The organism is Desulfurellaceae bacterium (assembly GCA_021296095.1).
GTDB lineage: Bacteria > Desulfobacterota > Binatia > Bin18 > Bin18 > JAAXHF01.
Genome location: JAGWBB010000021.1, coordinates 1,107 through 57,841 on the forward strand (window position 1 = coordinate 1,107; position 56,735 = coordinate 57,841).

50 protein-coding genes are annotated in these 56,735 nt (G+C 62.8%); 22 read left to right on the forward strand and 28 right to left on the reverse strand.

Annotation, left to right across the window (positions count from 1 at the left end):
- The 3 genes from J4F42_06975 to J4F42_06985 form a co-directional block, all read right to left on the reverse strand.
- A partial coding sequence (locus tag J4F42_06975; protein ID MCE2485238.1) for an SIS domain-containing protein occupies positions 1-509 on the reverse strand: 509 nt, incomplete at its 3' end.
- Positions 510-513: 4 nt separating this feature from the next.
- Positions 514-1,320, reverse strand: a complete 807-nt coding sequence (locus J4F42_06980) for a hypothetical protein (protein ID MCE2485239.1) — start codon at positions 1,318-1,320, stop codon at positions 514-516.
- A gap of 37 nt (positions 1,321-1,357) precedes the next feature.
- Positions 1,358-3,112 carry an amidohydrolase family protein gene (locus J4F42_06985; GenBank protein MCE2485240.1) on the reverse strand — a complete coding sequence of 585 codons (1,755 nt, stop codon included), beginning with the start codon at positions 3,110-3,112 and terminating at the stop codon, positions 1,358-1,360.
- Positions 3,113-3,283: 171 nt separating this feature from the next.
- Between J4F42_06985 and J4F42_06990 the strand changes: the two genes are divergently transcribed.
- Both J4F42_06990 and J4F42_06995 read left to right on the forward strand, forming a co-directional pair.
- Entirely contained in the window at positions 3,284-4,138 is an 855-nt protein-coding gene (locus J4F42_06990; GenBank protein ID MCE2485241.1) for an LLM class F420-dependent oxidoreductase, read from the forward strand.
- Positions 4,139-4,163: 25 nt separating this feature from the next.
- Entirely contained in the window at positions 4,164-5,042 is an 879-nt protein-coding gene (locus J4F42_06995; protein ID MCE2485242.1) for a PhzF family phenazine biosynthesis protein, read from the forward strand.
- Positions 5,043-5,104: 62 nt separating this feature from the next.
- Here J4F42_06995 and J4F42_07000 read toward each other — a convergent pair whose 3' ends face one another.
- The 3 genes from J4F42_07000 to J4F42_07010 all read right to left on the reverse strand — a co-directional run bounded on the left by J4F42_07000 (position 5,105) and on the right by J4F42_07010 (position 8,867).
- Positions 5,105-5,875 carry a hypothetical protein gene (locus J4F42_07000; GenBank protein ID MCE2485243.1) on the reverse strand — a complete coding sequence of 257 codons (771 nt, stop codon included), beginning with the start codon at positions 5,873-5,875 and terminating at the stop codon, positions 5,105-5,107.
- A 62-nt stretch (positions 5,876-5,937) separates the two neighbouring features.
- Positions 5,938-7,044 carry an amidohydrolase gene (locus J4F42_07005; protein ID MCE2485244.1) on the reverse strand — a complete coding sequence of 369 codons (1,107 nt, stop codon included), beginning with the start codon at positions 7,042-7,044 and terminating at the stop codon, positions 5,938-5,940.
- A gap of 110 nt (positions 7,045-7,154) precedes the next feature.
- Positions 7,155-8,867 (reverse strand): amidohydrolase family protein, encoded by a 1,713-nt coding sequence (locus J4F42_07010; GenBank protein MCE2485245.1) that lies wholly within the window; start codon positions 8,865-8,867, stop codon positions 7,155-7,157.
- 429 nt (positions 8,868-9,296) lie between these two features.
- On the opposite strand from J4F42_07010, the gene J4F42_07015 reads away from it, so the two are divergent.
- The 4 genes from J4F42_07015 (at position 9,297) to J4F42_07030 (ending at position 13,998) form a co-directional block, all read left to right on the forward strand.
- Entirely contained in the window at positions 9,297-10,178 is an 882-nt protein-coding gene (locus J4F42_07015) for an alpha/beta fold hydrolase (protein MCE2485246.1), read from the forward strand.
- Between the two features lie 56 nt (positions 10,179-10,234).
- The gene (locus J4F42_07020) at positions 10,235-11,176 is read left to right on the forward strand and encodes an aldo/keto reductase (GenBank protein MCE2485247.1); all 942 of its coding nucleotides are present in this window, start codon (positions 10,235-10,237) and stop codon (positions 11,174-11,176) included.
- Positions 11,177-11,292: 116 nt separating this feature from the next.
- The gene (locus J4F42_07025; protein MCE2485248.1) at positions 11,293-13,026 is read left to right on the forward strand and encodes an amidohydrolase family protein; all 1,734 of its coding nucleotides are present in this window, start codon (positions 11,293-11,295) and stop codon (positions 13,024-13,026) included.
- A gap of 204 nt (positions 13,027-13,230) precedes the next feature.
- Positions 13,231-13,998 (forward strand): hypothetical protein, encoded by a 768-nt coding sequence (locus tag J4F42_07030; protein ID MCE2485249.1) that lies wholly within the window; start codon positions 13,231-13,233, stop codon positions 13,996-13,998.
- A gap of 121 nt (positions 13,999-14,119) precedes the next feature.
- On the opposite strand, the gene J4F42_07035 is transcribed toward J4F42_07030, so the two are convergent.
- Positions 14,120-14,548 carry a nuclear transport factor 2 family protein gene (locus J4F42_07035; GenBank protein ID MCE2485250.1) on the reverse strand — a complete coding sequence of 143 codons (429 nt, stop codon included), beginning with the start codon at positions 14,546-14,548 and terminating at the stop codon, positions 14,120-14,122.
- 64 nt (positions 14,549-14,612) lie between these two features.
- Positions 14,613-15,740 (reverse strand): amidohydrolase, encoded by a 1,128-nt coding sequence (locus J4F42_07040; protein MCE2485251.1) that lies wholly within the window; start codon positions 15,738-15,740, stop codon positions 14,613-14,615.
- 265 nt (positions 15,741-16,005) lie between these two features.
- Between J4F42_07040 and J4F42_07045 the strand changes: the two genes are divergently transcribed.
- Positions 16,006-18,189 carry an STAS domain-containing protein gene (locus J4F42_07045; GenBank protein MCE2485252.1) on the forward strand — a complete coding sequence of 728 codons (2,184 nt, stop codon included), beginning with the start codon at positions 16,006-16,008 and terminating at the stop codon, positions 18,187-18,189.
- A gap of 19 nt (positions 18,190-18,208) precedes the next feature.
- On the opposite strand, the gene J4F42_07050 is transcribed toward J4F42_07045, so the two are convergent.
- The 4 genes from J4F42_07050 to J4F42_07065 all read right to left on the reverse strand — a co-directional run bounded on the left by J4F42_07050 (position 18,209) and on the right by J4F42_07065 (position 23,317).
- On the reverse strand, positions 18,209-19,900 hold the full coding sequence (locus J4F42_07050; protein ID MCE2485253.1) for an amidohydrolase family protein: 1,692 nt from the start codon (positions 19,898-19,900) through the stop codon (positions 18,209-18,211).
- A gap of 108 nt (positions 19,901-20,008) precedes the next feature.
- Positions 20,009-20,887, reverse strand: a complete 879-nt coding sequence (locus J4F42_07055) for an NAD(P)-dependent oxidoreductase (protein MCE2485254.1) — start codon at positions 20,885-20,887, stop codon at positions 20,009-20,011.
- Positions 20,888-20,908: 21 nt separating this feature from the next.
- Entirely contained in the window at positions 20,909-22,105 is a 1,197-nt protein-coding gene (locus tag J4F42_07060) for a CoA transferase (GenBank protein ID MCE2485255.1), read from the reverse strand.
- Between the two features lie 27 nt (positions 22,106-22,132).
- Positions 22,133-23,317 (reverse strand): CoA transferase, encoded by a 1,185-nt coding sequence (locus tag J4F42_07065; protein MCE2485256.1) that lies wholly within the window; start codon positions 23,315-23,317, stop codon positions 22,133-22,135.
- Between the two features lie 139 nt (positions 23,318-23,456).
- On the opposite strand from J4F42_07065, the gene J4F42_07070 reads away from it, so the two are divergent.
- The 9 genes from J4F42_07070 to J4F42_07110 all read left to right on the forward strand — a co-directional run bounded on the left by J4F42_07070 (position 23,457) and on the right by J4F42_07110 (position 31,652).
- Positions 23,457-23,717, forward strand: a complete 261-nt coding sequence (locus J4F42_07070) for a hypothetical protein (protein MCE2485257.1) — start codon at positions 23,457-23,459, stop codon at positions 23,715-23,717.
- Positions 23,674-24,042, forward strand: coding sequence for a type II toxin-antitoxin system PemK/MazF family toxin (locus tag J4F42_07075; GenBank protein MCE2485258.1), 369 nt, complete (start codon positions 23,674-23,676; stop codon positions 24,040-24,042). The genes J4F42_07070 and J4F42_07075 overlap by 44 nt, the downstream gene beginning before the upstream one ends.
- 88 nt (positions 24,043-24,130) lie before the next feature.
- Positions 24,131-24,679: a 2TM domain-containing protein gene (locus tag J4F42_07080; GenBank protein ID MCE2485259.1), complete on the forward strand. Its 549-nt coding sequence runs from the start codon at positions 24,131-24,133 to the stop codon at positions 24,677-24,679.
- 142 nt (positions 24,680-24,821) lie between these two features.
- Positions 24,822-25,040, forward strand: coding sequence for a DUF2283 domain-containing protein (locus J4F42_07085; protein MCE2485260.1), 219 nt, complete (start codon positions 24,822-24,824; stop codon positions 25,038-25,040).
- A 3-nt stretch (positions 25,041-25,043) separates the two neighbouring features.
- On the forward strand, positions 25,044-25,547 hold the full coding sequence (locus J4F42_07090) for a hypothetical protein (protein ID MCE2485261.1): 504 nt from the start codon (positions 25,044-25,046) through the stop codon (positions 25,545-25,547).
- Between the two features lie 107 nt (positions 25,548-25,654).
- Positions 25,655-27,010, forward strand: coding sequence for an amidohydrolase family protein (locus J4F42_07095; GenBank protein ID MCE2485262.1), 1,356 nt, complete (start codon positions 25,655-25,657; stop codon positions 27,008-27,010).
- Between the two features lie 148 nt (positions 27,011-27,158).
- Entirely contained in the window at positions 27,159-28,448 is a 1,290-nt protein-coding gene (locus J4F42_07100; protein MCE2485263.1) for a M18 family aminopeptidase, read from the forward strand.
- Positions 28,449-28,507: 59 nt separating this feature from the next.
- Positions 28,508-29,317, forward strand: coding sequence for a TIGR03084 family protein (locus J4F42_07105; GenBank protein MCE2485264.1), 810 nt, complete (start codon positions 28,508-28,510; stop codon positions 29,315-29,317).
- Between the two features lie 52 nt (positions 29,318-29,369).
- Positions 29,370-31,652 (forward strand): hypothetical protein, encoded by a 2,283-nt coding sequence (locus J4F42_07110; protein ID MCE2485265.1) that lies wholly within the window; start codon positions 29,370-29,372, stop codon positions 31,650-31,652.
- A gap of 109 nt (positions 31,653-31,761) precedes the next feature.
- On the opposite strand, the gene J4F42_07115 is transcribed toward J4F42_07110, so the two are convergent.
- Positions 31,762-33,900, reverse strand: coding sequence for a pre-peptidase C-terminal domain-containing protein (locus J4F42_07115; protein MCE2485266.1), 2,139 nt, complete (start codon positions 33,898-33,900; stop codon positions 31,762-31,764).
- 106 nt (positions 33,901-34,006) lie between these two features.
- Positions 34,007-35,008, reverse strand: coding sequence for a DMT family transporter (locus J4F42_07120; GenBank protein ID MCE2485267.1), 1,002 nt, complete (start codon positions 35,006-35,008; stop codon positions 34,007-34,009).
- A gap of 133 nt (positions 35,009-35,141) precedes the next feature.
- Between J4F42_07120 and J4F42_07125 the strand changes: the two genes are divergently transcribed.
- Positions 35,142-35,390, forward strand: a complete 249-nt coding sequence (locus J4F42_07125; GenBank protein MCE2485268.1) for a hypothetical protein — start codon at positions 35,142-35,144, stop codon at positions 35,388-35,390.
- Positions 35,391-35,735: a type II toxin-antitoxin system PemK/MazF family toxin gene (locus J4F42_07130; GenBank protein MCE2485269.1), complete on the forward strand. Its 345-nt coding sequence runs from the start codon at positions 35,391-35,393 to the stop codon at positions 35,733-35,735.
- Between the two features lie 25 nt (positions 35,736-35,760).
- On the opposite strand, the gene J4F42_07135 is transcribed toward J4F42_07130, so the two are convergent.
- From J4F42_07135 to J4F42_07145, 3 genes are all read right to left on the reverse strand, one after another.
- Positions 35,761-36,096 carry a hypothetical protein gene (locus J4F42_07135; GenBank protein MCE2485270.1) on the reverse strand — a complete coding sequence of 112 codons (336 nt, stop codon included), beginning with the start codon at positions 36,094-36,096 and terminating at the stop codon, positions 35,761-35,763.
- A 56-nt stretch (positions 36,097-36,152) separates the two neighbouring features.
- Positions 36,153-37,034 (reverse strand): polysaccharide deacetylase, encoded by an 882-nt coding sequence (locus J4F42_07140; protein MCE2485271.1) that lies wholly within the window; start codon positions 37,032-37,034, stop codon positions 36,153-36,155.
- Positions 37,035-37,100: 66 nt separating this feature from the next.
- Positions 37,101-38,042, reverse strand: a complete 942-nt coding sequence (locus J4F42_07145; protein ID MCE2485272.1) for an allantoinase PuuE — start codon at positions 38,040-38,042, stop codon at positions 37,101-37,103.
- Between the two features lie 81 nt (positions 38,043-38,123).
- Between J4F42_07145 and J4F42_07150 the strand changes: the two genes are divergently transcribed.
- On the forward strand, positions 38,124-39,455 hold the full coding sequence (locus J4F42_07150; GenBank protein MCE2485273.1) for a hypothetical protein: 1,332 nt from the start codon (positions 38,124-38,126) through the stop codon (positions 39,453-39,455).
- A 27-nt stretch (positions 39,456-39,482) separates the two neighbouring features.
- Here the strand turns inward: J4F42_07150 and J4F42_07155 are convergent, their stop codons facing one another.
- Together J4F42_07155 and J4F42_07160 are read right to left on the reverse strand one after the other, a co-directional pair.
- The gene (locus tag J4F42_07155) at positions 39,483-40,451 is read right to left on the reverse strand and encodes a glutathione S-transferase family protein (GenBank protein ID MCE2485274.1); all 969 of its coding nucleotides are present in this window, start codon (positions 40,449-40,451) and stop codon (positions 39,483-39,485) included.
- 53 nt (positions 40,452-40,504) lie between these two features.
- Positions 40,505-41,272 (reverse strand): hypothetical protein, encoded by a 768-nt coding sequence (locus J4F42_07160; protein ID MCE2485275.1) that lies wholly within the window; start codon positions 41,270-41,272, stop codon positions 40,505-40,507.
- A 372-nt stretch (positions 41,273-41,644) separates the two neighbouring features.
- On the opposite strand from J4F42_07160, the gene J4F42_07165 reads away from it, so the two are divergent.
- Together J4F42_07165 and J4F42_07170 are read left to right on the forward strand one after the other, a co-directional pair.
- Positions 41,645-41,932, forward strand: coding sequence for a hypothetical protein (locus J4F42_07165; GenBank protein ID MCE2485276.1), 288 nt, complete (start codon positions 41,645-41,647; stop codon positions 41,930-41,932).
- Positions 41,929-42,204: a hypothetical protein gene (locus J4F42_07170; GenBank protein ID MCE2485277.1), complete on the forward strand. Its 276-nt coding sequence runs from the start codon at positions 41,929-41,931 to the stop codon at positions 42,202-42,204. The genes J4F42_07165 and J4F42_07170 overlap by 4 nt, the downstream gene beginning before the upstream one ends.
- A 350-nt stretch (positions 42,205-42,554) precedes the next feature.
- On the opposite strand, the gene J4F42_07175 is transcribed toward J4F42_07170, so the two are convergent.
- A complete protein-coding gene (locus tag J4F42_07175; GenBank protein ID MCE2485278.1) occupies positions 42,555-43,160 on the reverse strand; it encodes a hypothetical protein in 606 nt (201 codons plus the stop codon).
- Between the two features lie 79 nt (positions 43,161-43,239).
- Between J4F42_07175 and J4F42_07180 the strand changes: the two genes are divergently transcribed.
- Positions 43,240-44,211 carry a zinc-binding dehydrogenase gene (locus J4F42_07180; GenBank protein ID MCE2485279.1) on the forward strand — a complete coding sequence of 324 codons (972 nt, stop codon included), beginning with the start codon at positions 43,240-43,242 and terminating at the stop codon, positions 44,209-44,211.
- Here the strand turns inward: J4F42_07180 and J4F42_07185 are convergent, their stop codons facing one another.
- The 8 genes from J4F42_07185 to J4F42_07220 all read right to left on the reverse strand — a co-directional run.
- On the reverse strand, positions 44,212-45,495 hold the full coding sequence (locus J4F42_07185) for a DUF1329 domain-containing protein (protein ID MCE2485280.1): 1,284 nt from the start codon (positions 45,493-45,495) through the stop codon (positions 44,212-44,214). It abuts the gene before it with no gap.
- A gap of 52 nt (positions 45,496-45,547) precedes the next feature.
- Entirely contained in the window at positions 45,548-46,873 is a 1,326-nt protein-coding gene (locus tag J4F42_07190) for a hypothetical protein (GenBank protein MCE2485281.1), read from the reverse strand.
- On the reverse strand, positions 46,830-47,942 hold the full coding sequence (locus tag J4F42_07195) for an AMIN domain-containing protein (protein MCE2485282.1): 1,113 nt from the start codon (positions 47,940-47,942) through the stop codon (positions 46,830-46,832). Before J4F42_07195 ends, J4F42_07190 begins: the two co-directional genes overlap by 44 nt.
- A gap of 145 nt (positions 47,943-48,087) precedes the next feature.
- On the reverse strand, positions 48,088-48,885 hold the full coding sequence (locus tag J4F42_07200) for an outer membrane lipoprotein-sorting protein (protein ID MCE2485283.1): 798 nt from the start codon (positions 48,883-48,885) through the stop codon (positions 48,088-48,090).
- A 21-nt stretch (positions 48,886-48,906) separates the two neighbouring features.
- Positions 48,907-51,423, reverse strand: a complete 2,517-nt coding sequence (locus J4F42_07205; GenBank protein ID MCE2485284.1) for an RND family transporter — start codon at positions 51,421-51,423, stop codon at positions 48,907-48,909.
- Positions 51,424-51,434: 11 nt separating this feature from the next.
- Positions 51,435-53,915 (reverse strand): RND family transporter, encoded by a 2,481-nt coding sequence (locus tag J4F42_07210; protein ID MCE2485285.1) that lies wholly within the window; start codon positions 53,913-53,915, stop codon positions 51,435-51,437.
- Positions 53,912-56,416 carry an RND family transporter gene (locus J4F42_07215; protein ID MCE2485286.1) on the reverse strand — a complete coding sequence of 835 codons (2,505 nt, stop codon included), beginning with the start codon at positions 56,414-56,416 and terminating at the stop codon, positions 53,912-53,914. The genes J4F42_07210 and J4F42_07215 overlap by 4 nt, the downstream gene beginning before the upstream one ends.
- A gap of 71 nt (positions 56,417-56,487) precedes the next feature.
- Positions 56,488-56,735: MMPL family transporter (locus J4F42_07220; GenBank protein ID MCE2485287.1), on the reverse strand; the 248-nt coding region annotated here is incomplete at its 5' end.

The window sequence follows — 56,735 nt, forward strand, 5'->3', positions numbered from 1 at the left end:
TCTTTGTGCGGCAGTTCGACCACAATGCTACGGTCTGCCGCCCGCGCCACCGGGCTGTTGGGCGTTCCGGTCACGGCCACGCTGAGCACCCCGTGTTGTTTGGCGCGCTCAATGGCCTGCACCACGCGCGGGGTACCGCCCGAGGCCGAGGTCGCCAGCACCAAGCTCTGATGCGGCGTAGCCTGGCGCATCCACTGCGCGCCATAATCCACAAAGCGCTGGGCGCTCATCGGACGGCAGCTCACATCGGCAAGCGTCTCAAACGCCATCTCAAACGCACACGAGGCGTGGTAGGAATCCCCGTCTCCGGTCAGGTATACGTTTCGGACCGCCGTCCACTCTGCGGGGCTGAGGACGGTTTGAATCTGTTGCGCAAACGGGCGGGTCAGCTGGCGCAAATCGCCGGCCAGGCCGGCCAGCTGTCTGTGCATCACCTCGGGCTTGAGTGGCTCCAAAGGGGAAACGGGTTGTCCTCCAGCATGAGTCTGGCCGACACGTTTCCTCTGCATGGCGCTATCCTTCCAGTCCCCGCACGATATCGACATAGGTCTTCACCCGCTCGATATCGATCTGTCCACCCCAGCCGCCGCGCTCCAGGCAGGTGCCCACAAACGCCCCGTCCGCAGCCGCCATCAGCCGTGGCGCGTTCTCGTGGTTGGTATAGCCGGCCAGAATGACGGGCAGCCCAGGCATGCTTCTGCGCACCGAGGCGATCATCTCCAGCGTGGTGTTTTCATCGGGGTTGCCCAGCGACACGGCATCCGCCCCAACATACTTTGCGCTGCGCGCCACCTCGGCCGCCGGCTTGGCCTCGCCAAACCACTTGAACTGCATGGAGTCCACCTCGGCAATGACCTTGACCCCGCCGGCGTTGATCCTTTTGCGGTACTCCATCACCTCAAGCGGATTGGCCTCGACCATGCCGTGGGCGGTGAGCGTCATGCCCACCACCGCCCCGGCCCGAATGAAGCTGCCGCCCGCCACCTTGGCCACCGCCAGCGAAGCCTTGAGCGCGTTGCGCATCAGCTGCACCCCGACCTGGAACTCGTCGCCCGTGGCCTGCACGATAGCCTGGACAATCAGACTCATGGCGGCCGTGCGGGCCGGGTCGGACTCGTCTTTCACGCTGTAGATACGATCCACCGTCTGGACCAGACAGCCGTCCGCGCCACCGTCGTGCAGCGCCCGGGCCGATTCTACGGCAAGCTCGAGGGTCCGGCTGAAACTGCCCTCTTCATACAGCAGGGTGCCGGGCAGCGGTTTCAGGTGAATCATGCCCAGCACGGCCTTGCGTTTGCCGAGGCTGGTAAACTCTGCCATGTTCGGCTCCTCTCCCTTGCGCCCGTCGCCCACAGCCTCAGGCCGCTTGGCCGTGGCGCAGCAGTCTGCCGGGTGTGGCTCCGCTGCACTGGCCGTCGGTAAACGTGACTTGGCCGTTGACCACAATCCACCGATAGCCGGTGGCCTTCTGCACCCGCCGCCACTCGCCGGTGGGCAGGTCGTGGGCAATCTCGATCGGCTCGATGCCAAGCCCGGCCAGATCGTACACCACGATGTCGGCCGCCATGCCGGGCCGCAGCGTGCCCCGGTCCTGAAAGCCGGCCGCCCAGGCCGGCAGACAGCTCAGCCGGAAGTGCGCCTCTTCCAGGGACAGGGCCTGGGTGTCACGCACCATCCAGGTCAGCAGATCGGTCGGCCACACCCCGGTGGTGAGGAACTTCATGTGCGCGCCGCCGTCGGACAGGCCGGCAATCGTGTACGGCGAGTCCATGACCCGTTTGTGGTGCTCGACCTGGACGTTCAGTAGCGGGGTGCGCCACTCGGTCTTGAGGTCGTCGGCGACCGATACGTCGAGCAGGGCGTCAATGAAGTGCTTGCCCTCCTGCTGGGCAATCTGGATGACCGACAGCCCCTCGTATTTGTCTTTGAGGTCGGCTCGAAACACCTTCTTGGCGATGAACTGGGCGACCGCGCCGAACAGGTCAATCGACACCTGGCCCGAGTCATACTCGGCCTTCATCGCCTGACGGATCTCGGGGTCGGCCAGCTTGGCCCGCTTTTCCTCCAGCGTGCCGACTGTGGCCTGGCGCCAGACCGGGCTGTTGTCGAACAGGTTCCAGTCCTCAAAGGTAAAGGTAAACGGCGCCCGGACGGTAGCCGCCTGGCCGAACACCCGCCGGCCCCTGGCGTTGGCCTCGGCCAGCAGCTTGAGCTGAGTCTGGTAAAAGATGGGCAGTAGATCGTTGGCGGCAATCAGGTTGTACAACACCGGCCGGCCGCTTTTCTCGGCCAGCTGTTCGTTAAAACCGAAGTCGCGTTGCAGCCCGGTCAGCAGACTCTGAAAGCCTTCGCTCAGATCCCCGCCGGCCTGGGTGAACTGGATGCAGCCCGCCCGGCGCTCATGCAGCACCGCAGCCAGGCTGAGGTAGAACTCGTCGGATAACACGTCCGAAATCATGGGCGAGCCGTCATAGTCGCGCTGGACCGCAGCCAGGCTGTCCGGGAACAGACGCTGGGCGCCCCAGCCGACCGCCCCGGCGTCCATGGCCTCGTGCAGCAGACGCTGAATGGTCTGGACTTCCGTGTCGTTCGGCAGCCGCTGCTTGGCCTCCTCAAAACCGCCCATCACATACGCGACCAGCGGGGTGACCGGCATCAGCTGGGACAGATTGATGCCCAGCGGAATACGGTCCAGATGGTCCATCCACTCGGGGAAGGTTTCCCAGTCAAACGGCATGCTGGTCCGCATCGGACCCAGCGGAATGGCCTCATTGCGGGACAGGGACAGCATGGCCCGTTCGGCGTCCTTGGCGTGGACCGGCGCAAAACCGAAGCCGCAGTTGCCGATGGTGACCGAGGTCACGCCGTGCCAGCTGCCGATTGTGCAGTACGGGTCCCAGTGCAGCTGGGCGTCGTAATGGGTGTGCAGGTCAATCGCGCCGGGGGCGACAATGCAATCCGCAGCCTCAAGCACCTGACCGGCATCGCTGGGCTGGAGTTGCCCGACTTCGGCAATCCTGCCGTCCTTGATGCCGATGTCGGCCCGGTAGCGCGGGACCCGCGTCCCATCGACAACCGTCCCGCCTCTGATGACCATGTCAAATGCCGCCATACCATCCTCCTCGATTCGTGCTGTAGAGATAGAAGGCCCCAGGGTAGCCGATATCCGGCTTTGGAAAAAGCTGGGGGGGCCCGATCTCTCCCTACTCTTCTCCCCTACTCTTGCCAGCCCCCGGCTCGGCGGAGTAATGAACACAGGAGTATCAGCCATAAGGAGGCTCACATGGACATTGGCGTATTCTTTTTCACCTCGGCCGAGTCGGCCGACCCGGCGATCATCGCCAAAAAAGCCGAAGACCTCGGCTTTGCCTCAATCTGGGTCCCGGAACATCCGGTGCTGCCGGTCCACACCACCACCGGCTACCCGGCCGCGCCCGACCGACCCATTCCGCGCACGGTCGGCATTATCTCCGACCCCTTTGTGGCCCTGGCCCGGGCCTCGGCCACGACCAGCACAATCAAGCTCGGCACCGGCATCTGCCTGGTGCCGGAGCGCAACCCCCTGCTGCTGGCCAAAGAGATCGCCACCCTGGACCACTACTCCAACGGGCGCTTTTTGTTCGGCATTGGCGCGGGCTGGCAAAAAGAAGAGTGCGAGATCATGGGCGGCGATTTTCCGCGCCGCTGGACCCAGACCCGGGATTCGGTGCTAGCCATGAAAGAGCTGTGGACCACCGACGAGTCCGAGTACCACGGAAAGTATTACGACTTCCCGGCCGTCAAGTGCTTCCCCAAACCGGCCCGGAAGCCCCATCCACCGGTTCTGCTGGGCGGCTCGGCCAAGAATGTATTCAAGCGCACGGTCGAGTGGGGCGACGGCTGGCTGCCGGTCAGCACCTCGCCCAAAACGATCGAGGAGGGCCGCCAAACCCTCGACGAGCTGGCCGCTGAGGCCGGCCGTGACCCGGCCTCAATCAGCGTCCTGGCCTTTGGTCAGCCCGGCCAGCTGCGCAAGCGCGACGATCTCCAGGGACTCGAAGAGGCCGGGGCCGAGCACGCCATTGTCTGGCTCAACGCCTTTCAGCAGGCCGAGGTCATGGCCGAGTTGGAAGAGCTGGCGGCCGAGCTGTTGGGCTGAGGCTGCACGAGGAACGGCGGACAGGATGAAGAGCTACCAGTTCAAGCAGGTTGACGTGTTCACCGACCGGCCTCTGTACGGCAATCCGGTCGCGGTCGTACTCGGGGCCGACGGGCTGGAGACGGCCGATATGCAGCGCCTCGCCACCTGGACCAACCTGTCGGAAACCACCTTTGTGCTGTCTCCGACCCGGGCCGAGGCGGATTACCGGCTGCGCATCTTCACCCCCAAGGGCGAGCTGCCGTTCGCCGGCCACCCCAGCATCGGCAGCGCCCACGCCGCGCTGGAGAGCGGTCTGGTGGAGCCGCAGCGTTCACACTTTGTTCAGGAGTGCGACGCTGGTCTGCTGCCCGTGCGCGTCGAGCGGGCGGGCGACACCCGCCACCTGTTCGTACAAACCCCGACGGCCACGGTCACGCCCTGTGATCCAGCCCGCCACGCCGAGCTTGCTGCGGCCCTCGGACTGGACCTGCCGCCCGAGCCAGTCCCGCTCCGGGTTGATGTCGGCCCGGTGTGGCTGATCGTGCAGCTGGACAGCGTGGCCTCGGTCCACAGCCTGCGGCCCGACTCGGCGGCCGTGACGCAGCTGAGCCACGCCCTGGGCCTGACCGGCATCAGCGTCTTCGGCCTGACCGACGGGGGCCCGAGTGCGGTCTATACCCGCTCCTTTGCCCCGGCCCTGAACGTCCCGGAAGATCCGGTGTGTGGCAGCGGAAACGCCAGCGTGGCAGCCTTCCTGGCCCATTCCGACCAGCTCGGGACGACCGGCCCAAACTATGTAGCCAGCCAGGGTCACGAGCTGGGCCGGGACGGCTTTGTCCATATCGCGGTCAGCCTGCCCGAGCGAACGATACAGCTCGGCGGGGCGTCGGTGACCTGTGTAGAGGGCAGCCTGCGGATTTAACTGAGAGGTGGAAAGAATAAACGCCCTATTGGCGGATAGGTTGACCTCAAACTTTTTGAGACCTAACCTCGATCTTCGACGTTCTCCTTAGTCCACTTGCCTTTGTCGAAACTGGAAAAGATCACGGCGTCCAGTACGCACGGTGTGATCTTGCACGCTTCACAGAGCCGTTGAAATCCATCGGAAACGAAGTTGTAGTAGTTGCAATCCTGTAAAGCTTGGGCTGTCAGCTCCACCGGGAATCCGAATTCGTTCAGCCACTTGGTGATCCGACTGTCGATAGGGATCTCGTACCGTGAAAGTCCCAAGATTTGCAGAAGATTTCGAGACTGTTTTGGGCCAAATCCCTTGAAACTCCTGTCTATGAATTCGGCAGCAAGGCGCTCAGCGGCAAGGCGTTCGGTTTTCGTGCTCGAATTCAATCGCACTTTGTCGAGATGCTGCGTTGTCGGCTTCCACCCGCCCTTGTTTAGAAACGACAGGTTGGCGGCAAGTTCCTTACCGATGATCGTTGATCGTCTCAGACCGCCACGGCTGATTGCAGAGCGGGCAAACTCGGCAAGGTCGTCTTGCTCATCACAGATTTGGTAACTGAGCAGTGGCGGATTCGTGGCTATAAAACGGGAAACCTGTGAATTCGGCCCTGAGCGCTGCTGCGTGGTCAACAGACATCTAACCATGCAGCGCCAGAAAACTGGCTTTGTGATTGCTGATTTGCCGTCGGCGAGGTTAGTTCTAATTCGATTCTGCACGAGACGGTTGTCACAATGCTTATCGTAGAATGCTTTGACCTTTGCGACGTCGTCAGAATCTACTTGCCAGACGATCTTCATCTAGCCTCCTCATCATGCGTGGCTCGGTAGGAGCGAGCGGCCACTCGCCCCTACCGACAGGGCTAGCTGAGACCGTAGAAGTTGATGACGTTCTCGCCCACGATCTTTTTCATGCCGTCCTCAGGCACGTCTTTGAGCGCCTCGGACAGGAACTCTCGGGAGCGCGGCCAGGTCGAGTCGGTGTGCGGATAGTCGGACGACCAGGCGATGTTCTCGGCGCCGTAGATCTGGCGGGTGAACTCCACGTTGGAGCTCTCAAACTGGAAGGTCGCCAGCATATTGCGCCGCATATAGTCGCTCGGCAGCATCGACAAGGTCAACCCCTGCAGATGTCGTAGCCTGTCGTACGCGTGGTCCAGCCGATACAGAAAGTGCGGAATCCACGACACGTCGTTCTCGGCCGAGACGACCTTGAGGCGCGGGAAGCGCTCGAATACGCCGCCGGCAATCATATCGGCAAAGGTCAGCTGGACTTCCTGGGGCAGCTTCATGTAGCCGTACAGCACGCGGCGCAGGTCGAACTGCACCCCGCCCCGACCGGTCAGAATGTGGAGGCTGAGCGGTATCTGCAAATCCTGAGCCGCAGCCCAGAACGGGTCATAGTCCGGCAGGCTGTAGGGCCGGTCCTCGGGCGGCGCGCCCCAGATCAGCGAGCCGCGCAGACCCTTCTTGGCGATCCGTTCCAACTCGGCGATCGCGGTCGGAATGTCTTCCAGCTCAACCACCCCGGCGCCGACCAGGCGCTGGGTATTATAGCTGCAATACTCGGCCGCCCAGTCGTTGAAGGCCCGGAAACACGACGCCCTGAGTTCGGCATCGTCGAGGCCAAACAGCAGCATACCCATGGACGGGTATAAGACCTCGCCGCTGACCCCGTCGGCGTCCTGCTCTTTCAGCCGCTCGGCCGGGTCCCAGACGCTCTTGGGCGCCACGTCAAAGCCACGCTTGATGTGCTCCGGCAACTCCTCGGCTGTCTTGCCCGAGCCGAAAAATCCGGCCACCGCCACCGGATTGATGTTCTCGCAGGCAAAGAACTCGCCCTGCTGGCCGTCATGGCCCTGAATCGTGTGCGGCGCCCGATCCCGAAACTTGGCATCCATACGCTCCGCCCACATGTTGACCGGCTCCACAAAATGGGAGTCCGCTGAAAAAATCTGATAGTCCGTCATGCTCGCACCCTCCTTTGTGTTGAAAAGAGGAAACGTGTCGTCCATGTGGTCAAGGTTGACACGTTTCCTCTTCGATGAACGTCCCACTCGTTTGATTGTCTGTCTTGCTCCTACAGGCCCTCAACCCCGCGCAAGACCCGGCCGGGATAACTGCCGGTGTGCTTGCCGTCTTTGACCAGCACCTGCCCGTTCACGACCGTGTAGTGCATGCCCTCGCACTCCTGGACCAGGCGCGGTCCGTTACCCGGCAGATCGCTGACCTTGTGGGGCTCCAGGGGACGAATGGTGTCCGGGTCGAAGATCGCCATGTCGGCCGCCATGCCGGGGCGGATCATACCGCGGTCTTTGAGCCCCAGGGTCGCGGCCGGATGGGCGGCCAAGACCTTGATCGCCTTCTCCAGGCTCATCGCCCGGTTTTCCCGCACCCAGTGGCCCAGCAGGTATGAGGGATAGGCCGTGTCGCAGATGAACTGCACGTGCGCCCCGCCATCCGACAGCGACACCAGCGACGGCGGATAGTTGATGATCTGGCTGACCGCCTCCTCGTCGCCGTTGGCCAGGGGGGTGATGAACTGGGTGTCCAGGTCTTCTTCCAGCGACAGATCCATGAACACGTCGAAGACATCCCGGCCCTGTTCGGCGGCAATGTCGGCGACGCTCTTGCCCTCGAGCGCCCGGTTCTTGTCCAGCGTGACCTCGTTGACGTACATCAGATCCCAGCGCTTGGAGAAGGCGCGCGGGGTGGGGTCGTCGATCAGGTCATAGCGCAGGTCTTTGCGCATGGCCGGGTCGCGGAAATGGCGCTTACGCTCTTCGGCGGTCAGGAAATGGACCCGCTTCCAGTTCGGCAGGTCGTCAAAAATCGTCGCGATATTCTTGAGCGAAAAACGGAACATGATCGGCCGACAGCTGGCCTGGGGATAGATCGGCAGCCCCTGCCTGAAGGCGCCGTCAAGCTCGCCCATCAGCTCCGACCACAGCTCGGGCTGATCCCACTGGTGAATCAGACCGATCCAGGTGGTAGGCAGCTTGGTCTCCTTGGCAATCGCCTTGAGCAGAGCCAGATCCTGGTCGCGCTCGGCCTTGTCTTTCTCATAGATCAAGACCCGCGGGTTGAACTCGAAAAAGCCCCGGCCGAACTCGCCGACCGCCTTGCACACCTCAAACAGCTCTGCGTCTTCGGCCACCTTGCCCGGCATGGGCTCGCCGTGGTCGCCGACCTGGACCGGAGAGCGCGACACCGACAGTCCGGCGGCGCCGGCCCGCATGCCCTGGCGGACCAGCTCTTTCATCTGTTCCACCTCGTCCGCAGTCGCCGCCCGCTCAATGGCGTCGGCGCCCATGACATACATGCGCAGCGGCGAGTGGCCCATCAGAACCGCGACGTTCAGGCCCGGGTTCATGCCCTCGACGGCGTTCAGGTATTCGGGAAACGAGGTCCAGTTCCACGGCACGCCCTTCTCCAGGGTCTCGAAGTCCAAGCCTTCCACCCGCGAGAAAATATGCATCAGCGGGTCGCGGTGTTCGGGCTTGCACGGGGCAAAGGCCAGACCGCAGTTGCCCATGACCAGGCTGGTGACACCGTGCCAGCACGACGAGGTGAGCAGCGGGTCCCAAAAGACCTGGGCGTCGTAATGGGTGTGCACATCAACAAAGCCGGGGGTCACGGCCAGACCGTCGGCATCAATCGTCTGTGTGGCCTGGCCGTCCACCTCTCCGACGGCAACAATATGGCCGGCCTTGACCCCGATGTTGCCGCCATAACTGTCGGTCCCGGAGCCGTCATAGATCCGGCCGTTCTTGATCAGCAGGTCATAGCTCATACGCTCCCTCCTTATCGAACTTGGCACAAAACTTGACGCGTCAGCAGGGGGAGGTAGACGGGGCGGGGGTGGGGCATCACACACGACGCGGCGGGTGTCATCCCGTTCTTTGCTGTATAGCCGGCTTGAGCGGCGATGAACAGAGGTGAGCACGGATTTTTGGCAGAACGCCGAGGCGGCCACCGCGCGTTTGGATCATCACAGATCGCAACACTCACGACACCTACTACCGTTTCACGTCACTCGGCGGCTGTGCGCAGGTTGACAACTGTTGGGCAACGGGACTAGGGGAAATCAAGGTCGTTGTTCGGTGACACCGCCGGCCTGTCCGTGATGTCATCCCGCTACTCCTCGCTATCGTCCGACCGAACAACACGGGCTATCGCCGATGAAGCAGACACCGCAGCACAAAGCCTAAGGAGGGCTATCATGGAACAGCGCGTCGTCCATTTCTACAGTGAAGGCAGCCGCCTGGAAGGCGACCTCTTTCTCCCGCCTGATTTCCGCAGTGGCGAGAAACGACCGGCTATCGTGTTGTGCCACGGGTTTACCGGTCTGCGCGAGTTGGTGCTGCCGGACTACGCCAAGGTCTTTGCCGCAGCCGGCTATGTCGCCCTGGGGTTTGACTACCGGGGGTTTGGCGGCAGCGAGGGATCCAAATGGCGGCTGCTTCCCCTGGAGCAGATCGACGATATCCGTAGTGCGATCACCTTTCTCCAAGCCCAGGCTGAGGTCGATCCTGACCGGATCGGGGTATGGGGCACGAGTTTTGGGGGTGGACACGCCCCGTATGTGGCCGGGGTCGATGAGCGGGTCAAGGTCGCGGTTGGCCAGGTCGGCTTTGGGGATGGGGAGCGGTTTATCAACGATGTGCGCTCCTACGGGGAGCGGCTCGAACTCGCCCAGACCCTGGAAGAGGACCGCCGGCAGCGTGTCTTGACCGGCCAGGGCCAGAAGCTCGATCCCCTGGAGCTGTCCCTGCGAGACCCCCAGTCGCGTGCCTTTTTACCAAAAGCGCTCGAAGCCTTTCCCCATATGCGGTGTGAGCTGTCCTGGGAAACGGCCGAAAAAACCCTGGAATACAAGCCGATTGACGTGGTCGAACGGATCTCCCCCCGAGCGCTGTTGCTGATCGGGGCGGAGAAGGATTCCATCTGTCCGATTGACGGCTATCGGAAACTGTACGAACGGGCCAAGGAGCCCAAGAAGCTGGAGGTCCTGCCTATCACCCACTATGAGATCTACGAGGGCCAGTGGTTCGAGACCTCGTCTCGGCTGGCGCTTGGGTGGTATGATCGGTTCTTTAAGTAAACCCAGGAGCGCGGATCGTCCCGAGTGATCCGCTTCCCATTTCAGGAGACACCTCTGTGGACTACACCACGCTGGGACGCAGCGGCCTGCGGGTCAGTATCGCCGGCCTGGGCTGCGGCGGGCACAGCCGCCTCGGCACGGCCACCGGCAACAGCGAGCAGGAATCAATCGCCGTGGTGCGACAGGCCCTGGATCTGGGCATCACCCTGATCGACACGGCCGAGGCCTACGGCACCGAAGCCATTGTCGGCAAGGCGCTCCGGGATGTCCGGCGCGATCAGGTCGTCATTGCGACCAAAAAGCTGCTGCCGGCTGACGACCATCCCGATCCGGCCGGAGCGTTCAGACGCGGCCTGGAGCACAGCCTGCGACGGCTCGGGACCGACCACGTCGATATCTACTTCCTGCACGGCGTGCGGCCCGAGCAGTACCGCTTTGCCCACGAGGTCCTCGTTCCGGTCCTGACCAGCATGCGCGAGCAGGGCAAGCTGCGCTGTATCGGCATCACCGAGGCGTTCAGCCGCGACCCCGGCCACCAGACGCTGCAACAGGCGGTGCGGGCGGACTGTTGGGATGTCATGATGGTCGGCTTCAGCCTGCTGAACCAGTCCGCCCGCAGCCGCGTGTTTCCCCACACCCAGGCCCGCAACATCGGGGTGCTGGGCATGTTTGCCGTGCGCACAGCCCTCAGCCAAACGGCCCGGCTCAAGGCCGTGCTGACCGAGCTGAAGGGCAGCAATCAGCTGGCCGCCGAGGTGGCTGAGGCGGCCGACCCGCTCGGCTTCCTCACCCAGAGTGGCAAAGCGGCCAGCCTGCCCGAGGCCGCCTACCGCTACTGCCGCCACGAGCCCGGCATCGACGTGGTGCTGACCGGCACCGGCAAGCTCGAACACCTGCAGGCCAATGTCGCCGCGCTGCTCAAACCGCCGCTTATCGAAGAGGACGTGCAGCGGCTCTCGGACCTGTTCGGCCGGGTCGATTCGGTGTCCGGGAATTAGGCCCGAGGGGGAATGCCTCACGTCTTGCATTTGAAACAAAAAGCGGCCTATCGTGCACACACAGGGGATATGAAGAGGCCCGAGAAGAGCAATCTACCAACCATAAGGAGGGGCATATGCCACAGTTTGACACGGTTATTAAGGATGGGACGATTGTCGATGGTGCCCTGATGCCGCCGTTCCGTAGCGACATCGGGATCAAGGACGGCAAGATCGCCAAAATCGGTAAGATCAACACCAACGAGGGCGCCACAGTCCTTGACGCCTCGGGCATGATCGTCGCGCCGGGCGCGGTTGACCTGCACGCCCACTACGACGCGCCGCTGCACTGGGACCCGTACTGCACAATCGGCAGCTGGCACGGCGTGACCTCGGTCACCAACGGCAACTGCGGCTTCGGTTTTGCGCCGGTCCACCACAAGGACGCCGACCGTTCGATGTACTCGATGGAGCGCAACGAAGCCATCCCGTTTGACGCCATGAAGGCGACCATGCCCTTCTCGTGGGAAACCTTCCCGCAGTGGATGGACCACATCGACAGCCTGCCCAAGGGTATCAACATGATCCAGCTCGTGCCGGTCACTCCGCTGGTGAGCTATGTGATGGGCGGCTGGGATCAGGCCAAGAGCCGTCAGCCCAACGAGACCGAGATGCAGGAAATCATCCGCATTCTTGACGAGTCGATGGCGGTCGGGGCCAACGGCTGGGCAGCCCAGCGCCTGACCGGCTACGGCGCGTCGGTGCAGCGGGACTACGACGGCACCCTGATGGTCTCGGACATGATGTCGGACGAGTTCTATCAGCAGCTGGCCAAGGCGATGAGTAAGTATGACCGGGGCACCATCCAGTACGCCCAGAACTCGGGCGCCATTGATGAAGGCGTCGAGGGCAACCGCCGTGATATGAGCTTTGGCGGACAGCTGGCCGCGTTGGCCAACAACCCGCTGATCTTCAACGCCGTGCTGGTCACCGACGAGAAGCCCGAGGTGTTCCGCACCATGCTGAGCGTGGTGGACGAGTACAACAAAAAGGGCGTGCCGCTGGTCGCCCACGGCCTGACCAAGCGACTCGATTTCCGCTTCTCGTTCTCGGACGAATGGAACCTGTTTGACAATGTGGACGCCTGGCGGGAGGCGACCCTGGGCACCGAGGAGGAGCGCAAGATCAAACTCGCCAACCCCGACCTGCGCCAGTCCATGAAGGCCGAGTACGACCGCACCAAGCAGCCCAAGGCACTGGGTGACATCGCCACCTTCATCTGCCGCAAGGTGGAAAGCGAGGAGATGAGCAAGAAGTATCGGGATCGCATGGTCGGAGACATCGCCCGGGAAGAGAACAAGCATGTCGTCGATACCCTGCTCGACATCTCGGCCGCCGACAACTGGAAGACCGAGTGGCTGACCCCGATGCGCAACCAGAACCCCGAGTACTGCAAGGAACTCCTGAGCCACCGCACAGTCGCCGGTTTTTCCGACGGCGGGGCGCACACCAAGTTCCAGACCCTGGGCGCGTATGTCACCGACCTGCTGACCTGGATGGTGCGGGATACCGAGACCATCACCCTGGAGCAGGCCCACCATCATCTGAGCTACCTGCCGGCCTGGACCGCAGGTTTCCGGGACCGGGGCTGTCTGCGGGAGGGCATGGCGGCCGACATTCTGGTCTACGACCTTGAGAAACTCGCGGTCAAGCCGACCGAAATCCTGCACGACGTGCCGCCCAACAACTGGCGGCGGGTCCAGGGGGCGGACGGCTACCGCTGGATCATGGTCAACGGTGACGTGACCTTCGAGGACGGCCAGAGCACCGGCGCGCTGCCGGGCAAGCTGGTTCGCTGCAACCAGTTCTAGAGCGGTTCACGTTAAGCTGTAGCCGTGCCACTCTCGTCATGCCGGACGTGATCCGGGCTTTCGCCGGAATGACGACAAGGACCGGCTGGCTATACGGAATCGTGAAGTGCTCTAGGCCGAACGGGCTGGGCGCTGCCCAGCTTGAGCGACACCACGGGGAACCGGACTTAGACCGGTTCCCCGTTTTTTGTCAGCGCAAGAATCATGACTGAGCAAGCCGCCTTCGGGGTAGGCAATCCATTTATCCTGGACCAACACAGAGTCCGGGAGCGCATCAGCCTGTGTCACAGCGGCGATGCCGGTCGTCTGGCGGATCGGATCCGTATTGCGATTCCGGTCGACGACGCGCGGACGGTCTACACGGTCCTGGCAGACGCGATGCAAGCGCTGCATGCGAAGAGCGTGTCACAAGACGACCGCTTCAAGCATCCGGCCCCGGACGGACACCGCGATCTTCAGGCTCACGTCCGCCTGCCAAACGCGGCGGATGAGGTCGCCACCCTGATGATCGTCTCCACCGAAATGCTGGAGGCCAAGCGCCGCTGCCTGCCACTCGAAGCGCGCCTGAACGCCAGTCAGAGCGTCCTTTCAGCCATATCGTCGGGTCCGCTCGTCGTCGTGTCCGACCTCTTCAACTATGTCCGGCCCAAGGCCAAGCTGTGTTTCGCCGGCTTTGATTCGCTCCAGACCGCAACAGACTTTGCCCAGCGTCGCACCAGAGACAATATCCGCTCCCTCCACAACACCGCCCTGAGCAGATATGTGCTGCGGCTCACCTGGCTGATGTACGGAGAAGATGTGATTGTGGTTCAGAACAATGGGGTGGGCAGAGGCCCCCGGCTGGTGTACCACTCCTTCGATGAAGCGGACGAGTTGCTCATACACCGGCCGTGGGCCGATGAAGAAGTAGACTGGTGGCGGATACAGGAGGAAGGCCGGCTGGGCGTCAGCGTTTTGCCGTGTGTCTGGTGAGTCAGCCCGGCGGCCATCCACCGGGCTGCTCTCACTCGCGGGCTGCTCTCACTCGCGGGCTGCTCTCACTCGCGGGCTGCTCTCACTCGGCTGAGGAGGAATTCCCGTCCGCCGAATCGTCTCAGGACTGCTTGAGCCCCAGGTCGCCGGCGATATCGAAGTGAATTTTGCGGACCTTGAACCGCCACGTGTCTCCCTGCTTGACAAGCAGGTCTTCGTAGCGACCGGCCAGCGAGGTCAGAATGCCCTGCTCGCCCTCGCGCACGACGATGATATAGCTGTCGGCTTTGGCCTCCGTGCCGTTGACCTGTATCATGCTGTTCATGGTGCAGTGCTTGCGGGCCGGCCCTTCGCCCTGGGTGGGAACCGCCTTGGCAATGAAATCCCGAAGCGCCGCCCGGCCCTGGACTTGTCCCCGAGGTCCGGCATCAAACAGCGCATCCTCGCTGAACAGCTCGGCCCATTTGTCGAACTCGCCGCCATCAACATGAAAACAGTAGGCCGACAAGACATCACGAATGGCTTCTTTTTCTTCCAAGATCGAGGCCATGCTGGAGTCCTCCTTTTTGTGTACGGCCGGGGCATGTCCGCCCCGACCGTCGTCTGAGACAGCCCTAGCCGAGTTGGTACAGCTCGGCGGCGTTGCCGACCACCAGCTTGTACACGTCGGCCTCCGGCAGCCCGGCAAAGTCCCGGCTGATGGCTTCCTGCGAGTACGGGAAGGTCCCCTCGGTATGCGGATAGTCCGAGCCCCACATCAGCCGATCCATCGGTACCAGCCCCTCGCGGGCCAGGATGATCCCGGACCGATCTTCCTCAAACGTGGCCCAGAACTGGCGGTTGAAATAGAAACTCGGCGGCTCCTCCAGCTGCGGCTCCATCCAGCGGCGATGATCCGTCCACCAGTGATCCATGAAACCCAGCACGGTCGGGATCCAGCCGATGCCGGCCTCGGCGATGATGAAGCGCAGTTTGGGATAGCGCTGGGGTATGCCGGCCCAGATCAGTTCGGCCATGCCCAGCTCGCCGGTCACGATCTTGCTCTGCACCACCCCGACGCCAATGCCCAGCTTCACGAAGTTGTCGTAGACGGGCTCGCCGGTCGTCCCGATATGGATCGAGACCGGATAGTCGATCTCCTCCAGCGCGGCCCACAGCGGCTCGTACTCGGGCCGTGAATAGGGCCGACCAACCATGGTCGTGGGGATGGAGATGGTCTTGATACCCGGTAGCTTGGCCACCCGATAGGCTTCCTCGACCGCCCACTCTACCGGTCCACGCATCGGCACCATCGCCCCACCCAGGAAGCGCTCCGGCGAAACCGCGCAGAACTCGCTCACCCAGTCGTTATACACCCGGATACTCTCGCGCTGATATTCGGCATCCGGGGCAGCCCAGAACTGGAGTCCAAGCGCGCCCGGATACATGACCTCGGCCCGGATGTGGTCCAGCTCCAGGTCGGTCAGCCGTGCCTGGGGGTCCCAGGCGCCGGGCCGCGTGTCGGCGTGCCGATGGCCGCCCATCATCTTGATTTCTCCGGCAATCTTGTCCTCCATCGAGGCGCCCTCAAGACCGACCGGAAACGGCGTCACCCCGTCAATAATGTACCAATCGGCATCGTCGCGCGCCTCGACGCGTGGCGCCCGGTCACGAAAACGCGTATCCATGCGATCCGTCCACAGCTCAGCCGGCTCGACAACATGCCCATCGGCTGAGACATAACCACCTTCAAAGCTTGCCATACGCTCCCTCCTTTGCTTGGTAGAAAAATCCCCGTGAGACACGAAAACGAAAGATCACCTCCAGCATGAACGCGATTGCTTCTGCTTGTCAAGGCGCGCCCGTCCCAGGCGGGAAGGTCACACCATCGACTTGAACAAGCTGGATTGGTATGGATCGTTCAGTCGTCCGAGGGACCACGGCACTGTGGCTGCGGACCGAGCGCCCAACACAGTGTGTGATGGTCAAGCGTGACGAGTCGGAGCAGGAAGACGAAACGAGACGACGATGAAGTCTGCGAGCATGCACCTGCTATCCGAACTTCGCGCCGACGCCCTGTCGGAGAAAATCTCCCCAGCCCTGTCGGTCGGCCTGATCTCGGGTTTGATCGTCCTTGTCCGAGGCATCTCTTGGGGAGTGATCGTTTTTTCAGGTCCGTTGGCGCCGTACTCCTCACAGGGCACCAGCGTGGTGCTGTTCGGGAGTTTCGCCGTCTGCCTGGTGATCGCCCTGACCGGCAGTTACCGGGGCACGATCTCGGCCCTGCCGGCCCCGTGCGTGGTGATGCTGGTGGCGATCAGCTCTACGCTGGACGCGGAGGGCGACGCGCTGTTCATGTCCATGGTCGCGACCCTCATGCTCAGCGCGCTGGCTGCGGGCGTGGGCTTTCTGATGATCGGGCGTTTCCGACTCGCCGACCTGACTCGGTTCATTCCCTACCCCGTGGCGGGCGGGTTTCTGGCCGGGACGGGGGGAGCCCTGTGTCTGGCCGCCCTGGTGTTGATGGGGCTCAGCCTGGACCGGCAACCGCTTTCCGATCTCCTGAACCTCGCCGTGGTGTGGAACTGGGGTCCGGGCGTCGCCTATGGTCTGGGTCTGTTCCTGGCCACGGCGCGCTGGAATGCCTTTTGGATACTGCCGGTGAGCTTCGTGCTCGCCGCCGTGTCGTATCATCTGAGTTTGCCCCTGCTCGGCATCTCCGGAGACGAGGCCAGAGCGGTCGGCCTGCTGTTTCGAGGTACGGCGGAGGGCGCGCTATGGCCCGCCTTCGGGCTTGGCGATGTGGCGCGGGTGGACTGGACGGCTGTGGCGGGCCAGATTCCCAACATGCTGGCCCTGATCCTGGTCACCCTGCTGTGCCTGGTCACGGGCGTAGGCGGCCTGGAGTTGGCCACGAACCGGGAACTGGAGTGGAACAGGGAATTCAGAGCGGCGGGTCTGGCCAACCTCGTCGCCGGCTTAGGCGGCGGCCCGCCCGGGTGTCTGATCACCTCAAACACCATACTCAGCCACCTGTTTGGAGCCGAAACACGGCTGACCGGCCTCGTCGTTGCCGGCGTCGTGGGCGGCGCGCTGCTCTTCGGCCATGCGGTGCTGCAACTGGTGCCGGTGCCGCTTTTGGGCGGGGTCTTGCTCTTCACCGGCCTGCGCATGATGAACGACTGGCTCGTAGCCAGACGCAGCAGGCTGCCGCGCACGGAATACGCCATTGTCGTGCTGATCTTTGTCACCATCACATTCGTCGGCGTGCTCGAGGGGGTGGCTGTCGGCATGGCCGTCACCACGGCCTTCTTTGTCGTTCGCCTCAGCCGTGTGGAGTCGGTCGAAGCGCGGTTCAGCGCGCGTGAGCGCCACAGCAACAAGGTCCGTCCCGTCCCCGACCGAGCCATCCTGCGGGCGGAGGGCGAAGGGGTCCAAGCCTACCGGCTGCGCGGCTATCTTTTCTTCGGCAGCGCGTACCGCCTGGCCGACCGTCTCAAGCAGTCCCTGCACGACGAGCCGTGTCCCAGCTGCATTCTGCTGGACTTCAAAGCCGTCTCCGGCCTCGACTTCTCGGCCATCAATGCCCTGGGCAGGTTCATGCACGCCGCGTATGCCGCCGAAACGCGGGTGGTGTTGAGCGCGGCGCCCGCACAGCTCAAGAACGAGCTGGAGCACGGACTTCCCCCCCCCGTCTACGACAACCTGGTGTGGGAGCCGGACGCCGACCGCGGCATGGAACGCTGCGAGGACATCGTCATCGCCGCACAGAGGTCAGCCCTGGGCAGGCGCGGCGCCCTCCTGGAGCGCGTCACTGACGATATGGAGCGCCAGCTCGACAGACAGATCCTCTTTGAGAACCTGGTCCATGACCTCCAAGACTGGTTGGAACCGCGCGAATATGAGGTCGGCGAGGCGCTGACCACGAGAGGCGAGCCGCAGCAAGGGTTGCTGCTGCTGATAACGGGGCGGGCTTCCGCTTACGATTCCAGGGGCACCCGGCTGTATCAGTGCGGCCCGGGCGATATCGTCGAACCGCAGGGCGCCTTTGGCGCGCATACCGCCACGCTGGCAACCGTCGCGGACGAAGCCTGCCGGGCGATGCTGCTGACTCCCGCCGCCACGCTCTGGCTGGAAGAACATGAGGGGCGGCTGATCCTTCGGCTCTACCGCTATCTCCTCACCGCCGCGCCGCGTGCCGTGCCGTCATAGCTCGAAGCAGCCGGAACACTCAGGCATCAGCGCTGTCCATCACCCGGCCCGGAAACACCCCCTGGTGCTCGCCGTGGTCGAACAGAACCTGGCCACCGACCAGGGTATAGGCGATGCCCTCGGCCCGCTCAATCAGACGCTGCTTGCCACCCGGCAAGTCGTTCACCCACTCCAGCGGACACGGCTTGACCGTCTCCAGATCGAACAGCACCAGGTCGGCGTCCATACCCGGCAGCAGGCGGCCTTTCTTTGTGAGGCCCAGAAAATCGGCCGGCTCGGCGGTCAGGCGCTGGACCGCTCGTTCCAGGGACAGGCTGCCGCGGTTGTGTACCCACTCGTGCAGCAGATAGGTCGGCACGCCCGCATTACAGCTCTGGTCCACGTGCGCGCCGGCATCCGACAGGCCGAGCAACACGTGAGGGTTGGTAATCAGCTCCTGGACCGCCTCCGGGTTGGTATTGGTGGCCGCGAACAGAAACCCCGTCTCCAGATTCTCAGCAATGACCAGGTCGAGCAGGGCGTCAACCGGGTCCTTCTCGGCCAGCGCGGCAACCTCTTCAATAGTCTTATTGATCAACACTTCGTGCTCCGGCCGGGTCACCCGGACCACACTCAGGCGGTCCCACTGGCCGGTAAACACCACCCCGCCCTTGCCTTTGAGTTCTTCCCGAAAGGCATCCCGGAAAGCCGGGCTTTTATACAGGGCGAGCTGCTCTTCCACGCTCCGGTTAAAAGCATCCTTCCACGAGGCAAAGCTGGCAAAGATGAACGGGGTGCGCAGGGTATGGTACTGGCGCGCCGGACGCGGGGTGGCCTGGGGGTGGATGCGCATCCCGGCCTCGATATACGGCGCGACGGTGTCGAGGGCCGCACGGTAGGCGTAGGGCATATCCGTCCGATCCAGCAGGGCCAGCCAGGTGATCGGCCGCTGGCTGCGTTCGGCCAGCAGTTTCAGCAGCTCCAGCTCGTCTTCTGACAGCAGGCCGGCGGTGCTGGTCAGGGCCAGCTCAATGACGCCGTGGCCGACCTCGCGCAGCACGTCGGCCAGCGCGCCCAACTCTTCGTGACTGGCCAGACGGCTGGCCAGAGGCCGACCCTGATAGCCGATGTGTTGGCGCAGGGTGCTGAGCGAAAAACCGAACGCGCCGGCCCGCATGGCCTGGCGCAGGGCATCGGCCATGGCCTGAATCTCATCCGGTCGAGCGGCCCGCTCCGGGGCGTCCCCGCCGAGCACAAAAAAGCGCAGGGCGGACAGCGGAACGAGAAAACCAGTGTTGATCGCCAGGGGCCGTTTTTTCATTGCGGCCAGGTATTCGGGAAAGCTCTCCCAGGCCCACGACACCCCGTTGAGCAAGACCTCGTAGGGCATGGCCTCCACATTCACCAGATCCCAGGCCACAATGCCGCGCTCATCCGTCCGGCACGGGGCCACGCCCACCCCGCAGTTGCCCATGACCACACTGGTGATGCCGTGCCAGCACGAGCTGGTCAGCAGCGGGTCCCAGGAAATCTGGGCGTCATAGTGGGTGTGATGGTCGATGAACCCCGGGGCGAGGATCAGGCCCTGGGCGTCTATCTGTCTGCTCGCCTCACCCGAGACAGCGCCCAGCCCGGCGATTTTGCCGTCCTTGATGGCAAGATTGCCGTCAAAGGCCGGGGCTCCGGTCCCGTCGCAGATACGGGCGCTGCTAATCAGCATGTCATAGCTCATCTCATCCTCCTGACTGTTCGGGGCATCACGCTTGTCTTCCCTCTACCCCCTGCGACCGCCTGCCTGCAAGCGGTCTGGGTGATCACAGGGGCTCGCCTCTACATATAACTAATCGGGCGGCGGGGGGCCGACCGGGCCGTAGCGTTCCAGTTCACGCAGCGCGTCCATCAGGCTGTAGCGCGGCTGATAGCCCAGGCGGCGCCGGGTTTCCATCAGATCGTATTTGAAGGGCTTGTCTTCCGGCACCAGTCCCCAGCGCCGGACCAGGGCTTCGTAGGCCGCGTAGTAACGCCGGAAGCTTGAGCCCGGCCCCTGGGCGTCCCAGTTGGCCAAATCCTCATCCGTATACTCATAGGCGCCGTCAACTGTCAGGACCGGCGGCGTTTCCAGGCGGGTCGTGGCCAGCAGATCGAGGCTTTGCACGACCGCCCGAGCAACATCATCAATATGCACCGCACCGCGCCAGAACCACTTCAGCCAATCGACAAACGAGTCATACACAGTCCGATTCCAGTGCGGAATAAAGCCGCGCGGCCGCAGCACCACCACATTCATGGCGTGGCGGCCGGCATAGCTGTGGGCGACTTCTTCGCCCACCACCTTGGTGTGGCCGTACACGCCGTGCCTGTTGCGGACGCTGGTGCTCGACACATAGATCAGCCGTGCGATGCCGGCTCTGGTCGCGGCCTCGAACACGTTGAAGGTGCCGGTGACGTTCAGGTCCCAGAAGGCGTAGATGTCTTTTCCAAGGGGTGGCTCGGCCGTCTCGTGAACGCCGTGCCAGGCGGCAATATGCACCACGCAGTCAGCCTCGGCCAGGCGGCAGGCCAGGCCGGCGCGGTCGAGGACAGAGCCGGCCACGTACACACCCCGGCGGTCACGCGGCGGGACAATATCCAGGCGCACGGGCGTGTGGCCGCGCGCTTCCAGCCTGGGGGTCAGCACGCTTGCCAGGTCGCCCGAACCGCCGGTCAGTACAATCCGCACGCCCGCCCTCCGCACCCGGGCTCAGCTCGACCCGACAACAACACCGGCAGTCACAAGCTGAGATATCTGGTCCGCAGCGTAACCGAGACCGCCCAGGACCTGCACGGTGTGCTGGCCCAGGCTCGGAGCCGGGACTGGGGACAGGCGGGCCAGGGGCTCGGAACACAGCCAGGGCACATCAATAGTGGTGTAGGTTCCGGCCACCGGGTGTTCCAGCTCCTTCAGCATGTCCAGGGCTTCGACCTGCGGGCTGTGGAACAGCGTCTCAGCCGTATTCATCCGCACGATTGTGCCGCCCATGCCCTGCACCAGCTGCTGCAAGTCGTCAAAACTCCAGCTGGCCAGGAAGGGTTTCAGCGCCTCGGCCAGCTCGGCCTTGCTGTTCAGGCGCTTGAACCACTCGTTGAATCGGGGGTCGGTACCGAGCTGGGGCGCGCCGAGCGTCGTACACAGGATCTGCCAGGCGTCATTCCGGTTGCCCCAGTCCATCAGGAAGTGGGCGTCTTTGCACGCAAAGCCGTGGTCCGGCGCTTCGGTGTAACCGGACAGCGGCCGGGCGCGCCACTCGTCCGGGTTGCTTTCCGCCGCAGTCGTCCACTGCATGATGGCGACCGCCGCATCCAGCAGCGAGGTTTCAACCCGCTGACCTTCCCCGCTCGACTCGCGCGAGTACAGGGCGGCCAGAATGCCCTGGCAGGCAGCCCAGGCCGCGTTGACGGAAATGATATCAAAACCGACCCGCAGCGGCGGCTCGTCGGGCGTACCGAGCTGGCGAAATTTTCCGACAAAGGCTTGCAGGTCGAGTTCGGTAGCCGGCGTCCGGGCCAAAGGCCCCTGACTGCCGTAACCCGAGATGGCGCAATAGATCAGCCCCCGGTTATGCGCGGACAGCTCGGCGTACGACAGCCCCAGACGCTCGGCCACCCCAGTCGTATAACCCTCGATGAACACGTCGGTGGCCCGGGCCAAACGCCGAACAATGGCCTGGCCGGCCGGTTCTTTCAGGTTGACGCACACGCCTTTTTTGTTGCGGTTGAGGCGGATGAACAGGTCGGACTCGGTCTCGCTAAAAGGCCCGACCGTCCGCAGCCAGTCCCCATCCGGGGGTTCGAGCTTGATGACCTCGGCCCCCAGATCGCCCAGCATGGTCGAGCACAGCGGGCCGGGAACCCCCTGAGAGATGTCTACAACCGTGATGCCGTCGAGTGCCAAGGCCATAGCCGCTCCTTCAGATTGCGGCAGCCGTCAGGCGGCCGAGACCCGCGACCGGTCCGTGATCCCAAGCTCGTGAAAAATTTCCTGCTGATGCTCGCCGAGCCGGGGAGCCGGACGGGCGATGGCGGTGCTGTCGCGGCTGAACCGCCACTGAGCCCGACTGACATTGCACGGTCCCCACGGGGTCTCGATGGTGTCCATCATGCGGTTGGCCCGGGTCTGGGGGTGGTCTTTCACAGCATGGGTGCGCGGCATGTCGCGCCGATACCGGGCGCACGGCACGCCGTGGGCTGTGAGCACCGCCTCCCACTGCCAGGCCGCCTTCTTTTTGAAGCGCGCCTCCAGCAGCGGAATCAAGGCGTCCCGGTTGGCGACCCGCGCGGCGTTGGTGACAAAGCGCGGATCGGCCGCCAGCTCCGACAGGTCCAGGGCTTCACACAGACGGGCCCACACGCCGTTGTGGATCACCGACACGCTGAGGGCTCCCAGCCCGGTTGCGAAAGCCTGGTCGGGCACGATATGCGGACGCGCGCTGCCCATCCGCTCGGGCACCGCGCCGGTCGAGAAGTACTCGGCATAGCGGGTCAGGCCGGCCAGGGCCGTAGCGTGCAGCTGGCTGGTTTCGATCTTCATTCCCCGGCCGGTCTTGCGGCGGACGTACAGCGCGGCCAGCAGGCCGATACAGTTGAGCATGGCCGCGTTCCAGTCCAGGTTGGCCGTACCGCGCAAAAACTCCGGCTTGCCGCCCGGTTTTCCGTTCAGGCTGGTATAGCCGCCGGCCGCCTGGGTCATCCATTCGTGGCTCAACATGCCCTTCCACGGCCCACGGTTGCCAAAGGCCGAGGCCTGCAAATAAATGATCCGGGAGTTGATCCGGCGCTGGACTTCGTAACCCAGGCCCAGGCGTTCCATGATGTCGCCGGAACGGAAGTTGTCCAGGCTGACATCGGCCGTGGCCACCAGTTTACACGCGATCTCGCGCTCGGCGTCATCCTTGAGATCCAGACACACGCCGCGTTTGGTGTGGTTGTTGCCGATGAAGGTCGTGCCCATGCCGCCCATTGTCGGGCCGCTGGGCCGGCGGACAATATCGCCGCTGGGCTGCTCGACCTTGATCACGTCTGCGCCGAGCAGACCCAGATAGGTGGTGGCCAGCGGTCCGACCGCAGCCATACCGAAATCCAGCACCCGGATGCCTTCGAGCGGTCCAGCCATAACGCCCTCCTCGCTGTCGGCCACTGTGCCCCGAAGCCGGCTCACAAATCAAGCGTTCGCGTCCTTGCCGGTGTGTCCAGCCTGGCAACAGGCGGGTTTGTGTGCCATACAGAGAGGCGTCACGAAAGGAGTCAAAGCCATGCTCACAACGATTGCAGGCGTGTATCGCGGGGGGAAGATCGAACTTTCGGAAATGCCCCGCGAGGCGCAGGAAGGCGCCTCCGTTCTTGTCACGTTTCTTTCGTCTGATTCTGTCAATTTACACAACCGGGGTATTGACGAGGCACAGGCGGAAGATTTACGCGCGCGCCTGACGACCTTTGCCGAAGACTGGGAAAGTCCCGAGATGAGTATCTATGACAACTACGACGCCGCCAAATCCAAGCTACCGCCGCGGTGATGTCGTCTTGGTGCTCTTTCCAGATTCCAACCTGCTTACGGCCAAACCACGGCCAGGGTTGATCGTTCAAGCTGACAATCTGCAAACCAGCCTGCCGCAAGTGATTGTGGCGATGATTACCAGCAAAATATTCCGTGCCAATCATCCCAGCCGCGTCACCGTCTTACTCTCCACTTCCGAAGGACAACAATCGGGTCTACTCACCGACTCAGTCGTGATGACGGATAATCTTGCTACAGTCGTTGAATCGGCAATTGACCGCGTCATTGGCTCGCTTCCGATGGACGCTGTTGACCCGGCTTTGCGGCATACCCTGAACCTCTAGCCGCTGATAGCAGTAAGAGAATCTGCCTGACAATACTGACCGCTTCACCCGGTTGATTTGGGCTCCCCGGCCGTGGCAGGCTGAGGGTATGAAACACCACGATTCGCATACCGACGATCTCGAACGTGAGGCCAGGAAACGCGTCAAACAGCTCAAGGAGTTCTACGCCCATCTGGGCAGCTATCTCCTGGTCAATGGTTTCCTGGTGTGTGTCAATCTCCTGACCTCGCCCCAGGTCTTGTGGGCCATATGGCCGGTGCTGGGCTGGGGGCTCGGCCTGGCGTCCCACGCCATGTCCACCTTTGGCCTGTTGGGCCTGGGCGGCAAGTCCTGGCAGGAGCGCAAAGTCCACGAGTTCATCCTTCAGCGCCAACGCGGTCTGAGTGCCGAGCAGGTCAGGCAGCTCTTACGCGAGGAACTCCAGCCCGATAGCCACGTCGTCCTGAGTCAGGCCGAGTGGCAGGCCGTGCTCCGGCGGCTCGAAAATCTGGAGACCATTATCACCAGCAAGGACTGGACCTTTATGGAGCATCTCTCTGATGCCGGCAAGGCGAGCGACAACGCCCCGTCCCCCGAGTCCAAGCCCGGCCCGAACGGCGTCCGCCAAGAGGATACTGCCAATCCCGATGCCCAGTAGCGGTTTTCATTCTTGACCGCGCCCTGCTTCCAGGCCGTATGGGAATGGCTAAGTCTCAGGCCGTGGACCCGTATAAATTCACTGACTATTTTGAGAACGAGATCTTGCGCAAACGCCCGTATCTGAAAAAGCGGTTTAAACCATGAAGCTGACCTATTACCCTGATACGGACTCCCTCTACATTGACCTTTCTGAGCAACCGAGTACGGACAGTCAAGAGGTTGCCGAAGGGCTCGTGCTCGATTACGACGCCAGTGGAAACCTCGTCGGAATCGATATCGACAATGCCAGCCAGAAAGTCCAACTCAAGGAGCTGACGCTCAGCAGGTTACCGACCGAGAGCCAGACGATCACGGCCTGAAGGGTGAAGCGTTTCGTTCTTATCTGCGTCCTTGTCCTGTCCGCCATCCTGCTGAACTGGGCGGTGCTGGCTCTGTTCGGACAGCACAGCGCCGACCGGGCCGAGCACAGTCTGGTCGGGATTCTCCTCCTCATGGGCTATGTCGCCCTGCGCGCCAAGAGCCGCGCCGTCGGCATCTTTTTCACCGCGCTCATCCCGTGCTACCTCGGCACGGTCTTTCCGGACTGGGATATTCGACTGTTGGGTATTGGCGGCCATCGTAATCCCCTCTTCCACAGCAGCCTGTCTTTCTTCGTGCTGGCTCTATTGCTCGGACGCCGAGCCGGCTTCCTGGCCACCCTGGTCGCCGGTTATGGGGTGGGCCTGGCAAGCCACCTGTGGTGGGATGTGGTCTACTATGGCGATGTCCGCTGGCTGCCCGGCGGGACCCTCGACCGCCTATGGCTGGGCGTGCATGGCCTGCTGTGCCTGACCACCCCAGGCGGCCTCAAGGCCACTTTCGATTAAACCCTGCTTCACATTGAGCGGCCCGATTCGGGCTCGCTCGCGCGGCTGGTAAAAGCAAAGGACGCGTTGTAAGACAGAGGCAGGACAGCACTATGAAGGAGGGGAATATGCCACAGGTATACACCAACGCCCGGCTGATTGACGGCCTGGCGGATCAACCGCAGGAAGGCGTGTCCATCGTTGTCGATGGCGAGCGCATCAGCCAGATCACCGGAAGTGAAGCGCCGGCGCCGGCCGGCGCCGAGGTCATTGACCTGACGGGCAAGACGGTCGTGCCGGGCCTGATCGACACCCACGTCCACGCCACCCTGTTGGACAGCGAATCGCTGCCGCTGTTTCTGGCCGCCGGCGTGACCACCGCCCGGGATGTGGGCGGCAAGCTGGAGAAGGTCACCCAGCTGCGGGAAGACCTAAAGACCGGCACCAAACTCGGCCCGCGCCTGTTCGTCCTCGGCCCGCTGCTCGACGGAGTGGACCAGAGCATGGACTATAACGGCGAGTTGGGCGAAATGCTCGACAGCGTGCCCTCGGTGGAAGCCGTACCCCAAAAAATCGGCGAGCTGCTCAAGGCCGGGGTGGATGGGGTCAAGCTGTACTTCACCCTGCCGCCCGACACGGCCAAGGCGATCATTCGCTTTGTCGATAAGCGCGTGCCGGTCACCGGCCACCTGGGCTACAGCCACTCGCTTGACCTCATCAACGCGGGCATTGACGGCCTGGAGCATATGTGGATCTCGCCCTACAACGAGTTCTGCGCCCTGGACATGCAGTTCGGTCCGGGTGCGTCGATGATGGACCCCGGTTTCTGGACCCAGATCACCGCTGGCTGGGAAGAGGCCGACCTGGAGGGCGAGGGCGCCAAGACCTGGTTCGGCGCCATGGTCGACAAGCAGGTCAACATGGGCACCACGCTCGACCTGTTGTGGCTGGCAAAATTCGGCACCCAAGCCGCCCTCAAAGACCCCGACCGCCGCTATATTCCGCCTATGGCTCTGGGACGCCAGCGAGCCATGGCCTCGCGCATTGGCGAGCGACCCGACTGGGATATTCACCCCGGCATCTTTGACCCGGCAAAGTGCGTCAAAGCGCTGGAGAAGCACCAGGAAGCGACCCGCATCCTGCACGAGTCCGGGGGGCTGGTGGTTGGCGGCACCGACTGTGGCGGCCTGCCCTACCCGCCGCCGGGCTTTGCCCTGCTGCGCGAGATTGAGCTGTTGTCCGAAGCGCTTGGCGCCATGGACGCGATCAAGGCCGTGACCTCGGTTGCCGCCCGCTATCTGCGCCAGCAGGACAACGTCGGCAGTGTGGCGGCGGGCCGCTATGCGGATTTCTCGATTCTCGACGGCGACCCGCTCCGCGACGTGCGGGAGCTGCGCAGTACGACCACGGTCGTGCGCGGCGGGGTGCGCTACGATCCGGCCGAGTTGCTGGAACAGGTCCCACACTCTGAGGTCGTCAGCTAGCGGGTGTTCTACCCTACGGCTGGGCGGGGGGGCTTGTTGGATGACGCTCCGCCCAGCCAGCCTGCTCATCGGCAATGCACGACCCGGGCCTCATTCCGCGTGCGGCCGGCGTCTTGCCATCGGTCAGGTCCGGCGCTAAGAGGAAGCGATGGACCAACACCGCTTCAACCAAGGGCTGGCCGCCTTCCTGACCGCTTCCCCGACGCCCTTCCACGCCGTCGAGCAGATGGCCGCCGGCCTGTCACAGGCCGGCTTTGAGCGCCTGGCCGAGGCCGACGCCTGGTCGCTACGACCCGCCGGACGCTATTTCATTACCCGCAATGACTCGTCGATCATCGCCTGGACCATGCCGGTCGAGGGCTCACCGGCCGAACGCGGCTTTCGGATGGTCGGAGCGCATACCGACTCGCCGTGTCTGAAGGTCAAACCCCAGCCCGAGCTACACCGCCACGGCTATGTCCAGCTCGGGGTCGAGGTCTACGGCGGGGTGTTGCTCAACCCGTGGTTTGATCGCGACCTGTCGCTGGCCGGGCGGGTCAGCTATCTGAACCAGCACGGCCGACTCGCCCACCGCCTGCTCAATTTCTCACACGCCGTGGCGGTCATTCCCAGCCTGGCCATTCATCTCGACCGCCAGGCCAACACCAGCCGCTCGATCAACGCCCAGACCTATCTGCCGCCCATCCTCGGGCAGACCGAGGAAAAACCGGAGCTGAAACCCCTCCTCCAGCGCCGGCTTGAGGCCGACGGCGCTGCGGATGTCGCCCAGGTGCTGGACTACGAGTTGTTTTTCTATCCGACCCAAGGCCCGGAATTCATCGGCCTGGAACAGGAGTTCATCGCCTCGGCCCGGCTCGACAACCTGCTGAGCTGTTTTATCGGTCTCCAGGCCCTGACCGAGGCCGAGCCCGAGCAGGCCGCCCTGCTGGTGGCCAACGATCATGAAGAGGTCGGCAGCACCTCGGCGGCCGGGGCGCGCGGGCCGATGCTCAGGCAGATGCTGGAGCGCGTCGTGCCCGACCCCCAGCAGCGCGGGCGGGCGCTGTCGCGCTCGGTGCTGATTTCGGCCGATAACGCCCACGGCCTGCACCCCAACTTCTCCGACCGCCACGACGACAACCACGGCCCGCTGCTCAACCACGGTCCGGTCATCAAGCTGAACGCCAACCAGCACTACGCCAGCAACAGCGAGACCAGCGCCATCTTTCGCAAACTGGCGGCCGAGGAAGACAGCCCGGTGCAAGCCTTCGTGGTCCGCAGCGACATGGCCTGCGGCAGCACGATCGGACCGCTGACCGCAGCCGAGATCGGCGTGCGGACGATTGACGTCGGCGTGCCGCAGTGGGCCATGCACTCTATTCGTGAGGTGGCCGGAACGCGGGACGCCTTCACGCTGAGCCGTATCCTGCGCCGCTTCTTCAGGACCGCCGAACTGTAAATGACCAAGGATGAATGCCGAATGATGAACGGCATGACAAGAAGGGAGAGCACCGCCACATGTTAGACCAAGCGCTCGATTTTCGCGCAGAGAGCGATGTCTTCTTTGCGCTGCTCGACAGCCTTGAAGAACACGACTGGAGCCGCACGACCCAGTTCAAGGACTGGACCATCAACGACGTGCTGGCCCATATCCATCTCGGCAACTATCTGGCCGATCTCTCGCTGCAAGACAGCCGGGCCTTCCTCGACTTTATCCGGGCCTTCGGTCGGACGGGCAAAAAAGGCGCCAGCCGCCTGGCCGCCACCCACGAGTGGCTGGACGGTCTGTGCAACCGAGCCCTGTTGCAGCGCTGGCGGGAGTTCTACACCGCAATGGCGGACCGCTTTGCCGACGCCGACCCCAAGCTGCGGGTCAAATGGGTCGGCCCGGATATGAGCGTGCGCTCAAGCATCAGCGCCCGCCTGATGGAGACCTGGGCGCACGCCCAGGCTGTGTACGATGTGCTGGGCAAACAGCGCAGCGCGACCGACCGCCTCAAAAACGTCGCCGTGATCGGCATCAATACCTTTGGCTGGACCTTTCGCAACCGGGACCTGCCCGTTCCTGCCGATCCACCCTATGTCCGGCTCGACGCACCCTCGGGCGAGGTGTGGGAGTGGAACCCGCCCCAGGACGAGAACGCGGTTCGAGGCCAGGCGCTTGAGTTCTGTCAGGTCGTGACCCAGGTGCGCAATATCGCCGATACCAGCCTTCAGGTACGCGGCGACACGGCGCAGTCCTGGATGTCGATCGCCCAGTGTTTTGCCGGACCGCCGGAAAACCCGCCGGCGCCGGGAACCCGGTTTCGACAGGTGGGGCATCCTTAGATAGCGCTCGCCTCAGCCCGCGGGAAAGCCGCATGGGTTCCGGGGAGAAGCAATGTTCACCTGGCAGCCGTTTCGCCTCAGCCTCTTGGGCCTCTTGTCGGCCGGCGTTGCCGGACTCCTCCTCACCAGCTGTTCCGAATCCGACGAGTCCGGCCATCCTGCTCTGGCCGAAGCCGTTCAGCTGTTTGAGCAAGCCCGGGCGGCCGAACGCACCAGCTTTGTCACCGCCGCCCAGCTGTACCGGGCCGCGCTGCACAAAGCGCGCAGTGTCCACCCGGCTTCGCCCTCCGCCCGTCGCCCGACCCGACCCATCGCCGATCCTGTTCTTATCGGTCCCTACACCCTCGGCGCCTTACAGAATGCGGTCATTCCCAGTGTCACGGCCAAGGCTGAGGCTGAACGCAGTCCCCTGGCCTGCGCCCTGTTCCTGGCCCAGCGACTCCCCGAGACGGTCCACAGGGCGCAAATTCTCGAACAGATCGGGCTGGCCTATCTGGAACTCGACCAGGACGACCGGGCGGCACGGGCGACTCAGCTGATCGGCGACAGTCCGCACGGGGCGAATATGTTGGAGCGTCTGGCGCGCAGAGCCATACGCGCCGGCCGCTCCGAGCAGGGCCTGCGGTTTGCCCGGCAAATCGTCACGACTCACGCCCTGTTCGGAGTAGAGCTTTTAACCGACATCGCGCTTCAGCATGTCAGGCGTGGTCGGTACGCGGACGCCCTCAAAGTCGCCCACGGGGCAGGGAGAGCGTCGTCGAGCGCCTGGGTGATGAGCGAGATCGCCAGCAGGCTGACCCACCCCGGCCAACAGGCGACAGCACTAGCGATGCTGGACCAGGCCGCCCAGCTGGCCCAGCGGGTTTCTCATCCTCCTCTCAAAAGTCTGGTGTTGGGACAGATAGGACATGCCTATGTCCGCCTGGGCCACAGCGACCGCGCCCTCCAGACTGCCCTGAACCTGCAAGAGTTGCGGCATCGGATCACTCTCCTGGTCGCGATCACTCAGGCCGCAGTTGAGGCCGGTGAGCCCGAGCGCGTTTCCGGTCTGATCCAGCATCTGCAAGCGAGCCATGAGCAGCCTTTCCTCATCGCCCGAGCCCTGACCGAGATTGCCGAGAAACATCTCGAATTGGGCCTGGCTGAGCCGGCCCGGGACGTGTTATCGACAGCCCAACACGTCGCCGCGGCAATCGACGAGCAATCGCAGCGGGCACGTATTATCGGACGCATTGCCCTGGGCCACCTCGAAGCCGGCCAGACGGACACGGCTCACGCGCTGGTAGACACGATTCAAGACCCTGGGCAACGCCTCGATGCCAGGGTCCAGCTGGCGCTCGGTCAGGTTGAGGCTGGAGACGTTGAAGCGGCGCGTCGGACCGCACAAACGATGACCGACCAGATTCGTCGGGCCGAAATCGAGGAAAGCATTGTGCTCAGCTATCTGAATCGGGGGGAGCTGCAACAGGCGCGTCAGCTGGCCCAAGCAATCCGAGCGCCAGGCCAGCGGGCAGAGGCTTTGGCACACCTTGCCCGCAGCTATCTTGAATTCGGGCAAATCGCGCCCGCCCTCCACCTCGCCGAACTGTTGAGCGGCCAGCCCCAGCGGGATGAGGTCGTCGGACGTGTCGTCCGCGCCTACCTCGACGAGGATGCCGGCCAACAGGCGCTCCGGCAGGCCAGGACGATACAAGACCCGCGCCTGAAGGCTCAGGCTTTTTCCCGCATTGCCCGGAGTCAGGCCAGGGCGGGTGAGTTCGCCGCAGCGCTCCGGATTGCTGAAGCCATGACCGATCAGGCGCGTCAGGCCGAGGTCGTGGCCCAGATTGGGCTGGAGTATTTCAGAGCCGGTCGGACCGACCACGGCGTGAGTCTGATCCGATCCCTTCAGGATTCACAGCCCAGAGCGAGCGCCCTGGGACAGCTCGCGCGCTATTACGCACGGGCCGGTGAGAGCCAGGCAGCGGTGCAGCTTGTGATGGCCATCAGGCTGCCAAGCCAGCGCGAAGCCGCGCTACGGATGGTGGCCGAAGTCCACCACCAGGCTGGTCGGTACGACCAGGCGGTCGGTGTCATACAGCGTATGCAGGCGGCACCGGAAAAAGCGGAACTCCTGGCCAAAGTCGCCGCCGACTATACAAAACAGGGGGCGCAAGAAAAAGCTGCCTCCCTAACCGTCCAGGCGCTCAGCATAGCCAAAACACGCACCAACCCCGCCTCACAAGCCCACACCCTGGCGGCCGTCGGCCTGTGGCAGGCCAAAGCTGAGCAGCGTTTGGGGACGCAAGCCCAGGCCATACTGCACGACATGATCGCTGAGGCGGTGTTACGCTGACAACACCATCACCCGAGCCTGCTCCCTAGAGGCCTATGGGAACCGTTCCTCCGGCTGAGAGTCTATGTGAACCGCTGGGTTCCGGATAAGTCGCTGGGCCACCTTCACTTTACGGTGCCGGGGTAAAGCGCACGCTCAGTACATACGCTCCGCTCGCGTCCCCAAAGCCGTTCACCCGGATATAGTAGGTCCCGGCCGTGACCTGCCGCGCCAGCCGGAAATTGAGCCTGCTGCCCCCGTCGTCGTCCTCGCTGAGCCGCTGGCCGTCGGCGTCCAGCAGCTGCCCGACCGTATCCGTGTTGCCCGTCGTCTCGACCGTCAGGGTTCCGGCTCGGGTCACCTCGACCCGGAAATAGTCGATATCTCCCCCGTCCTCCAAGACCCCCGAGGTGGACGAGTTGAGCGCAACGCTGCTGGCTTGCTCAAGCGTTCCGGCGTGACCCTCTCCCGGTGTTCCTGTTCCAGCGAAGCGCACGACCAGCGTGTACGGTCCAGTAGCATTTTCAAAGCCGCTCACCCGGATATAGTAGATCCCGGCTGTGACCTGCCGCGCCAGCCGAAAATTGAGCCCGCTGCCCCCATCATCGTCCTCGCCGAGCCGCTGACCGTCGGCTCCCCGCAGCTGCCCGACCGTATCCGTGTCGCCCGTCGTCTCGACCGTCAGGGTTCCGGCTTGGGCCACCTCGACCCGGAAATAGTCGATATCTCCTCCATACTCCAGCGAGCGCGGGGTGGAGGACGCCGCGCCCACGCCGGTCGCTGCCTCACGCGTATTCCCATCCATATCCCCGTCGGGCTCCAGATGGTGGCGGATCAGGGGAAAGAAGCGGTCAAAACGACCATACACAACGCTGGCCCCGCACTCCATGTCCGTAGGACTGCCCGATAAGACGCCCCGCAGCTGTCCGTGCGCGTCAAACAGGCCGGCCCCGCTGCTGCCCGGTTCGACCGTGCCCTGCGACCAGATCACCTCAACAGTCCGAACCTCCTGTAGCTCGGGACCGAGATAGATATTTCTGAAATCTACCGTCAGCCCGGCACTGTATTTCTTGAGGTCGGCCGCAGGGTGATGCACCCCATACACCTCGGAGGGATGGGTGAGAGGCGTCTCATCCCAGCTCACATACTCGCGCTCACCCGGCGGGGCGCGCCTGAGTCTCAGCAGGCTCGAGTCCGACTCGGGGTGCGTCGCCAGCAGGTCGGCTCCACCGGTCAGCTGGGTGACTGTCGTTGGATCGTTCCCCTCACAGATTTCGCTTTCGCTGTCGCTTGTGCGCTCGATTGCGCGCTCAAAGTCCCAATAGGTGACCAGCGTCCGGGCGACGGACTGGGTCTCGATACAGTGATGGGCGGTGAGGAAATACGGAATGGAAGACGTGTCGTCCTTATCCTCCAGCAGGGTGCCCGTACAGGCGGCGGTATAGCCATCCTCGGTCGTAAAAATCATTTTGGCGGTTGCGCCTGCCTGAGGGTCCACCGGCGGGTCTGCACACTGGATATCAATGTGCTCACACGAAGCGCGACCAATATCGACCAGACGCTGCGGCTGGTAGCGCGGCACGGAAGAGACCTGGTCAGAGACCGGATGAGAGACCAGATGAGAGACCTGGTCCACATACAGCGAGAAAGTAGACAGGGCTTGGGACGACGGCAGGCTGATTTCCATTCCGACGGTCTCACCCGCAATGACGGGAGACCAGACCGGCAGGTCGGGCAGCTCCAGATCCTCAGCCGACCCGGTATCCTGGTCAGTACCCTGGTCAGTATCTTGGGACGTGAAATTCTGCCGGGTCACGGGCTCGAAGTGCTGATCGGGGTCAGCCGGATTGAAGAAGCGCAGTGTGGCGTCGGGGCCTAAGATGGCAGACACGGCCACCCGCAGTGCCCAGGCGCTGGGGGACGTGACCCTGACCGCGCTGACCAGAGTCCCATCGCTGCGTGTGACCCACTCCAGCCGAGGCGCCAGAGCGTCCTGATAGGCGATCGGGATCTCCCGGCCAAAGCCGACTTGCAGCGGGCCGGTCGTGTCCCTCAGCGCCCACTCCACCTGCTCGGCGGCGGTCACCGCCGGCAGGCTAATACTGAGTGCGGTGGGGGTTGTGGCCTCAGCCGTGGCCGCAGCTGCTCTGAACGCGCCCTCAGCACGACCGCCTTGGGTCTGGCCCACGGCAGAAAAACCGAGCACCAGCACGAAGGCGAGCAGCGCGGGTCTGCAGCGAGAGCCCAGAGTGCGAGCATAACTCATCATGGGTAACGAATCCTTGTCCGTGTTCTTCCCGACCAGGCGTCCGGCGGGCAAGCACCGGGCAAGCACCGGGAAGGAAAGCAACAAGATACTTGATTGGGAGGACGCGCTATCGTGCGCCCGACACTCTCACCTCTCCTCCAGCCGTAGGCACGCCCCGCTCCTGGTCGTCCGCCGCCGTCTGCGGATACGGCATCCGGCCGCTGTTCACAATGTATACGCCCAGGCACACCCCCGCCACACCGGCGAGTTGGCTGGCCCCCATGTACTCACCGAGCAGCAGCCAACCGTACAGCACGGCAAACACAGGCGACAGAAAGGTCAGCGCCGCCACCCGGGTTGCCGAGTTGCGTTGGATCAGCCAGGCATAGGCAACAAAGCCAAAGGCGGCCGACACAATGCCCAGGTACAGGATGGACACGACCGCCCGGCCGGAAAAAACAAACACGGCGTCCGCCTCCCACATCCAGGAAGACAGACCCAACAGCGGCCACGACATCCAGGACTGCCAACAGATCAGGGCCACCGGATGGATCCGACCGGCCACCCGCTTGGTCATCACCCCGGAGACAGCGGTGGCGACCGCGCCGCTCAGCACGATGGCGTCACCTATGAGGGTCGGCGTGATGCCGCCGCCAAGCTTGGCCAGAAACAGCACGATCACACCGCCAAAGGCCAGCCCCAGGCCGGACAGCTTGCGCAGGGTGAGTCGGTCACCAGGCAGGAAATACGGCGCCAGCAGGGCCAGGAAAATCGGCTGGGCGTAGAAGAAAACCGCCGCCCGGCCCGAAGTCGTTCGCGACGTGCCAACGTAGGCAGCCACATTGGTGTAAAAAAACAAAACTCCCAGAATCAGCAGCAGCATGGCTTCGGTCCGTCCGAAGCGCAGCGGAACCCGCCGGTAGTAGGCCCAGCCGGTCAGCACCAGGCTGGTCAGCAGAAAGCGTAGCGCCCCGGCTCCCAGCGGGGGCATGTCCATCGTTCCGACCTTGATGGCGACAAAGGCGCCGCCCCAAATGGCACACAGTACGATCGTCAGACTCACGGCCAACAGGTCGAGGGGGGAGTCGGCTGAGACAGAGATACGGGTTGTCTGACTGCGCTGTGGCATCGGCTTGTTATAGCCAGTGACAGGACAGCGTCAAGCGGGAAAGGGGAATTTCCTGCACCTCCTGCGCCCTTGAGTTACGGCCGAATGGGGGATATACCTTGGCTATACATTTGGTCATCCGAGGAGAAAAGCGATGCTGACCAGGATTCAGAAATGGGGCAACAGCCAGGGGCTTCGGTTCACCAAGGCGCTTTTGGAAGAAGCCCAGATCAGCGTAGGCGACGAAGTGCAGGTGTCCGTCCACAAGGGGCGGATTGTCGTTGAACCCGTGACCAAGGTGCGAGGCAGATACGACTTGGAGGCATTGGTAGCCAAAATGCCGAAAGGCTATCGGGCTGAAGAACTGGACTGGGGACCACCTGCCGGTAGGGAAGTCTGGTAAATGCCCAGATATGTCCCAGAGAAAGGGGATTTCGTGATCCTGACCTTTGACCCGCAGGCCGGACACGAGCAACGAGGCCGTCGGCCGGCACTGGTCGTCAGCAACACCTTGTTCAACCGTCATACCAGGCTTGCCATGGTGTGTCCCATAACCAATACCTTCAAGGACATTCCCTTTCATGTGGCGGTTCCCGACGAGTCGTCCCTGACCGGCTACATCATGGTCGAACAACTCAAGTCCGTTGATTGGGCGAGCCGGCAGGCGCGATTTGTTGAAAAAACTCCCGCAGCCGTGCTCAACGAGGTGCTGAGCCTGCTGGACGCCTGTCTCTACAACCCGCTGTGACGGCGGTCAGCCACAAGGGCCACGCCTACCTTTTCCTGACCTCGGCCGAGCCGGCCTGACGGAACAGTTCGTTCAAATACGGCGCGTAACGGGTTGAGATGGGGCAGGCGGTGTCGAGAAAGACGAGGACGAGCGGACGTGCCGTGTCGTCGAGTCCGAGCAGATGGAGCCGCCCGTCAAGGTCGAGGCTGCGGCGTCCGATCAGACCGACCGGACCGTCCGCGCTCGGCGGCGGGATGTGGGCCTGTGGCACCAAGTCGGCCTGGGCCATATAGGGCGTGGCGGTCAGCTGACCAAAGACCAGACCGAAAACGGTCAGGCACGCTCCGACAGCCAGCAGCACTCGTGTCCTGTTCCGCATCAGCATCTCCCTGAACCGGATTCATGATTAAGTGTTCATCCCTGGATTCATCCGGCTCAGCCCCTGGGCTGACGCTGGGCGAAATCCGCCGCGATCTCTCCCAGCGTGCACCAGCTCACCCCGGCGTGGCCGTTGATGTATTCGATCAGCCGCTCGTGCATCAGCAAGACCTGCGGGCGACCGCTCACATCCGGGTGGATGGTCATCGCAAACACGGCGTAGTCGTACTCCCGGTACACCCAGTCGAACTGGTCGCGCCACAGCTGCTCAATATCGTGCGGATTGACAAAGCCGTGGCTGTTGGCCGACTTCTTGATGAACATCATCGGCGGCAGGTCGTCGAGGTACCAGCTGGCCGGGATCTCGACCAGATCCGTTTCCTGGCCGCGCTGCAGGGGCTTCATCCACTCGGCGGCCGGTTTGGCGTAGTCGATGTTGGTCCACCGGTCGCCGACCCGGACGTAGTAGGGGTGGAAGTCGTTGTGCATCAGGCTGTGGTCATACGCAAAGCCGTGCTTCAGCAGCAGCTCGTTGGTGATGGGAGAGAACTCCCACCACGGGGCCACATAGCCGGTCGGCCGTTTGCCCGCCACGCGCTCGATCAACTCAATGCTCCTGAGCAGCACATCTTCTTCCTGCTGGGGCGTCATGGCAATCGGATTTTCGTGGGCGTAGCCGTGGGCACCGATCTCATGCCCGGCCTCGACGACCATCCGGGTCTGCTCGGGAAAGGTCTCGATCGAGTGGCCGGGCACGAACCAGGAGGTTGTGATGTCGTATTTGGCAAACAGCTTGACCAGACGCGGCACGCCGACCTCGCCGGCGAACAGCCCGCGCGAAATGTCGTCCGGCGAGTCCTCGCCGCCGTACGAGCCCAGCCAGCCGGCCACCGCATCCACGTCGATACCGTAGGCAATTTTGATGTCTTTTGTCGCCATGGGTGGTACTCCCTTCCGTCTCAGCTGCCCAATCATCGAGCCTGGGGAAAACCGAGTCAAGCCGCGTCAGCGGACGAACTCCGTGTGATGGTCCCGCCACCACCGGGCGATATCGATCCGCCGGGCAAACCACACCCCGCCCTTGTTCAGCGCGTAGTCGAGGAACTCCCGCAGCGCGGCCGTCCGACCGGCCTGGCCGACCAGACGCGGATGGAGACCGATCGACATCATTTTGGGATAGCCGGCCGCCCCCTCGCGCCATAGCTCGTCCAGGCCGCGTTTGCAGGTCTCAAAGAAATCGGTCGGGCTGCCGTAGCCCTGGGGCAGGACGTAACGCGCGTCGTTATAAGTCAACGAATACGGCACGATCAGATGCTGGCGGCCGTTCACCTCGGTAAAGTAGGGCAGGTCGTCGTTATAGGCGTCCGAGTCGTACACAAAGCCGCCCTCCTCGACGAGCAGCTCGCGGGTGTTGACGCTCGGCCCATAGCGACAGTACCAGCCCTGGGGACGCTGGCCACAGGTGTTCTGGATCGACTCGATGGCCCAGCGCAGCTGCTGGCGCTCTTCGTCGCGACTGAGCAGCCAGTGTTCGCTCCAGCGCCAGCCGTGCGAGCACGGCTCGTGGCCGCTGGCCTGCATCCACTGGCCGACTTCGGGGTTGCGCTCCAGAGCCACCGCGCAGGCGAAGAAGGTGGTCGGAATTCGATACTCGTCAAACAGCCGCAGCAGGCGCCAGATGCCGGCCCGGCTGCCGTACTCATAGACCGACTCGGTACACAGATCGCGGTACTTGGGGTTCAGGGCGTAGTTGATCTCGGCCAGGCCCTCGTTGCGCTCATCGCCCAGCGGCTTGGCGTACTCGGAGCCCTCTTCGTAGTTGACGACCAGATTGACCGCCACCTGCGCCTCGTCGGGCCACACCACTTTCGGCAAACGGCGGCCATAGCCCACATAGTCGCGTTTGGGACCTGGAATAGCGCGGTCTTTGAGTTGTTCGGCTGCCATAGTTCGTCCTCCTTTGTCTCACTCTGCCTTGACCTTCCGGGCCTGACAAGCCTAAAAGCGTTCGATATGAGAGACCCAGCCATGACCCATCCCACCCGCCTGAGAATACTCCTGTGTCTGCTCGCCGTCTGGCTGCTGCTGCCCGTCTCGTCCGAGGCCGACCAGCGCAGCTGGCGCACGCTGGCCGAGTTGAGCGAGCAGGAGCGGGCCGCGTTCGACCCCCGCCCCCAGACCCCGCGCGACGCCCAGTACCCCTACATCCCGGCCGAGCGCTATCCGTTCGAGCCGCCCTACACGGCCGAGGAGATGGGCTTTCGGGCCATGGAGTTCAGCCACTCGCCACGCTGGTCGTGCAACCTGATCGATGTCAGCGGGACGCTGACCAGCGAGGGCTATCTGTTCACCTCCAAGCTCTACAGCCCGATCTTCTACGTGCCCAACGCCAGGGGGCTGACCGGCTTTGCCGGCGAGCTGTACGGCACCCTGCCGGGCCAGCCGACCCGTCAGATTACCGGCCAGGATATCTTTCCGCCCGAGACCTACGGCAACCAGATGAACCTGATCCAGTACCGGACCGACCTGGAGCACCCCACCCGCTGGGACCTGTTCGTCTACACCGAGGGCATGCGCCGCGTCCGCCGCCAGCCGTCGCCGCGCCGGGGCGATAAACTCGCCCAGGGGGCGGAGGGCTTTGACGACGTGTTCGGGCGTGACCCGTGGGAGTTTGACTGGGAGGTCTTGGGCACGGACGTGCTGCACGAAACCATCCGCTTTCCCTCCACCCGGCCGGCCCTCACCCTGGCCCGTCCCGACGGCACCTTCTACACGGTCGAGACCAAAGACTTTCGGCTGATGGGCGAGCCCTACCCCTTTTATACGGCCGACAACGGAGTCGCCTGCTGGGTGGTCAAAGCCCAGGCCAAAGAAGAATGGCTGCCCAACTACTACGCGCCGACGATCGTGTACTGGCTTGACCAGCGCTACTTCTATCCACTGCGAATCGAACAGTACGGGCGCGACGGCAACCTGATCTTCATTGAAACCCGTCTGGCCGACCATATGAACCCGCCCCTGGGCGACCAGGGCTACGGCATGCACTTCAACCACTACTGGGACGTGAGCATCGACTATATGCGCTACAGCGTGCACGACGCCCATGTGCTACGCGAATGGTCGGAACAGGATCAAAAGGTCTTTTTCAGTCCTGCCGTGCTGCCCCGCAAGTGGCATTTTGCCCCGCTCAAGAGCCAGGTCGAGGTGACCTCGTCCGAGCAGTTTTTTCTGCGCCCCCACCTCGACCGCGACAAATTTCCCCAGCACCGCAAGATCGAGCTGCCCGCCGCCATCGAGGAACGGGTCGCCGCCCAGGAGGCGGCCGGCTATATCGTCTTCAGCGATGAAGACGGCGAGTAAGAGCGACCAACCGGTCGCCCCTGCTGTTCAGACTCGGGCGTCCTCGGCGGCAAAAATCCGGGCCGGGCCTTTGGGCACGATGCCGGTCGGATTGACCCGGCCGATGCCGTAATAGCCGTGCTTGATGTGGTGAAAATCCACCGTCTCTTCAATGCCCGGCACCCGGTATAGGCGCCTGAGGTAGGCCGACAGATTCGGATAGTCAGCCACCCGCCGCAGGTTGCACTTGAACAGCCCGTGATAGGCGACATCAAACCGAATCAGCGTCACAAACGCCCGCCAGTCGGCCTCGGTGATCCGCTCGCCGCACAGATACGAACGGCCGCGAAGCCGCTCCTCCAACTCGTCCAGACACCCGAACACGTCGCTCACCGCCTCGTCGTAGGCAGCCTGGGAGACCGCAAAGCCGGTGCGGTACACGCCGTTGTTCAGCGCCTCGTACATACGCGCGTTCAGCTGGTCAATCTCCGCCCGCAGTTCCGACGGATAGAAATCGACCGAGGCGTCGCCATAGGCGTCAAAGGCGCTGTTCAGCATGCGGATGATGTCGGCCGACTCGTTGTTGACCATGGTGTGGCGGGCTTTGTCCCACAGCACCGGTACCGTCGTCCGGCCGCTGAAATGCGGGTCGGCCCGGGTGTAGAGTTCATGGACATAGCGGATATTGTACAGCGGGTCGGGAATCGAACCGGGGTAGTCGCCGAACTCCCAGCCCTCTTTGCCCATGGCCGGAAAGGAGAGCGACACCGAGATCACGTCTTCGAGTTTCTTGAGCTTGCGGTAGGCCAGGGTACGACACGCCCAGGGACACACCAGGGCGATATACAAATGGTAGCGACCCGGCTCGGCCTTGAAGCCGCCCACGCCGGTCGGACCGGGTGAGCCGTCGGGCGTGACCCAGTTGCGAAAGGTCGAGTCCCGACGGACAAAACGGCCCTGGGCGTCGGTCGGTTGTGGCGCCTGCGCGTCGTCTACCCATTTTCCGTCAATAAGCATGCTCGCCTCCTGTTGGTGTGGGCGTCCTACACGGTGGTGATTCCGGCTGTGTTTTACAACTCCATCGGCAGCACCAGATACTCGTCATAGATGAAGTCCCGGTGTTCGACCAGGGCCGGGTCGACCACGGCACTGATCTCCGGGTCGGCCGCCTCAAAGGCTTTGCGCAGCCCCTCGACCATCGGGCATTTGTCCGGCGGCAGGGGCGCGACCAGGGCGGCAAAGGTCGCCCAGTACACGTCCAGGGCGGTCAGGCTGTCGCCGAGCAGAAAGCGACCTGGGTGGGCGTGGAGCTGCTCGGACAACAGCTGCAAGACCTCAATCGTCCGTTTACGGACCTGGGGGCCGACGCCGGGCCGATAGCCGTACTTCGAGCCAAGATACTGGGCGGCACCGGCATCCATGGGAAACTCGACTGCGGGGTCGAGCGCCCGATCAACCAGCACCAGCCGTATGCTCCAGCCAAAGCCCAGCTCACCGCAGACTTCGTGGGCCAGCCCGAACATGAGCGCCCGCTGGGCCGGGTCTTCGGGAATCAGCCGCGGCTCGGGCGCCAGCCGTTCGGCCAGCAGCAGGATTTCGGCCCAGCCCGAGCGGGCGGGTTCGTTCTCGTACATAATCGCCGGGCCGCTATCGACCCCGGTCCATTCGACCAGGGCCGAGTTGTCGCCACCCGGGAGATAGCGCGTGGCCACACACGGAAGCTGCTTGATGTGAAAGAAGCCCTTGGCCGCCTCGCCCCACGGGCTGGGCGCCCCACCGACAAACGCGCCACGCAGCCCAGGGCTGTTCTTGGCCGTTGCAACATCGACAAATTCCATCTCTCGTCCTCCTGTTATGAATTATCGACCGATGTTTACACAAATCATCCGGTGCGATAAGCCTGCCCAACAGAAAGGAGCGGGGCGACCGACCGGTCGCCCCTACCGGGCGTATCGCCATGATCCACAAGCTCAAACCCTATACTGCCTATAAGGACTCCGGCGTGGAGTGGTTGGGGGAGGTGCCAGCGCACTGGGAGGTTCTTCCAAATCGCGCGACGTTTTCCGAGGTGAATGACCGAGGACATCCACGAGAACAAATGCTCTCCGTGACAATCGCCGGGGGTGTTGTTCGACAAATGGTTGACCGGGTGTTCGACTTTTGGTCGTTCAGGTGTTGACAAAACGCACACGTTGGATGACGATTCGTCCGTGGAGACGCGCTTCGATTGGAGTACGGAGAAGAACCAACAACTCGTTGAGCAGCGAGGAATCTCCTTCGAGCGTGTCATCGCTGCTATCGAACAAGGTGGTCTGGTGAACGTACTGGAACACCCCAATCAGGAACGATACCCGGGACAGCTGATCTACGTAGTGGACATCGAACAATACCTCTCCCTCGTCCCCTTTGTGACTGAGGCGGACGGCTCGCGGTTCCTGAAGACGATCATCCCCAGCCGGAAGGCAACGCGGGACTATCAGAGGAGGCAATCATCGTGAACGACCAGCTGAATTCCGAAGAGCGGGACATTGTGGAGAAGTTTGAGCGGGGCGAATTGCGGTCTGCTCGTGGGGCTGAACGTGAGATGGAGACCGCACGTCAGGCGGCCCGCAACACCTTTCACAAGACCCGGCGGGTCAATCTGCGGGTGACCGAACGTGACTTCAACCTCGCCCACGCGCGGGCGCGGGAGGAAGGCATCCCGTATCAGACGCTTTTGTCGAGCGTCATCCACAAGTACTTATCGGGCCGGCTGACGGAGAAGATATAAGCGGTCACCTTGGAATTTTTCATGACAAAGAGTCAACATTTGTGGTTGAGGATAGCCCAGTTGCTTTCGGACCCAGGGTTTTTTGATGCGGAAAGCGAGCCGGTTTTAGCCGACTATCCCCTGTTCAATGCGCACGGCTTGGGACAAGCGCGTCGCCACCCGGGATATAGCGCGTGGCCACACACGGGAGCTGCTTGATGTGAAAGAAGCCCTTGGCCGCTTCACCCCACGGGCTGGGCGCCCCGCCGACAAACGCGCCCGTAGCCCAAGGCTGTTCTTGGCCGTTGCAACGTCTACAAATTCCATCTCTCGTCCTCCTGTTCTTCTTGCGAGTCGATTTTAATGAGATTCTACGGAATCCAAATAGAGAGCTTGTCCTTATGTTGAAGGAGAAGGGACGATATCTCTTCGGCCACGTAATCAAAGTAGTTTCCGCCCTCTGCACCTGTGAAATAATCGTGGCTTTTCAGGAACCAGCGCCGAGCTATGCTCACATGCAACAGCGGGAAGATATTGGTTTTCTCAGGGTCGAAGTCTCTCGTCCGCTGTCTAAATTGATCTCCTAATTTCTTGGTGTTCCAGTGGCGGTAGTTTTTCGGATTCTCCCCTACACTTTGCCTGGCGAACTCGAAGGCAAAAGAGCCAAACGTGAAGACTATTTTCGGGTTGTGCCTGGTTAAAAGATCACCAAAATCGGACGTTTCTTTTTCGATATTGCCGTCTTTCTCTTCGGGGTCTTGTACGGCATTTCGCACATATAGCCTATCGGTCCTAACCCTTCGACGGTCGGCCAAGAATACCTGTTCTTGAATTCCATCCAGAATCGGAGTCCAAATATTATGGCGTGCGGGATGCCTCGGATCGAGAGGGTATTCGAGAGCATTCTCCCAAGTTTTAGGGTTGGAATCCCCAATTAGCCAAATGGGAAATTTCCTTGAACCAGATTCTCTCTGCATATTTCACCTCCTGGGATATCACCGCTGTTTACACACATCGGCCGGGGCGATAAGCCTGCCCAACAGAAAGGAGCCGCCTATGAAAGCCATGCGCGCCGCCGAGTTCGGCGGACCGGAAAACCTCCGTTTGGAAGACGCCCCCGAGCCCGAGCTGCGAGACGGCCATGTCCTGATTCGAGTCAGGGCCACCGGCATCAACCCGGCAGACCTCGTCCGCATGTCCGGCCGCTATCCGCAACGCCTGCCCCTGCCGTATATCCCGGGCACGGATGTGGCCGGAGAGGTGGAGGCGGTAGCAGCCGACATCAGCCACGTCAGCGTCGGCGACCGGGTCTTCGGCCGCTCAATCAACGGCGGCGGCTATGCCGAGAAAGCCTGCCTGCCGGGACCCGAGACCATCCCCCTGCCGGACACGCTGTCGTTTGCCGAGGGCGCGGCCATCCCGGTTCCGTTCTATACCGCCTACGTGGCGGTCCACCATAAAGCCCAGCTCAAGGCTGGTGAGACCGTGCTCGTCTCGGCCGGTGGCGGCGGGGTCGGCGTGGCTGCAGTGCAGCTGGCCAAAGTGTGTGGCGCGCGGGTGATTACCACCGTCGGCTCGGCCGACAAGGCGGCCAGGATACAAGCCCTGGGCGCCGACTCGGTGATCAACTATAAGACCCACGACTTTGCGGCCGAGGTGCGGCGGCTGACCGACGACAGGGGAGTAGAGGTCATCCTTGAGAATGTGGCCGCCGACAATCTGGCCCAGGACTTTTCGGCGCTGGCCCGGAACGGCCGGATTGTCCTGATCGGCAGCGGCACCGCTAAAGCGCCCGAGGCTGCGTTTATGGTCGGTCCGGCCCTGTTCAAAGACGCCGCCATCTACGGCATGGCCCTGGGCAACTCGGCAACCCATGTCCCGGAGCTGGCCCGCAGCCTGGTCCCGCTGTTTGCTGCGGGCCAGCTGAAAGCCGTGGTGCATCAGACCTATCCCCTGGCCCAGGCGCAGCGCGCTCTTGGCGATCTGGTGGCGAGTCGGGTGTTCGGCAAGCTGGTGCTGGTCCAGTGATCATTTGCCCTTGAGCATCAGGGTCATCACGCTGAACTGGGTGTCGCTCATGGGTCGATTGTGAAAGATTTTGAAAATCTGAAACGTGTTGGACATCTCCAGCTGATAATCAATCGAGGCCTGGGCGGCGGTCTGGGGAAACCACTCGGCGTTATCCCAGGGGTTATAGTCCGGGTGACGGTAGACCAGCAGAAAGGTGCGTTTGTGATTGCCGTCGTGGTCGTAGGCAAGAGCAAACAGCGGGACTGAGGTCTGGACATCCAGATACAGCAGGCGGCGACTGTACAGGGGGTGGGAATTCTTGGGCGTCATCTCCAACACATCGGCGTGGCGCAGCTCCCACGGATCGGTCAGATACCACGTGCCGCGTCCGCCCCAGGTCGGCTCGGCCGCCTTGATCGGCCCCGGGGTCAGCACGACCCGGCGGCCCAGATATGTCCAGTCGTAATCGTGGATATAGCCCAGGAAGCCCGACCGGTCCTCAATCAGCACGACGCCGTTGCCGGGCGAAACATACGGGTTATACACAATTTTGCGGGTGCGACGGGTCTTGGGGTCGTAGGCCCACTGATCGTTGGCCAGCCGGTCGTCGTTGTAGAGCACACTCAGGATCTGATTGCCCTCCGAATCCGAGGGGGCGACCATCATCGTATACTGCTTCGAGAAGACGCCCTGCTTCTGCCACGGCGCGACGTTTTCGTCTGACGCCGGCCGGTGCATGCCGTGCTTGAAGGAAAACAGGAAGCGCTGTTCGCGCTCCACCGTTCCGCTGCCGTTGCGCAGCCCGTTCGAGGCCCACATCAGGGCGGTTTCGCCCTGGTCCCGATAGCGGTGGTTCCAGGCCATCTTGAGACCGGCCTGGGGGTCGCCGACCTCAACAACCGGAAAGGGCCGGCCGGCCACATAGTTGCCGAGCGTACCCTCGCCGAGCGTCACCCCGGCGGCGTGCTGGACGGTCGCGTCGATAAACGCCTGGCGCAGCGGAGTATCGGTCGTTTCGCGGATAGTGACCGAAAAATCGCCGGCCTCGACATAGCGCACAATCTCCGGCGGCAGCACCTCTGTGGCCAGCTGGGCGGTTGACGAGTCGAGCGTCATGCCCGGGGTGATGCCCTCGACCTGCGGAAAGCCGTCCTGATACGGGAAAAATCCGGCCAGGACGGACGCTCGGCCCTGGCCGGCAGCAGCCCCGGCCGACATGAGTCCGAGGATACACATGAGGCTGAAAATCCGGGAAATCTGCGAAATCTGCAAAGTCTGCAAAATCTGATGAATACGGCGCATTATTCCTTCTTTCCGATGTGGCACGGGCAGGCCCGGCGGCCGGCCCCTCCATTCACAGAGAAAACGAGCGTTTGACCTCCAGAAAAACCCGGCCGTTTCTACCCGTAAAATAGCCCCGTCTCAGCCGCCGTGCCGGAGCCGCGTACTGGCCGAAGAAGCCCGAGCGGGGCCCGATAAAGAAGTCCGCGCCGAGCGTGACCGACAGATAATCGGTGAGCTGATACTCGATCTGGGGCCGGATCAGCAACTCCCCGAAATTGATACCGTACAGGGCGATCAGTTCGGGAAACAGCGTTTCGTTGATGAAGTCGGCGCGCAGAAAGACCGAGACGATATTGTTGACCGCCTCGTCCGGAATATCGCTGGGCTTGTTGAAGATCACGTTCTGAAAAAACTGGAAGTTGGCCATCAGGTTGTCGTTGACCGTCCAGTCCAGGCCCAGCACATAGGACAAAAACTCGCGCTGGCGGATACCGTCCGCATCCCGGAGGTCGGTCGACACAAAATGTTGTCCCAGTTTCAGCCCGCCTTCGCCCCGGATGACGAACACGTCAAAGGCGTAGTTGAAGGTCCCGCCCAGCAGGTGAAAGCGGGTGTGGCGCGGCTCAACCAGAAACCGGTTGCCGCCAATCGTGCGCCGGAAGCCGACCGGGAAATCGCTCCAGGCGTAAAAATAATTCAGCGACACGTCCATATTGCGCATGAAGCGGGTGACCCGAAAGCCGACCTCGGAATCGCTCAGCCGGCCGTCCCGGGGTTTTTTGGTCTTGGCCAGCTGGATCGCAGGAGATTGCAGGAACAGGTCGAGCTGTCCGCTCTCCCGGAACTGCCACTCGCTGCCCAGGTCTGCGGGCCGGTTGTCCTCAAAGTCGAGAAACCACACGCCCTCAAACACCCAGTCGCCGAAGGTGTAATCGAGCCGTGTGCCCCACAGCGGGATGCGCGCGTCAATGAAGTCGTCGAGGATGAACTCCCGAAAATCCTGGGGATTGATGACATCCAGAATCCGCAGGCCGAGCGATTCGCCCCACACCACCTGCTGGCGGCCGACCCGCAGGTCAAAATCGCCCTGGACGATTTCGAGATACAGCTCACGCAGCTCGGCCTGGAAAAAATCGCCGCTGGCCCAGCGGTCAATCGGCCCGGCGCCAAAGTCGTGGGTGTTGCTCTCCAGGTGGTTGGCCGGATCGATCAGCGCCCGCCCGATCGAGGTCAGGGTCATCCAGTCGCTCAGCTCGATATCAACGTCGATCTCCAGCCAGTTCTGGGCCTTGGAGAACTGACGCGGCGAGTACAACCGAAAGGCGGTCTCGTTTTTGATGAAGGCCACCCCGTCAATCCGCTCCTGCCACAGCTGGTGGACCCAGCTCGGCAGCATACTTTTTTCGTCCTCCGGTCACGGCCGGAACAAATGCCTGGCGGGTGGGCGGCGGCGCCGGAGGCGGCGCGGGCGCGGGAGCTTCAGCCACAGTGGGCGCGGTCGGGGCCGGACGCGGTGCGGCCGGTGTCCGGGCGGCCAGGGCGGTCGTACCCGGCCGCCGAAACAACACCTGGGCTTGCACTCCCTCAGCCGGCGACTGGGCAAAGACCAGACGCAGCCGGTTTTCCTGCTGGCGTACCTCAAACGGCGGGATTTGGCTGCCGCTCAGGTCAACCACAAAGCGCAGCCGGTCCGAATGAGAGCCGACCCGCACCGCGCTGACCAGGGCGTCGCGCGCCGTGTAGCGTGCCGACGGCCCGGGCGCGACCGGCCCGGTCACATCGAGCACCAGCCGGGGCGGGTCGGACAGGGCAAAAGACCGTACGCTGTGGGGCGACTGGGAGAACACGAAGCTGAGCGCCTGGCGGTCGTCCTCAAGCCCGAGCTGGAGTTCGTCCAGGTGCAGCCCGGCCGCCGCAGGCGTCGCTTCGCCGGACGCGGTCGGGGCGGAGGCCTGCGGCCGAGCGGACGGGGCGGCTGGGGTCGCGGACGCCGTCTGACCGGACGCGGTGCGGAGCGGCGGAAAGAGCTGCCGGCTGGCCTCGCGGGCGTCCCCCGGGGTTTGGACAAGCGCGCTCAGCCGCGTGCCGTCGTGCTCGATGGTATAGCTTGGCAGGCTGTCGGTCTTGAAGTCGAGTACAAAGCGCAGGCGCTGGGGATGCGCGCCCTGGCGGATACGCCACACGGTCTCGTCGTGGGTTGTATAGCTGGTCGAGATCGTCCCCTGGGCCGGACCACTGACATCGATGACCAGCCGGGGCGGGTCGGACAGGCCAAAGGCTTTCACCTCGGTCGGGGCGGTCGAGAAGCGCCAGTTCAGCCGCTTGTGGCCGGCGGTGGATTCGAGCCGGAGTTCCTGGACCTCAAGCACGAGCGGCCCGGAAGCCCGCAGTTCAGCGGTCTGGGGACCGAGTCCGACAAAGAGTCCGAGCCAGCCCAAGGTGATAATCCGACGCAGTGTTTTCATGTGTCTTGACCGTGAGCCGTCAGGTGCGCCAGATTTCAGCTCCCCACTCCGGCATCCGCCCTCCGAGCCTCAGAGCGCCCCCTCGCACGGGCGGCGCTCTTCAGCATTCATCGTTCAGCATTCATCGTTCAGCATTCAGCATTATCTAGGGCGCGCCCTTGCGCAGGGAACGCTCGGTGAACAGACTCTCCCGAAAGCCCTGGTTGAATTTCACATTGCTGATATCCAGCTCGGTCTTGTGACCGGTGAGCTGATTTTCGACCACCGTTTTTCTCCAGTTCCAGATGCCGTCGATCTGCACCCAGTCCTGGTACATGATCTTGAGCAGGCGACCCTTGCGGTCGTAGAACTCGATCTTGGGCGTTGTCCAGGTCTCGGCATTCACCCAGGTCAGCTTCTTGCTGTAGATGTAGTTTTCCTTTTTGGCCACCGCCTGGACCACATACAGCTTGGTGCCGTTGTTCTGTTCAACCCGGACCAGGGTGTGGGTGTCTTCCTCAACCTCGCGGTCGCCCATGTCGTCGTAGATCATGTCGCTGCCCATGAACGAGTTTTCCTTGTCGCCCGAGGCAATCCGCCGCACCTTGCGCAGGGCCGGCAGATAGATCCACTGGTCGTCGTCGGCATCGGCGTCCTCCTGGGACCAGTTCAGGAAGGTGGTGTCTTTGACATCCGGCGGCGAGCTGAAATAGATGAACGACTTGCTCGACAGCCCGTCATTGCCGTCATAGTCCTTCCAGTAGCGCAGGGTGTGACGCTTGCGCTGTTTACCGGCCTTATTGGTCAGCGTCCAGCTCGCCTCAGACACCTGATCGTCGCCGTCTTCGCGCTCATCAACATTGATCGCAATCTGGAGGCCGCTCGGCTCGCCCGGAATCTCTTCCGCTCCGGCGGGCACGGGGGCCAACAGCATAACTCCAGCCACTAGCAGAACAGTTCGCATAATCTTTCTCCTTCCTCTCGCTTAGGCCCTGTCTTCAGGGCGGGTTGTCACAACAGCCCCGTTGTGTGGACCGTACACAAAACGGGGCTTCCACGTATTCAACATCACCGGCAGCAGCGTCATCGAGGCCACCAGGCACGCCCCCATGTTCAGCGCCATCATCGCTCCCAGATAGTAGTTGGGCAGGAATTTCGAGGTCAGAAAGACGAGGAAGCCACCGATGACCACGACGGCATTGAAGAAGATGGCTTTGCCCGAGGTCACCATGGTGGCCAGGGTGATCGCTTCCGGGTCGGTCAATCCCTCACGCACTTTGAGCCGATACTTGTTGAGAAAATGAATCGTATAGTCGATCCCGACCCCGATGACCATCGAGGCGGTGAGCGATTTGCCGATTTCCAGCGGGCTCTGGAGCAGGCCCAGCAGACCGAAGCTGAAGATGATCACCACCCCGATGGGAATGACCGTGATCAGACCGGCCGTGAGCGACCGGAACATGAGCGCGGTGAGGACGAACACCGCCCCCAACGAGGTGACCAGGCTGGCAGCCTGGCTGCTGACGACCAGCTCGCTCATCCGGTTGACAAAATACCCGTTGCCGGCAAAGCCGATACGAAAGCCGCTTTGGGTCTCCCAGTTGGTGATCGTCGGCTCGATGTTGACCAGCCAGCGCCCCAGGCGGATGGACAGCGGATCGCGGTGGCTCAGCTGTCCGTTATCGACCAACTCCGCCCGCCCGAACTGCTCCTCGGCAAAGTCTTGAGCCCGCTGGACCACCCGCAGCACATCGTCGGTGCTGTCGGAGCGCAGGTAAAACGCCACGTTGGCGTGCTGGTAGTCATAATCGACGACCTCGTCGAAATCGTCCGGGTCGCCGGAGAACGAGTACAGCAGCAGGTACTGGGCCACCAGGTCACGGTCGGTCGGCACGACCTCCATCTCGGGCCGGTCCTCGTTCATGATCCGGTTCATGCGCTTGACGTACTCGGCGATGGACACCGAGCCGCCGACCATGGGGTCCTGTTCGACCTCGGCCTGCAGCAGGTCGAGTTTGGCCAGCAGACCGGGATCTTTGAGCCGGTCGGGCTCATGCCCCTCGATCACCACATACACGGGCGTCGTGCCCTGGAAGGTGTCCCGCAAGATCCGATCCGCAGTGCGGACCGGACTGTCGGGATGAAAGATGCCGATGGGTGAGGAATCGACCGGAATATAGCGGCTGCCGACCAGACACAGGCCAACAATCCCCAGCGTCGGCAGCCACACCAGCAGCGGCCGCCGGGCCACACCTCGGCCCAGGACGGCCAGCGTCCGGGCCGCCCAGCCGGTCGCCGCCAGGTCACCGCTGCGCCGCATCTGGCGCACCAGACCCCGGCTGACCTTGGCCGGCAGCATGGACAGCAGGGCCGGGAAGAGGGTCAGGGAGAAGACCATGGCCGCCAGCACGCCAAAGGCGGTGAAAAATCCGAACTGACGGATCGGGGGCATCGGAGCGGCCACAAACGACAGGAAGCCCGCCGCCGTGGTCAGCGAGGTGAACACCACCGGCCGCCACATCTCGCACAGGGCGGCCACGGTCGCCTCGGACGAGGACAGCTGCGGGTGCTCCAGAAGTTCGTCGTAGTAGCGGCTCAGAATATGAATGCCGTCGGCCACCCCGATCGCCATCAGCACAACCGGCAGCATGGTCGAAATGAAGAACATCGGGACTTCGAGCGCCGCCATCAGCCCCAGGGTCCAGATCACCGCTCCGACCACCACCACCAGGGGCAGGAGCACGCCGCGCAGACTCCGGTAGGTACAGTACAGCGCCCCGAGCACGACCAGCACGACCAGGGGCAGGAAGGTCTGCATGTCCTCACGCCCATAGTCACCGACCATCACCTCGATGGCGCCCCGGCCGGCGATATAAAAGGCTTCAGGCGCCCCGGCATCCTGCTGGGCCTGGACCATGTGTTCGATCGCGCTATAGACGGCCATCCGGCGCGCCACTCCCTCAAGCGTCCCCCCGGACTCCTCCATTTTGGCCATAATCAGCAGCCCGGTGCTGTCCTGCGACACCAGCCAGTTGACGTACATTGGGTTGCCGAACAGATTCTCTTTGAGCGCGCCCAGCGCCTCGGGCGTGTCCGGCACGTCCTCCATGAACGGGTTGACGGCCATGCCGTCGGCCGTGCCGGTGATATTATCCATGGTCGCTACGCTGGCGATGTCTTCATCCCGGACCGCCTTGATGCCCGGCAACAGGGCAATCTGCTCGGACAGGTCTTTGACAATGCCCAGCGTGCGCGGGTTGAACACGCCGTTTTCGGCCGGGTTGGTGTTCAGCACGCCAATGACAATCAGGTCACGGATGCCAAAGCGGTCTTCGACCAGGTCACTGTAGTGCAGGACCGGATCGTCGGTTGGAATCATGGCCTCGGCATCGCTCTCAAAGCGCAGCGTGCTCATTTGCACCCAGGCCAGCCCAGTGCAGCCCAGGACCAGGCCGATAGTCAGCCACCGAAAGCGGAGGATGGTGCGAAAGACGGCTTCCATGACGCCTTGCCTCAGAGCACGTTCTCCCGGCCGTACACAAACCGGGGTTTACAGGTATTCAGGATGGCCGGCAGAACCGTCATCGACACCAGCAGACAGGCGCCCATGTTGAGCATCAGCATGGCGCCCAGATAAAAATTGGGCATAAAGTTGGAACTCAGAAACACGGCAAAACCGCCGATGACCACCACCGCATTAAAAAAGATGGCCTTGCCCGAGGTCGCCATGGTCGCCACGGTGATGGCGGTCGGCTGGCTCAGCCCGCTGCGGACCTTGAGCCGGTATTTACTCAGAAAGTGAATCGTGTAGTCGATGCCGATGCCGATCACCATCGACGAGGTCAGGGCCTTGCCGATCTCAAGCTCAAGGCCGAACAGGCCCATCACGCCAAAGCTGAAGATGATCACAATGCCGATCGGGATGACGTTGACCAGACCGGCGACCACGGAGCGGAACATGAACGCGGTCAGCACAAAGACCGCGCCCAGCGAGACCAGCAGGCTCGACACCTGACCGCTGATGACCAGCTCGCTCAAGTGGTAGGTGAAATAGGCGCCGCCGGCAAAACCGATCCGAAAGCCCTGGTCCGTCTCCCAACCGGTCTGCACCGGCGCCAGGTCGAGCAGCCGGCGGCCGACCCGCAGCGCCAGCGGCTCGGCGTCGGCCTCGCCAGCCTGCTCTGCACGGCCAAACTCGGCCAGGGCATAGTCCTGGACCTGTCTGACCACGTGGGCAATTTCCCGGCTGCTGTCCTCACGCAGGTAAAACGCCACGTTGGCGTACTGATAGTCGTAGTCGACCACCTCGTCGAAGTCGTCCGGCTCACCCGAGAAGGAGTACAGCAGCAGGTACTGGGCAACCAGGTCGCGGTTGGTGGGGATGACCTCCATCTCGGGCCGGTCTTCGTTCATCACCCGGTTCATGCGCTTGATGAACTCGGCGATGGACACCGAGCCGCCCACAATCGGGTTCTGCTCGGCCGCAGCCTGCATGCGGTCAATCTGCTGCAACAGGCCGGGGTCTTTGAGCCGGTCGGCCTCGTGGCCCTCGATCACGACGTACAGCGGGACGGTGCCCTGAAACTTCTGGCGCAGGACGCCCTCGGCGACGCGGATGGAGCTGGAGTCGGGAAAAATACGGATGGCCGAGGTGTTGACCACAATGCGCTGGGTGCCGGCCAGACACACCAGGACAACGACTACGCTCGGCACCCACACCAGCAGCGGACGCTGGGCCACGCTGCGGCCCAGCCAGGCCAGGCCCCGGGCCGCCCAGCCGGTGGCGGCCAGGTCACCGCTACGGGCCATCTGGCGGGCCAGGCCACGGCTGACCTTGACCGGCAGCATGGACAGCACCGCAGGCAGCAGGGTCAGCGATAAGACCATCGCCACCAGCACCCCGACGGCGGCAAACAGGCCAAAGTCGCGCTGGGGCGGCATGGGAGCGGTCAGAAACGACAGGAAGCCGGCCGCGGTGGTCAGCGAGGTCAGCATCACCGGCAGCCACATTTCGCTCATCGTGGCCACTACGGCCGTCGGTCCGTCGGTGTCCGGGTGTTCCAGAATCTCGTCGTAGTAGCGGCTCAGAATGTGAATCCCGTCCGCCACCCCGATCGCCATCAGGACGACCGGCATCATGGTCGAGATGAAGTACAGCGGAAAGCCGAGCCCGCCCATCAGACCCAGGGTCCAGATCACCGACCCGACCACCACCGCAAACGGCAGCAGTACGCCGCGCAGGCTGCGATAGGTCAGGTACAGCGTCAGCAGCACCACGCCGAGCACCAACGGCAGAAAGGTGGCCATGTCCTGGCGGCCGTAGCGGCCGACCGTGATCTCCATCGCCCCGCGGCCGGCCACATACAGCTGCTCGGGCACGCCGGCGTCGCGTTTGGCCTGGACCATGGCCTCGATGGCGTTATACGCCTCGGCGCGCTGGGCCAGCCCGGCGGTGTTATCCACCGCCGACTCCAGCTTGGCCATGATCAGCAGCCCGGTGCCGTCGCGCGACACCAGCCAATCGACATACATCTCGTTACGAAACAGATTGTTCCGCAGAGCGGCCAGCGCTTCCGGCGTGTCGGGCACGCTTTCCATGAACGGATCGACCGCCATGCCGTCGGCCGTGCCGGTGATATTGTCCATGGTCGCCACACTCGACACGTCCTCGTCGCGCACGGCCTTGATGCCGGGCAGCAGGGCGATCTTTTCGGACAGCTCCTTGACGATGGCCAGGGTGCGCGGGTTGAACACGCCGTTTTCGTCGGGATTCTCGTTCAGCACCCCGACCACGATGTTGTCGCGCATGCCAAAGCGGTCTTCGACCTGTTCCTTGTACATGCTGACCGGGTTGTCGGCCGGCACCATGGCGTCCAGATCGCTCTCAAAGCGCAGATGGTTGCGCAGCTGTCCCCAGGCGAGGACCGAGATGCCCAGGACCAGGGCAATGATCAGCCAGCGCAGGCGGATCACGACCTGAAAGAACGACTTCATGCCGAGGGGGCTCCCTCCTGCTCCCGACCGAAGCCGAGGCCCGCGTCCGGCTCTTGCGGCTCCGGCCGTACGACCACGGGCGAGGTCCTGGCGTACACAAAGCGAGGCTTCCAGGTGTTCAGAATCGCCGGCAACACCGTCATCGACACCAAGAGGCAGGCGCCCATATTCAGCGACAGCATCGCCCCCAGGTAAAAATTGGGCCGAAAGTTTGAGGTCAGGAAAACCAGGAAGCTCGCCGTCACAACCAGCGCATTAAAAAAGATGGCTTTGCCCGAGGTCGCCATCGTCGCGGCGGTAATCTTTTCCGGGTCCGTCAGGCCAGCGCGGACTTTAATCCGATATTTATTCAGGAAGTGGATCGTATAATCGATGCCAATCCCAATCACCATGGAGGCGGTCAGCGATTTGCCAACCTCCAGGGGGATGCCGAGGAGTCCAAGCAGGCCAAAACTGAAAATCATCACCAGACTGATCGGGATGATATTGATCAGCCCGGCGACCCAGGAGCGAAACATGAACGCCGTCAAGGAAAAGACCGCGACCAGGGAGACGACCAGACTCGCCAGCTGGCCGGACACGACCAGTTCGCTGAAACGGGTGGTCAGATAGCCATTGCCGGCAATCCCCAGCCGAAAACCGCTGTTGGTGTCCCAGCCGGTCACCGTCGGCTCAATGCCGGCCAGCCAGCGTCCAAAGCGGATAGACCACGGGTCCCGTGAGCCGGTATCGGCCGTGCCGGTATCGCCCGCCTGCCCAAACTCACGCACGGCAAAGTCTTGCACAATCCCAACCACGCGTTCGATGTCCTGGGTGCTGTCCGAGCGCACATAATCCACGATTTCATCAAAATCGTCCGGGTCGCCAGAGAAGGAATACAGCAACAGGTATTGGGCGACGAGGTCTTGCGAGTCCGGAATCACTTCCATTTCGGGCCGATCCTCGTTCATCACCCGGTTCATGCGTTTGATATACTCGGCTAAGGAGAGCGATCCGCCAACGATAGGGTCTTGTTCGACGACGGTTTGGAGGCGGTCGAGTTGGGCGAGCAGCCCCGGATCTTTGAGCAGATCGGGCTGATGTCCTTCAATCGCGATATACAGCGGCAGATTGCCTTGGAATGTCTCGCCCAAGACGGTATCCGCAATCCGCACCGGACTGTTGGGGTCGGACATCTTGATAAATGAGGTATCGACAAAAATGCGCTGCGCACCAAACAGACACACCAGCATGACACCGGTTGTCACGCCCCACACCACGAGTGGTTTTCGCGCCACGCCGACGCCTAAGCGGGACAGCGTCCGGGCCGCCCAGCCCGTCGCCGCCAGGTCACCACTGCGGCCCATCTGGGCGCGCAAGCCACGGCTGACCTTGACCGGCAGGAGGCTTAACAGGGCCGGAAAAAAGGTGATGGAGAAGACCATCGCGGCCAAGACGCCAATGGAGGTAAAGATGCCGAAATAGCGGATCGGGAGAATGCTGGCGGTCAGGAAGGAGAGAAACCCGGCCGCCGTCGTCAGCGAGGTGAAGACCACCGGCTGCCACATCTCTCGCATCGCGGCGAGGACCGCATCGGCCGAGGAAACGTCCGGGTGTTGCAAGACCTCGTCGTAATAGCGGCTCAGAATATGAATCCCATTTGCCACCCCGACCGCCATCAGGATGACCGGCATCATGGTCGAAATGGAGTACATCGGCACACCCACGGTCGCCATAATGCCTAAGGTCCACATCACGGAGGCGCCGACCACCGCCAAGGGGAGCAAGACGCCGCGCACACTCCGATAGGTAAAATACAGCGTGCCGAGGACAATCACGAGGAAGGTCTCCATGTCCTGCCGCATCCCCTCCTCAAAGGTGACCTCCAGAGCGCCTTGGCCCGCAACATGGAATTCCTCTGGAGCGCCGGCCGCTTTTTTCGCCGCAACCATGTCCCGGATCGTCGTATAAACAGCCATCCGTCTGGCCGTACCCTCGAGAGTCCCTCCGCCAGGCTCCATTTTGGCCGTGATAAGCATCCCGGTACCGTCCTGGGAGACGATCCAATTCACGAACATCGAGTTGTGAAACAGAGCCTGCTGTAATGCGGCGAGTGACTCGGGTGAGTGCGGCACCGTTTCCATGAACGGATCAACGGCCATGCCGTCCGCCGTACCGGTGATATTATCGAGCGTGGCCACACTCGCCACGTCTTCGATGCCGGGCAGCAGGGCGATCTTTTCCGAGAATTCTTTGATCGTGGCCAAGGTCCGTGGATTAAAGACGCCGTTTTCGTCCGGATTTTTATTCAGCACCCCAATAACAATCAGGTCGCGAATACCGAAACGCTCCTCGACCAGGTCGTTATAACTCATAACCGGGTCGTTTTGGGGAATAAAAGCGTCGGCATCGCCCTCAAAGCGGAGCGACTGCACCTGGATCCAGGCCAGGCCGGTACAGGCCAGAACAAGGCCAATGACCAGGAAACGAAAGCGGATGATCAAGCGGAAAAATGAATCCATTCTTACCGTAGCTCCTTATACTTCTGGCACTTCCAAATGGATGTAGATACGAGTGCGTGAGTTCACAGATATCAGGCCTCAGATTCTTGGACGGCCACGAGTCGCGCTTCTTTATTGCCATACACAAAACGCGGTTTAAACCGATTCAAGATCGCCGGCAGGACCGTCATCGAGACGATCAAGCAGGCTCCCATACTGAGAGACAGCATGACACCCAGGTAAAAGAGGGACTCGAAGTTTGAGGTGAGAAAAATCAGGAAGCCGCCGATAACCACGACCGCATTAAAAAAGATGGCCTTGCCGGAGGTGGCCATCGTGG

Coding starts and splice junctions, on each gene's coding strand:
- J4F42_07030 (MCE2485249.1), top strand. CDS start 13,231: ATGACTGAGCAAGCCGCCTTCGGGGTAGGCAATCCATTTATCCTGGAC.
- J4F42_07200 (MCE2485283.1), bottom strand. CDS start 48,885: ATGCGAACTGTTCTGCTAGTGGCTGGAGTTATGCTGTTGGCCCCCGTG.
- J4F42_07000 (MCE2485243.1), bottom strand. CDS start 5,875: ATGAAGATCGTCTGGCAAGTAGATTCTGACGACGTCGCAAAGGTCAAA.
- J4F42_07075 (MCE2485258.1), top strand. CDS start 23,674: ATGACAACTACGACGCCGCCAAATCCAAGCTACCGCCGCGGTGATGTC.
- J4F42_07215 (MCE2485286.1), bottom strand. CDS start 56,416: ATGGATTCATTTTTCCGCTTGATCATCCGCTTTCGTTTCCTGGTCATT.
- J4F42_06985 (MCE2485240.1), bottom strand. CDS start 3,112: ATGGCGGCATTTGACATGGTCATCAGAGGCGGGACGGTTGTCGATGGG.
- J4F42_07120 (MCE2485267.1), bottom strand. CDS start 35,008: ATGCCACAGCGCAGTCAGACAACCCGTATCTCTGTCTCAGCCGACTCC.
- J4F42_07040 (MCE2485251.1), bottom strand. CDS start 15,740: ATGGCAAGCTTTGAAGGTGGTTATGTCTCAGCCGATGGGCATGTTGTC.
- J4F42_07070 (MCE2485257.1), top strand. CDS start 23,457: ATGCTCACAACGATTGCAGGCGTGTATCGCGGGGGGAAGATCGAACTT.
- J4F42_07100 (MCE2485263.1), top strand. CDS start 27,159: ATGGACCAACACCGCTTCAACCAAGGGCTGGCCGCCTTCCTGACCGCT.
- J4F42_07045 (MCE2485252.1), top strand. CDS start 16,006: ATGAAGTCTGCGAGCATGCACCTGCTATCCGAACTTCGCGCCGACGCC.
- J4F42_06995 (MCE2485242.1), top strand. CDS start 4,164: ATGAAGAGCTACCAGTTCAAGCAGGTTGACGTGTTCACCGACCGGCCT.
- J4F42_07125 (MCE2485268.1), top strand. CDS start 35,142: ATGCTGACCAGGATTCAGAAATGGGGCAACAGCCAGGGGCTTCGGTTC.
- J4F42_07010 (MCE2485245.1), bottom strand. CDS start 8,867: ATGAGCTATGACCTGCTGATCAAGAACGGCCGGATCTATGACGGCTCC.
- J4F42_07095 (MCE2485262.1), top strand. CDS start 25,655: ATGCCACAGGTATACACCAACGCCCGGCTGATTGACGGCCTGGCGGAT.
- J4F42_07105 (MCE2485264.1), top strand. CDS start 28,508: ATGTTAGACCAAGCGCTCGATTTTCGCGCAGAGAGCGATGTCTTCTTT.
- J4F42_07135 (MCE2485270.1), bottom strand. CDS start 36,096: ATGCGGAACAGGACACGAGTGCTGCTGGCTGTCGGAGCGTGCCTGACC.
- J4F42_07145 (MCE2485272.1), bottom strand. CDS start 38,042: ATGGCAGCCGAACAACTCAAAGACCGCGCTATTCCAGGTCCCAAACGC.
- J4F42_07115 (MCE2485266.1), bottom strand. CDS start 33,900: ATGATGAGTTATGCTCGCACTCTGGGCTCTCGCTGCAGACCCGCGCTG.
- J4F42_07080 (MCE2485259.1), top strand. CDS start 24,131: ATGAAACACCACGATTCGCATACCGACGATCTCGAACGTGAGGCCAGG.
- J4F42_07065 (MCE2485256.1), bottom strand. CDS start 23,317: ATGGCTGGACCGCTCGAAGGCATCCGGGTGCTGGATTTCGGTATGGCT.
- J4F42_07140 (MCE2485271.1), bottom strand. CDS start 37,034: ATGGCGACAAAAGACATCAAAATTGCCTACGGTATCGACGTGGATGCG.
- J4F42_07150 (MCE2485273.1), top strand. CDS start 38,124: ATGACCCATCCCACCCGCCTGAGAATACTCCTGTGTCTGCTCGCCGTC.
- J4F42_07190 (MCE2485281.1), bottom strand. CDS start 46,873: ATGCTGCCGAGCTGGGTCCACCAGCTGTGGCAGGAGCGGATTGACGGG.
- J4F42_07050 (MCE2485253.1), bottom strand. CDS start 19,900: ATGAGCTATGACATGCTGATTAGCAGCGCCCGTATCTGCGACGGGACC.
- J4F42_07155 (MCE2485274.1), bottom strand. CDS start 40,451: ATGCTTATTGACGGAAAATGGGTAGACGACGCGCAGGCGCCACAACCG.
- J4F42_06980 (MCE2485239.1), bottom strand. CDS start 1,320: ATGGCAGAGTTTACCAGCCTCGGCAAACGCAAGGCCGTGCTGGGCATG.
- J4F42_07015 (MCE2485246.1), top strand. CDS start 9,297: ATGGAACAGCGCGTCGTCCATTTCTACAGTGAAGGCAGCCGCCTGGAA.
- J4F42_07035 (MCE2485250.1), bottom strand. CDS start 14,548: ATGGCCTCGATCTTGGAAGAAAAAGAAGCCATTCGTGATGTCTTGTCG.
- J4F42_07130 (MCE2485269.1), top strand. CDS start 35,391: ATGCCCAGATATGTCCCAGAGAAAGGGGATTTCGTGATCCTGACCTTT.
- J4F42_07205 (MCE2485284.1), bottom strand. CDS start 51,423: ATGGAAGCCGTCTTTCGCACCATCCTCCGCTTTCGGTGGCTGACTATC.
- J4F42_07005 (MCE2485244.1), bottom strand. CDS start 7,044: ATGACGGACTATCAGATTTTTTCAGCGGACTCCCATTTTGTGGAGCCG.
- J4F42_07025 (MCE2485248.1), top strand. CDS start 11,293: ATGCCACAGTTTGACACGGTTATTAAGGATGGGACGATTGTCGATGGT.
- J4F42_07175 (MCE2485278.1), bottom strand. CDS start 43,160: ATGCAGAGAGAATCTGGTTCAAGGAAATTTCCCATTTGGCTAATTGGG.
- J4F42_07060 (MCE2485255.1), bottom strand. CDS start 22,105: ATGGCCTTGGCACTCGACGGCATCACGGTTGTAGACATCTCTCAGGGG.
- J4F42_07210 (MCE2485285.1), bottom strand. CDS start 53,915: ATGAAGTCGTTCTTTCAGGTCGTGATCCGCCTGCGCTGGCTGATCATT.
- J4F42_07185 (MCE2485280.1), bottom strand. CDS start 45,495: ATGCGCCGTATTCATCAGATTTTGCAGACTTTGCAGATTTCGCAGATT.
- J4F42_07110 (MCE2485265.1), top strand. CDS start 29,370: ATGTTCACCTGGCAGCCGTTTCGCCTCAGCCTCTTGGGCCTCTTGTCG.
- J4F42_06990 (MCE2485241.1), top strand. CDS start 3,284: ATGGACATTGGCGTATTCTTTTTCACCTCGGCCGAGTCGGCCGACCCG.
- J4F42_07195 (MCE2485282.1), bottom strand. CDS start 47,942: ATGAAAACACTGCGTCGGATTATCACCTTGGGCTGGCTCGGACTCTTT.
- J4F42_07180 (MCE2485279.1), top strand. CDS start 43,240: ATGAAAGCCATGCGCGCCGCCGAGTTCGGCGGACCGGAAAACCTCCGT.
- J4F42_07160 (MCE2485275.1), bottom strand. CDS start 41,272: ATGGAATTTGTCGATGTTGCAACGGCCAAGAACAGCCCTGGGCTGCGT.
- J4F42_07085 (MCE2485260.1), top strand. CDS start 24,822: ATGAAGCTGACCTATTACCCTGATACGGACTCCCTCTACATTGACCTT.